This is a genomic window from Cellulosimicrobium marinum (assembly GCF_020551945.1).
GTDB classification, from domain to species: Bacteria; Actinomycetota; Actinomycetes; order Actinomycetales; family Cellulomonadaceae; genus Cellulosimicrobium; species Cellulosimicrobium marinum.
On the sequence record NZ_JAJBZH010000005.1, the window covers coordinates 57,672 to 114,051 of the forward strand.

Annotated in this window: 50 protein-coding genes and 2 tRNA genes (1 of these 52 running past the window's edge); 27 read left to right on the top strand and 25 right to left on the bottom strand. The window is 75.2% G+C overall.

Features of this window, described 5'->3' with window-relative positions; translation table 11 throughout:
• A protein-coding gene (locus LGQ04_RS12115; protein ID WP_229243973.1) for an Rv1486c family protein crosses the window boundary here: on the bottom strand, positions 1–380 show its 5' portion. The gene continues 451 nt to the left of window position 1, outside the view; 380 of the gene's 831 nt are visible here — the first part of the coding sequence; its start codon is at positions 378–380; its stop codon lies off the left edge, out of view.
• A gap of 27 nt (positions 381–407) precedes the next feature.
• Between LGQ04_RS12115 and LGQ04_RS12120 the strand changes: the two genes are divergently transcribed.
• From LGQ04_RS12120 to LGQ04_RS12140, 5 genes are all read left to right on the top strand, one after another.
• Complete coding sequence (locus LGQ04_RS12120; RefSeq protein ID WP_229243974.1) at positions 408–1,196, top strand: ABC transporter ATP-binding protein; 789 nt, start codon at positions 408–410, stop codon at positions 1,194–1,196.
• A 109-nt stretch (positions 1,197–1,305) separates the two neighbouring features.
• Positions 1,306–1,758: an NfeD family protein gene (locus tag LGQ04_RS12125; RefSeq protein ID WP_229243975.1), complete on the top strand. Its 453-nt coding sequence runs from the start codon at positions 1,306–1,308 to the stop codon at positions 1,756–1,758.
• A gap of 52 nt (positions 1,759–1,810) precedes the next feature.
• Positions 1,811–3,118 carry an SPFH domain-containing protein gene (locus LGQ04_RS12130; RefSeq protein ID WP_229243976.1) on the top strand — a complete coding sequence of 436 codons (1,308 nt, stop codon included), beginning with the start codon at positions 1,811–1,813 and terminating at the stop codon, positions 3,116–3,118.
• Between the two features lie 15 nt (positions 3,119–3,133).
• Entirely contained in the window at positions 3,134–4,867 is a 1,734-nt protein-coding gene (locus tag LGQ04_RS12135) for an ABC transporter ATP-binding protein (RefSeq protein WP_229243977.1), read from the top strand.
• On the top strand, positions 4,864–6,933 hold the full coding sequence (locus tag LGQ04_RS12140; RefSeq protein ID WP_229243978.1) for an ABC transporter ATP-binding protein: 2,070 nt from the start codon (positions 4,864–4,866) through the stop codon (positions 6,931–6,933). Before LGQ04_RS12135 ends, LGQ04_RS12140 begins: the two co-directional genes overlap by 4 nt.
• A 36-nt stretch (positions 6,934–6,969) precedes the next feature.
• On the opposite strand, the gene LGQ04_RS12145 is transcribed toward LGQ04_RS12140, so the two are convergent.
• The 5 genes from LGQ04_RS12145 to LGQ04_RS12160 form a co-directional block, all read right to left on the bottom strand.
• Positions 6,970–7,242, bottom strand: a complete 273-nt coding sequence (locus LGQ04_RS12145) for a metal-sensitive transcriptional regulator (RefSeq protein WP_229243986.1) — start codon at positions 7,240–7,242, stop codon at positions 6,970–6,972.
• 25 nt (positions 7,243–7,267) lie between these two features.
• The gene (locus LGQ04_RS17965) at positions 7,268–7,384 is read right to left on the bottom strand and encodes a DUF8730 family Cys-rich protein (protein WP_504748217.1); all 117 of its coding nucleotides are present in this window, start codon (positions 7,382–7,384) and stop codon (positions 7,268–7,270) included.
• A 96-nt stretch (positions 7,385–7,480) separates the two neighbouring features.
• Positions 7,481–7,837: a rhodanese-like domain-containing protein gene (locus LGQ04_RS12150; protein WP_229243988.1), complete on the bottom strand. Its 357-nt coding sequence runs from the start codon at positions 7,835–7,837 to the stop codon at positions 7,481–7,483.
• Positions 7,834–9,573: an FAD-dependent oxidoreductase gene (locus LGQ04_RS12155; RefSeq protein ID WP_229243991.1), complete on the bottom strand. Its 1,740-nt coding sequence runs from the start codon at positions 9,571–9,573 to the stop codon at positions 7,834–7,836. The genes LGQ04_RS12150 and LGQ04_RS12155 overlap by 4 nt, the downstream gene beginning before the upstream one ends.
• A gap of 101 nt (positions 9,574–9,674) precedes the next feature.
• A complete protein-coding gene (locus LGQ04_RS12160) occupies positions 9,675–12,494 on the bottom strand; it encodes a cation-translocating P-type ATPase (RefSeq protein WP_229243993.1) in 2,820 nt (939 codons plus the stop codon).
• Positions 12,495–12,623: 129 nt separating this feature from the next.
• On the opposite strand from LGQ04_RS12160, the gene LGQ04_RS12165 reads away from it, so the two are divergent.
• Positions 12,624–16,031 (top strand): hypothetical protein, encoded by a 3,408-nt coding sequence (locus LGQ04_RS12165; protein WP_229243994.1) that lies wholly within the window; start codon positions 12,624–12,626, stop codon positions 16,029–16,031.
• On the top strand, positions 16,028–16,909 hold the full coding sequence (locus tag LGQ04_RS12170; RefSeq protein WP_372470058.1) for a TrmH family RNA methyltransferase: 882 nt from the start codon (positions 16,028–16,030) through the stop codon (positions 16,907–16,909). Before LGQ04_RS12165 ends, LGQ04_RS12170 begins: the two co-directional genes overlap by 4 nt.
• Positions 16,910–16,958: 49 nt before the next feature.
• Here the strand turns inward: LGQ04_RS12170 and LGQ04_RS12175 are convergent, their stop codons facing one another.
• The 3 genes from LGQ04_RS12175 to LGQ04_RS12185 form a co-directional block, all read right to left on the bottom strand.
• Positions 16,959–17,432, bottom strand: coding sequence for a GNAT family N-acetyltransferase (locus tag LGQ04_RS12175; RefSeq protein ID WP_229243996.1), 474 nt, complete (start codon positions 17,430–17,432; stop codon positions 16,959–16,961).
• A 107-nt stretch (positions 17,433–17,539) separates the two neighbouring features.
• Positions 17,540–17,989 carry an SRPBCC family protein gene (locus tag LGQ04_RS12180; RefSeq protein WP_229243998.1) on the bottom strand — a complete coding sequence of 150 codons (450 nt, stop codon included), beginning with the start codon at positions 17,987–17,989 and terminating at the stop codon, positions 17,540–17,542.
• Between the two features lie 93 nt (positions 17,990–18,082).
• Positions 18,083–18,706, bottom strand: coding sequence for a nucleotidyltransferase family protein (locus LGQ04_RS12185; protein ID WP_229243999.1), 624 nt, complete (start codon positions 18,704–18,706; stop codon positions 18,083–18,085).
• A 99-nt stretch (positions 18,707–18,805) separates the two neighbouring features.
• Here LGQ04_RS12185 and LGQ04_RS12190 point away from each other — a divergent pair, with 99 nt between their 5' ends.
• From LGQ04_RS12190 to LGQ04_RS12210, 5 genes are all read left to right on the top strand, one after another.
• Entirely contained in the window at positions 18,806–19,669 is an 864-nt protein-coding gene (locus tag LGQ04_RS12190) for an endonuclease/exonuclease/phosphatase family protein (RefSeq protein WP_229244001.1), read from the top strand.
• Between the two features lie 58 nt (positions 19,670–19,727).
• On the top strand, positions 19,728–20,582 hold the full coding sequence (locus LGQ04_RS12195) for an ABC transporter ATP-binding protein (RefSeq protein WP_308016400.1): 855 nt from the start codon (positions 19,728–19,730) through the stop codon (positions 20,580–20,582).
• A 74-nt stretch (positions 20,583–20,656) separates the two neighbouring features.
• Positions 20,657–21,652: an ABC transporter substrate-binding protein gene (locus LGQ04_RS12200; protein ID WP_229244003.1), complete on the top strand. Its 996-nt coding sequence runs from the start codon at positions 20,657–20,659 to the stop codon at positions 21,650–21,652.
• Between the two features lie 52 nt (positions 21,653–21,704).
• A complete protein-coding gene (locus tag LGQ04_RS12205; RefSeq protein WP_229244005.1) occupies positions 21,705–23,954 on the top strand; it encodes an iron ABC transporter permease in 2,250 nt (749 codons plus the stop codon).
• Positions 23,955–24,034: 80 nt separating this feature from the next.
• On the top strand, positions 24,035–25,063 hold the full coding sequence (locus LGQ04_RS12210) for a siderophore-interacting protein (RefSeq protein ID WP_229244007.1): 1,029 nt from the start codon (positions 24,035–24,037) through the stop codon (positions 25,061–25,063).
• Positions 25,064–25,070: 7 nt separating this feature from the next.
• Here the strand turns inward: LGQ04_RS12210 and LGQ04_RS12215 are convergent, their stop codons facing one another.
• Positions 25,071–25,652 carry a YbaK/EbsC family protein gene (locus LGQ04_RS12215; RefSeq protein ID WP_229244009.1) on the bottom strand — a complete coding sequence of 194 codons (582 nt, stop codon included), beginning with the start codon at positions 25,650–25,652 and terminating at the stop codon, positions 25,071–25,073.
• A 53-nt stretch (positions 25,653–25,705) separates the two neighbouring features.
• Positions 25,706–26,266: a YbhB/YbcL family Raf kinase inhibitor-like protein gene (locus LGQ04_RS12220; protein WP_229244011.1), complete on the bottom strand. Its 561-nt coding sequence runs from the start codon at positions 26,264–26,266 to the stop codon at positions 25,706–25,708.
• A gap of 267 nt (positions 26,267–26,533) precedes the next feature.
• On the opposite strand from LGQ04_RS12220, the gene imuA' reads away from it, so the two are divergent.
• From imuA' to LGQ04_RS12245, 5 genes are all read left to right on the top strand, one after another.
• Positions 26,534–27,388 (top strand): DnaE2-dependent mutagenesis accessory factor ImuA', encoded by an 855-nt coding sequence (imuA', locus tag LGQ04_RS12225; RefSeq protein WP_229244013.1) that lies wholly within the window; start codon positions 26,534–26,536, stop codon positions 27,386–27,388.
• Positions 27,385–29,040 carry a DNA polymerase Y family protein gene (locus LGQ04_RS12230; protein ID WP_229244015.1) on the top strand — a complete coding sequence of 552 codons (1,656 nt, stop codon included), beginning with the start codon at positions 27,385–27,387 and terminating at the stop codon, positions 29,038–29,040. The genes imuA' and LGQ04_RS12230 overlap by 4 nt, the downstream gene beginning before the upstream one ends.
• The gene (locus LGQ04_RS12235) at positions 29,040–32,993 is read left to right on the top strand and encodes a PHP domain-containing protein (RefSeq protein WP_229244017.1); all 3,954 of its coding nucleotides are present in this window, start codon (positions 29,040–29,042) and stop codon (positions 32,991–32,993) included. The genes LGQ04_RS12230 and LGQ04_RS12235 overlap by 1 nt, the downstream gene beginning before the upstream one ends.
• A gap of 117 nt (positions 32,994–33,110) precedes the next feature.
• Positions 33,111–33,698, top strand: coding sequence for a hypothetical protein (locus LGQ04_RS12240; RefSeq protein WP_229244019.1), 588 nt, complete (start codon positions 33,111–33,113; stop codon positions 33,696–33,698).
• The gene (locus LGQ04_RS12245) at positions 33,691–34,620 is read left to right on the top strand and encodes a hypothetical protein (protein ID WP_229244021.1); all 930 of its coding nucleotides are present in this window, start codon (positions 33,691–33,693) and stop codon (positions 34,618–34,620) included. Before LGQ04_RS12240 ends, LGQ04_RS12245 begins: the two co-directional genes overlap by 8 nt.
• Positions 34,621–34,647: 27 nt before the next feature.
• On the opposite strand, the gene LGQ04_RS12250 is transcribed toward LGQ04_RS12245, so the two are convergent.
• From LGQ04_RS12250 to LGQ04_RS12260, 3 genes are all read right to left on the bottom strand, one after another.
• Positions 34,648–35,043 carry a DUF6841 family protein gene (locus tag LGQ04_RS12250; protein WP_229244023.1) on the bottom strand — a complete coding sequence of 132 codons (396 nt, stop codon included), beginning with the start codon at positions 35,041–35,043 and terminating at the stop codon, positions 34,648–34,650.
• Positions 35,044–35,067: 24 nt separating this feature from the next.
• Positions 35,068–36,003 (bottom strand): serine protein kinase RIO, encoded by a 936-nt coding sequence (locus LGQ04_RS12255; protein ID WP_229244025.1) that lies wholly within the window; start codon positions 36,001–36,003, stop codon positions 35,068–35,070.
• 238 nt (positions 36,004–36,241) lie between these two features.
• A complete protein-coding gene (locus LGQ04_RS12260; protein WP_229244027.1) occupies positions 36,242–37,066 on the bottom strand; it encodes a metal-dependent hydrolase in 825 nt (274 codons plus the stop codon).
• 203 nt (positions 37,067–37,269) lie between these two features.
• On the opposite strand from LGQ04_RS12260, the gene LGQ04_RS12265 reads away from it, so the two are divergent.
• Positions 37,270–37,707 (top strand): DoxX family protein, encoded by a 438-nt coding sequence (locus LGQ04_RS12265; protein WP_229244029.1) that lies wholly within the window; start codon positions 37,270–37,272, stop codon positions 37,705–37,707.
• Positions 37,708–37,710: 3 nt separating this feature from the next.
• Here LGQ04_RS12265 and LGQ04_RS12270 read toward each other — a convergent pair whose 3' ends face one another.
• On the bottom strand, positions 37,711–38,853 hold the full coding sequence (locus LGQ04_RS12270) for a glutathione-independent formaldehyde dehydrogenase (protein ID WP_229244031.1): 1,143 nt from the start codon (positions 38,851–38,853) through the stop codon (positions 37,711–37,713).
• A gap of 595 nt (positions 38,854–39,448) precedes the next feature.
• On the opposite strand from LGQ04_RS12270, the gene LGQ04_RS12275 reads away from it, so the two are divergent.
• Positions 39,449–39,519, top strand: a tRNA-OTHER gene (locus LGQ04_RS12275).
• Between the two features lie 121 nt (positions 39,520–39,640).
• A complete protein-coding gene (locus LGQ04_RS12280; RefSeq protein WP_229244505.1) occupies positions 39,641–40,813 on the top strand; it encodes an RtcB family protein in 1,173 nt (390 codons plus the stop codon).
• 64 nt (positions 40,814–40,877) lie between these two features.
• Here LGQ04_RS12280 and LGQ04_RS12285 read toward each other — a convergent pair whose 3' ends face one another.
• From LGQ04_RS12285 to LGQ04_RS12295, 3 genes are read right to left on the bottom strand one after another with little or no spacing between them, the layout of a single operon-like run.
• On the bottom strand, positions 40,878–41,768 hold the full coding sequence (locus tag LGQ04_RS12285; RefSeq protein WP_229244039.1) for a DUF2705 family protein: 891 nt from the start codon (positions 41,766–41,768) through the stop codon (positions 40,878–40,880).
• Positions 41,755–42,714 (bottom strand): ABC transporter ATP-binding protein, encoded by a 960-nt coding sequence (locus LGQ04_RS12290; protein ID WP_229244040.1) that lies wholly within the window; start codon positions 42,712–42,714, stop codon positions 41,755–41,757. The genes LGQ04_RS12285 and LGQ04_RS12290 overlap by 14 nt, the downstream gene beginning before the upstream one ends.
• Positions 42,711–43,973, bottom strand: coding sequence for a LolA family protein (locus LGQ04_RS12295; RefSeq protein WP_229244041.1), 1,263 nt, complete (start codon positions 43,971–43,973; stop codon positions 42,711–42,713). The genes LGQ04_RS12290 and LGQ04_RS12295 overlap by 4 nt, the downstream gene beginning before the upstream one ends.
• A gap of 104 nt (positions 43,974–44,077) precedes the next feature.
• On the opposite strand from LGQ04_RS12295, the gene LGQ04_RS12300 reads away from it, so the two are divergent.
• On the top strand, positions 44,078–44,767 hold the full coding sequence (locus tag LGQ04_RS12300) for a response regulator transcription factor (protein WP_229244042.1): 690 nt from the start codon (positions 44,078–44,080) through the stop codon (positions 44,765–44,767).
• On the top strand, positions 44,764–46,152 hold the full coding sequence (locus LGQ04_RS12305; RefSeq protein ID WP_229244043.1) for a sensor histidine kinase: 1,389 nt from the start codon (positions 44,764–44,766) through the stop codon (positions 46,150–46,152). Before LGQ04_RS12300 ends, LGQ04_RS12305 begins: the two co-directional genes overlap by 4 nt.
• A gap of 67 nt (positions 46,153–46,219) precedes the next feature.
• Here LGQ04_RS12305 and LGQ04_RS12310 read toward each other — a convergent pair whose 3' ends face one another.
• From LGQ04_RS12310 to LGQ04_RS12330, 5 genes are all read right to left on the bottom strand, one after another.
• Positions 46,220–47,773 (bottom strand): sensor histidine kinase, encoded by a 1,554-nt coding sequence (locus LGQ04_RS12310; RefSeq protein ID WP_229244044.1) that lies wholly within the window; start codon positions 47,771–47,773, stop codon positions 46,220–46,222.
• Complete coding sequence (locus LGQ04_RS12315) at positions 47,766–48,536, bottom strand: response regulator transcription factor (protein ID WP_308016401.1); 771 nt, start codon at positions 48,534–48,536, stop codon at positions 47,766–47,768. The genes LGQ04_RS12310 and LGQ04_RS12315 overlap by 8 nt, the downstream gene beginning before the upstream one ends.
• Before the next feature lie 76 nt (positions 48,537–48,612).
• Positions 48,613–49,182 carry a CueP family metal-binding protein gene (locus LGQ04_RS12320; protein WP_229244045.1) on the bottom strand — a complete coding sequence of 190 codons (570 nt, stop codon included), beginning with the start codon at positions 49,180–49,182 and terminating at the stop codon, positions 48,613–48,615.
• Positions 49,183–49,280: 98 nt separating this feature from the next.
• Positions 49,281–49,673, bottom strand: a complete 393-nt coding sequence (locus LGQ04_RS12325; RefSeq protein ID WP_229244046.1) for a (R)-mandelonitrile lyase — start codon at positions 49,671–49,673, stop codon at positions 49,281–49,283.
• Between the two features lie 31 nt (positions 49,674–49,704).
• A complete protein-coding gene (locus tag LGQ04_RS12330) occupies positions 49,705–50,727 on the bottom strand; it encodes a zinc-dependent alcohol dehydrogenase family protein (RefSeq protein WP_229244048.1) in 1,023 nt (340 codons plus the stop codon).
• Positions 50,728–50,865: 138 nt separating this feature from the next.
• On the opposite strand from LGQ04_RS12330, the gene LGQ04_RS12335 reads away from it, so the two are divergent.
• Positions 50,866–51,750, top strand: coding sequence for a helix-turn-helix domain-containing protein (locus tag LGQ04_RS12335; protein WP_229244050.1), 885 nt, complete (start codon positions 50,866–50,868; stop codon positions 51,748–51,750).
• Entirely contained in the window at positions 51,750–52,325 is a 576-nt protein-coding gene (locus tag LGQ04_RS12340; RefSeq protein ID WP_229244052.1) for a DapH/DapD/GlmU-related protein, read from the top strand. The genes LGQ04_RS12335 and LGQ04_RS12340 overlap by 1 nt, the downstream gene beginning before the upstream one ends.
• Positions 52,326–52,467: 142 nt before the next feature.
• Here LGQ04_RS12340 and LGQ04_RS12345 read toward each other — a convergent pair.
• Positions 52,468–52,552: transfer RNA gene (locus LGQ04_RS12345), tRNA-Leu, on the bottom strand.
• 350 nt (positions 52,553–52,902) lie between these two features.
• Here LGQ04_RS12345 and LGQ04_RS12350 point away from each other — a divergent pair.
• Positions 52,903–54,063 (top strand): AI-2E family transporter, encoded by a 1,161-nt coding sequence (locus tag LGQ04_RS12350; RefSeq protein WP_229244507.1) that lies wholly within the window; start codon positions 52,903–52,905, stop codon positions 54,061–54,063.
• Positions 54,064–54,081: 18 nt separating this feature from the next.
• On the opposite strand, the gene LGQ04_RS12355 is transcribed toward LGQ04_RS12350, so the two are convergent.
• Entirely contained in the window at positions 54,082–54,384 is a 303-nt protein-coding gene (locus LGQ04_RS12355) for a DUF1905 domain-containing protein (RefSeq protein ID WP_229244054.1), read from the bottom strand.
• Between the two features lie 82 nt (positions 54,385–54,466).
• Between LGQ04_RS12355 and ald the strand changes: the two genes are divergently transcribed.
• Both ald and LGQ04_RS12365 read left to right on the top strand, forming a co-directional pair.
• Positions 54,467–55,582 (top strand): alanine dehydrogenase, encoded by a 1,116-nt coding sequence (ald, locus tag LGQ04_RS12360; RefSeq protein WP_229244058.1) that lies wholly within the window; start codon positions 54,467–54,469, stop codon positions 55,580–55,582.
• Positions 55,583–55,662: 80 nt separating this feature from the next.
• Positions 55,663–56,292 (top strand): GNAT family N-acetyltransferase, encoded by a 630-nt coding sequence (locus LGQ04_RS12365; RefSeq protein WP_229244065.1) that lies wholly within the window; start codon positions 55,663–55,665, stop codon positions 56,290–56,292.
• Positions 56,293–56,380: the final 88 nt, after the last annotated feature.

The following is a 56,380-nucleotide window of genomic DNA, read 5'->3' on the forward strand; positions in this document are numbered from 1 at the left end:
TCCGACACCTCGGGGACGAGCCCCCACGACCCGGCCGCGGTGCTGACGAGCAGGCACTCGCCGACGTCGGTGGCCGGTGCGGCGACCTGCGCCGGCACGCCCGCGACGTCCCCGGGGACGGGCGCGAGGGCGACGACCGCGCGCGTGCCGCCCGCCCACGCCCCGACGAGGTCGGCGAGACGCACCTCCCCGAGCGCGCCGTCGACGACGTGCGGCTCGTCGTCCCGCTCGACGGCGCGCACCACGCGCGTCACGGCGTCGTCGTGGGGGGTCGCGGTCGCGACCGCCCGCAGCCACAGCGCGAGCAGGGCGCTGCGGGGCAGCGCCCCGGCGGCCGCGGCGGACCCGCTGCCGGGGCCCGCGGGCGAATGGGAATCCACGTCGGCCAACCTATAGGGTCGGGGACCATGAGCGCGGTTCTCGACCTGCAGGCGATCACGGTCCGCCGTGGCACCACGACCATCCTCGACGCGGTGGACTGGCAGGTGAACGAGGGCGAGCGCTGGGTGATCCTGGGGCGCAACGGCGCCGGCAAGACGACGATGCTCCAGGTCGCGTCCGCCCGCATGCACCCCACCTCGGGCACGGCGACGATCCTCGGCGAGCGCATGGGCAAGGTCGACGTGTTCGAGCTGCGGCCCCGCATCGGCCTCGCGTCCGCCGCGCTGGCCGACCGGATCCCGCCGGACGAGACGGTGCGCGACGTCGTGCTCACCGCGGCGTACGGCGTGACCGGCCGGTGGCGCGAGCAGTACGAGGACTTCGACACCGAGCGCGCCGACGACCTGCTGCGGGCCTTCGGCGTCGACCACCTGGCCGACCGCCTCTTCGGCACCCTGTCGGAGGGCGAGCGCAAGCGCGCGCAGATCGCGCGGTCCCTCATGACCGACCCCGAGATCCTCCTGCTCGACGAGCCGGCCGCCGGCCTCGACCTCGGGGGTCGGGAGGAGCTCGTGGGGGCGCTCGCGGAGCTCGCGGGCGACCCGCACTCTCCCGTCCTCGTCCTCGTGACGCACCACGTCGAGGAGATCCCGCCCGGGTTCACGCACCTCATGCTGTTGCGGGACGGCGCCGTGCACCGCGCCGGCCCGATCGCCGAGGTGCTCACCGCCGAGAACCTCAGCGAGGCGTTCGGGCTCCCGCTCCTCGTCGCGCACGGCGGCGGCCGGTGGATGGCGCGCGCGGCGCGGGTGTGACGCCGACCGCCCGGCCCCGGGGGGACCGGGCTGCCGGCCGAGGGCGTGCGCCGGGCGCGCGACGTCGGTAAAATCCTCGTAAAAGCGCCATGTGGGAACGGGGGTCGAGATGGACTGGCTGTGGTGGGTCGGAGCGGCGTTCCTCTTCGCGCTGGTGGAGATCGTCTCGCTCGACCTCGTGCTCATCATGTTCGCCGGCGGAGCCCTCGCCGCGGCCGGGGTCAACGCCGCCGGGGGTCCGCTCTGGCTCCAGATCCTCACGTTCGCGATCGTGAGCGTCGTGCTGCTCGTGACGCTGCGCCCCTGGCTCCTGCGCCACCTGCGCGACCGTGTCCCGCTCGCCGAGACCAACGTCGCCGCGCACGTCGGGCGTGCCGCCCTCGTCGTGGACCGGGTCACCGAGACCGGCGGGCGCGTCAAGCTCGTCGGAGAGGTCTGGACGGCCCGCACCGAGCCCGACGCACCGCCCATCCCCGCCGGGGCCGACGTGCGCGTGCTACGCATCGACGGGGCGACGGCGGTCGTCGCCCCGCTCCCGGCGGAGCATCCCAGCGGACCCTGAAGCACCCGTGCGCACCGGCGGCCGCCGGTGCCCGTCGACCAGGAGGCAGCCGATGAACGACCCCAGTCCCGGAACTATCCTCGCGTACGTGGTCCTCGCGCTCGTCCTGATCTTCGTGATCGTCGCGCTCGTCAAGGCGGTGCGGATCGTCCCGCAGGCGGTCGCGCTCATCGTCGAGCGCCTCGGACGCTACTCGCGCACCCTGGAACCGGGCCTGCACCTGCTCGTCCCGTTCATCGACCGGGTCCGCGCGTCGGTGGACCTGCGCGAGCAGGTGGTGTCGTTCCCGCCGCAGCCGGTCATCACCTCGGACAACCTCGTGGTGAGCATCGACACCGTCATCTACTTCCAGGTCACCGACCCGAAGTCCGCGGTGTACGAGATCGCGAACTACATCACGGCGATCGAGCAGCTCACCGTCACGACGCTGCGCAACGTCATCGGGTCGATGGACCTCGAGCAGACGCTGACGAGCCGCGACCAGATCAACGGCCAGCTGCGCGGCGTCCTCGACGAGGCGACCGGCCGCTGGGGCATCCGCGTCAACCGCGTCGAGCTCAAGTCGATCGACCCGCCGCCGAGCGTCCAGGGCTCGATGGAGCAGCAGATGCGCGCCGAGCGTGACCGCCGTGCCGCGATCCTCACGGCGGAGGGCGTCAAGCAGTCGCAGGTCCTCACGGCCGAGGGCGAGAAGCAGGCGGCGATCCTGCGGGCCGAGGGTGACGCGCAGTCGCAGATCCTGCGGGCCGAGGGCGAGGCGCGTGCGATCCTCCAGGTGTTCGACGCGATCCACGAGGGCGACGCCGACCCGAAGCTCCTCGCCTACCAGTACCTGCAGATGCTCCCGCAGATCGCGAACGGCAGCGCGAGCAAGCTGTGGGTCGTGCCGACCGAGTTCACGGCCGCCCTCGGGTCCATCGCGAAGGGGTTCGGCGGGGTCCCGGGGATCGACGGCGGGGGAGTGCCGGGCGCGACGCCCGCGCAGGACGCCGCCGCCGCCGAGGCGAGCGCCGAGGCGCGGCGCGAGCGGGAGCGGGACCGGGTGAGGTTCGGGACGCCGTCGCTCACCGACCCGTCGGAGGCGCTCGCGGAGGCGCGACGCCAGGCCGAGGCGGCCACGGCCGACGCGACGAGCTCCGGGACGCGGTCGGGCCTCCCGTTCGACCCGCAGACCGAGCTGGGCCAGCACCCGGGCGGCGAGCACCGGGCAGCGCCGCCGGAGCCCGGCGGCCCGACGCCGCGCCCGTTGGGGGCGCAGGACCGGTACGCGCCCCCGCCACCCCCGCCGCCGGGCACCGAGGACGAGCCCGGGGACGAGGGCGACGGCACTCCGCCGCCGTCCTTCCCGCCGAACCGCTGACGGAGCCCGGCCCTCGTGCTCCTCCGGCTGCTGCGGACGCACCTGCGCCCCTACACCGCCCCGATCGTCGCCGTGCTGGTCCTCCAGCTCGCCCAGACGATCGCCACGCTCTACCTGCCGAGCCTCAACGCCGACATCATCGACCGGGGCGTGACGCAGGGCGACACCGCCTACATCATGCGGACCGGGGGCGTGATGCTCGCGGTGAGCCTCGGCCAGGTGGTCTGCGCGGTCGTCGCCGTGTACTTCGGCGCCCGGGTGGCGATGTCGCTCGGGCGGGACGTGCGGTCCTCGCTCTTCACCACGGTGCAGCGGTTCTCGGCGCAGGAGATGGGACGCTTCGGCGCGCCGTCGCTCATCACGCGCACCACGAACGACGTCCAGCAGGTCCAGATGGTCGTGCTCCTGTCCTTCACCATCATGGTCATGGCGCCGATCATGCTGGTCGGCGGCGTGGTCATGGCGCTGCAGGAGAACGTGGAGCTCTCGGCGCTCCTGCTCGTGATCGTCCCCGTGCTCGGCGTGAGCGTCGGGCTCATCGTCGCGCGGATGGTGCCGTACTTCCGGGCGATGCAGAAGCGGATCGACGCGATCAACGCGGTCCTGCGCGAGCAGATCACCGGCATCCGCGTGATCCGCGCGTTCGTGCGCGAGCGGCACGAGGAGCGACGGTTCGGGGTGGCGAACGAGGCGCTGTTCGACACGTCGTTGCGGGCGGGGACGCTCATGGCCCTCATGTTCCCCACGGTCATGCTCGTCATGAACGCGTCCAGCGTGGCGGTGCTGTGGTTCGGCGGGCGGCAGATCGACGCGGGTGCCATGGAGGTCGGCGCGCTCACGGCGTTCCTGTCCTACCTCATGTACATCCTCATGGCCGTGATGATGTCGACGATGATGTTCGTCATGGTGCCGCGCGCGGCCGTGTCCGCGGACCGCATCACGGAGGTGCTCGACGCGCGGCCGTCGGTCGTCGAGCCGGAACGTCCCGTGGCGCTGCGCGAGCGGACGGGACGCGTGGAGCTCGACGGCGTGGAGTTCCGCTACCCCGGTGCGGAGGCGCCCGTGCTGCACGACGTCTCGTTCGTCGCGGAGCCGGGCCGGACGACGGCGATCATCGGGTCGACGGGGTCGGGCAAGACCACCCTGCTCAACCTCGTGCCGCGCCTGTTCGACGTGACGGGCGGGTCGGTGCGGATCGACGGGACCGACGTGCGGGACCTGGCGGGCGACGACCTGGGCTCGCTGCTGGGCCTCGTGCCGCAGAAGGCGTACCTGTTCTCCGGCACGGTCGCGGACAACCTGCGCTACGGCAGGCCGGACGCGACCGAGGACGAGATGTGGGAGGCGCTGGGCGTCGCGCAGGCGCGGGAGTTCGTCGAGGCGCTCGACGGCGGGCTCGACGCCCCGGTGGCGCAGGGCGGCACGAACTTCTCGGGGGGTCAGCGCCAGCGCCTGGCCATCGCCCGGGCGATCGTGCGCGACCCCGCGGTGTACCTCTTCGACGACTCGTTCTCCGCGCTGGACTACGCGACCGACGCCCGCCTGCGCGCGGCGCTCGCGCCCCGCACGCGCACCTCCACGGTGATCGTGGTCGCCCAGCGCGTCGCGACGATCCGCGGCGCCGACCAGATCCTCGTGCTCGACCACGGCCGCGTCGTGGGCCGCGGCACGCACGCCGAGCTCCTGGCGACGAACGAGACGTACCAGGAGATCGTGTACTCCCAGCTCTCCATCCAGGAGGCGGCATGAGCCGCGACGCGCAGGCGCCGGCGCGGGACGCGTCGTCGACGCGGCTGGCCGGCCGTCCCCGGGGTGGCGGGCCGGGCGGTCCCATGGGCGGCATGGGCATGCCCGGCGAGAAGGCGATGGACTTCCGCGGGACGCTGCGCCGGTTCGCGGGCGCGCTGCGCCCGGAGCGCCTGCCCGTCCTCGCCGTCGTGGTGCTGGGCGTGGCGTCGGTCGCGCTCGCGGTGGCGGGGCCCAAGCTCCTCGGCAACGCGACGAACGTCATCTTCGCGGGCGTCGTCGGCTCGCAGCTCCCGTCGGGGATCACGCAGGAGCAGGCCGTGCAGGGTCTGCGGGACCAGGGGCAGGGTCAGGTCGCCGACCTCGTCTCGGGCATGCCGGGGCTCGTGCCGGGCGAGGGGATCGACTTCACGGCGCTCGCCACGGTGCTCGCGTGGGTGCTGGCCGTCTACGTCGGGTCGTTCCTCTTCGGCTGGCTCCAGGCCCGGATCACGGCGGTGGTGGTGCAGCGCACCGTCTTCCGCCTGCGGGGGGACGTCGAGGCCAAGCTCGGGCGGCTCCCGCTGTCGTACTTCGACCGCAACGCCCGCGGCGAGATCCTCTCGCGCGTGACGAACGACATCGACAACATCTCCCAGACGCTCACCCAGACGCTGTCGCAGCTCGTCACCTCGGTCCTCACCGTGATCGGCGTCCTGGCGATGATGTTCTGGATCTCGCCCCTGCTCGCGGTCGTCGCCCTCGTGACGGTCCCGCTGTCCGTGGTCGTCACGGCGCAGATCGCGAAGCGCTCGCAGCCGCAGTTCATCCAGCAGTGGGCGGCGACCGGTCGGCTCAACGCGCACATCGAGGAGATGTACACGGGCCACACCCTCGTGAAGGTGTACGGGCACCAGCAGGCTGCGGCGGACGACTTCGACCGCGAGAACGAGGACCTGTACCGGTCGAGCTTCCGGGCCCAGTTCATCTCGGGGACGATCCAGCCGGCGATGGGCTTCATCGCGAACCTCAACTACGTCGTCGTGGCCGTCGTGGGCGGGCTGCGGGTCGCGTCGGGCACGATGACGCTCGGCGACGTGCAGGCGTTCATCCAGTACTCGCGGCAGTTCACGCAGCCGATCACCCAGATCGCGTCGATGATGAACCTGCTCCAGTCGGGCGTCGCGTCCGCCGAGCGCGTCTACGACCTCCTCGACGCGCAGGAGCAGTCGCCCGACCCGACGCCCGCCGCGACCGTGGACCCGGTGCGGGGCCGGGTGGCGTTCGAGGACGTCTCGTTCTCCTACGACCCCGAGCGGCCCCTCATCGAGCACCTGGACCTCGTCGTCGAGCCGGGCCGGACGGTCGCGATCGTCGGCCCCACGGGGGCGGGCAAGACGACGCTCGTCAACCTCCTCATGCGCTTCTACGACGTCGACTCGGGCCGCATCACGCTCGACGGCGTCGACACCCGCACGATGACGCGCGACGACCTGCGCTCCGACATCGGCATGGTGCTGCAGGACACGTGGCTGTTCCAGGGCACGATCGAGGAGAACCTGCGCTACGGCGTGCGCGACGGGCACCACGTGGGGGAGGAGGAGTTCCTCGCGGCGACGCGAGCGACGTCGGTCGACCCGTTCGTGCGCACGCTGCCCGACGGGTACGCGACGGTGATCGACGACGAGGGGTCCAGCGTCTCGGCGGGGGAGAAGCAGCTCCTGACGATCGCGCGCGCGTTCCTCGCCGACCCGGCGATCCTCGTGCTGGACGAGGCGACCAGCTCGGTCGACACGCGCACCGAGGTGCTCGTGCAGCAGGCGATGAACGCGCTGCGGGCCGGGCGGACGTCGTTCGTCATCGCGCACCGCCTCTCGACGATCCGCGACGCGGACACGATCCTCGTCATGGAGGACGGCTCGATCGTCGAGCAGGGGTCGCACGACGAGCTCCTCGCGGCGGGCGGCGCCTACGCGCGGCTCTACGAGAGCCAGTTCGCGGCGCCGGTGGCCGACGCGGGCGACCCGGACGGGCCCGAGGGCCCACCGGCGTCGGCGGCACCCGCGCCGGTCCCGCCGCCGGCCGGCTGAGGTCCGGCCGGCCGACGGTCCACGGGCGGCTGGTCCTCAGGCGAGGGACAGGAAGAGCTTCTCGAGCTTGGCGACGTCGAGAGTCGGCTCCTCGCCGTCCTCGGCCGGCTCGGTGAGGCACTGGCGCATGCCGGACGCGATGATCGCGAACCCCGCGCGGTCGAGCGCGCGCGAGACGGCCGAGAGCTGCGTGACGACGTCCTCGCAGTCCCTCCCCTCGTCGATCATGCGCACGACGGCGGCGAGCTGGCCCTGCGCGCGCTTGAGCCGGTTGACGACCTTGCCCATGTCGGTGCGGTCGAGCTCCACGGCGGTCCTCCGTTCGGTGGTCGGGTCAGGCGCAGGTGCAGCGCTGCTCGGGCGGCACGTCGGCCATGACCTCGTCGGCGTGCATGCCGCAGCCGGTCCAGGTGATCTTGCCGCACCGGCGGCACAGGGCGGGACTGCACACGGGCTTCTCCTCGGGTCGTTCGGGTGGTCCTGGTGGTTCGGGTCGTCCTGGTGGTTCGGGCGGATCGGGGTGACGGGACGACGGCGCGCGCCGGGCTCAGCGGCGCACCGCACCCCCGGCAGCCTGCCACGCGCCCATACCTCCGGACAGGCTCGTCGCGGCGTACCCGAGGGAGCGCAGCTGTCGCGCCGCGGTGCGCGAGCGCATGCCGGACGCGCACACGACGACGACGGTGGCGCCGTCCCGGAGCCGCCGGGGCGCGGTGGTCGCGACGTCGCCCAGCGGGACGTGCACGGCCTGCGGCGCGTGACCGGAGCGCCACTCGTCGCGTTCGCGGACGTCGAGCAGCGTCGCGCCGTCGCGCACGAGCCTCAGCGCGGTGTTGGCGTCGACGGTCGGGCGCGGGGCGCCGTCGTCGGTTCGGGTGAACAGGCGGCGCAGGCGGTCGATCATGCGCGGGCTCCTTCGAGGACGCGGGCGGCGGACGGGGTGGAGGCGAGCGTGAGCCACCCGCCCGAGAGGTTGCGGGCGTCGAGCCCGGCGGCGAGCAGGACGCGGGTCGCGAGGGCGGAGCGCACGCCGCTCGCGCAGTGCACGGCCACGGGGCGGCCGTCGGCGGCGTCGCGCACCTCGTCGAGCCGCCCTCGCAGCTCGGTGTGCGGGACGTTGAGGGCGCCGTCGACGTGGCCGGCCGCGTGCTCGGCGCGCGAGCGCACGTCGAGCACGAGCGACGTCGCGAGCACGTCGTCGAGGTCGGCGGCGTGCCACTGCGGCATCGTGCCGTCGAGCACGTTCTGGGCGACGAACCCCAGCATGTTCACCACGTCCTTCGCGGACCCGTAGGGCGGCGCGTACGCGAGCTCGAGCTCGGCGAGGTCGTCCGCGGTCATGCCGGCGCGCAGGGCGGTCGCGAGGACGTCGATCCGCTTGTCGACGCCCGTGCGGCCCACGGCCTGGGCGCCGAGGAACCGTCCGTCGGGCGCGAAGCTCGCCGTCACGTGGACGGGCTCGGCGCCGGGGAACCAGCCGGCGTGGTGCGGGGTGTGCACGCGCACCTGCTCGTGCGCGACCCCCGCCGCGTCGAGGGCCGCGTGGCTCGCGCCGGTGACGGCCGCGGTGAGGCCGAGCACCCGCACGACGGCGGTGCCGAGCACCGGCGCCTGCGGCGTCGTACGACGGCCGAGCATCGAGTCGGCGGCACGCCTGCCCTGCCGGTTCGCCGGCCCGGCGAGCGGCACCGGGCCACGGGCGCCGGTGACGGCGTGCACGACCTCGACGGCGTCGCCCACGGCCCACACGTGCGGGTCGGACGTGCGCTGGTCGGCGTCGACCCGGATCGCGCCGCGCTCGCCGAGCGCCAGCCCGGCCGCCGCGGCGAGCTCGCTCGCGGGACGCACGCCCGCGCTCACGAGGACGAGGTCCGCTGGCAGGACGGTGCCGTCGGCGAGCTCCACGTCGACGGCGTGCGGCGCACCGGGCCGGTCGACGACGGCCCGCACCGCCGTGCCGAGGTGCAGCCCGACCCCGTGCTCGCGCAGCTCGGCCGCGAGGAGCGGGGCGAGGTCGGGCTCCAGCGGCGGGAGCACCTGGTCGGCGACCTCGACGAGCGCGACGTCGGCCCCGCGCGCGACGAGCGCCTCCACCGCCTCGAGACCGATGAACCCGGCACCGACCACGACGGCACGCACCGGCCGGCCGTCGTGCTCGACCGTGGCGAGCCGCGCGAGCGCCGCGTCGAGGTCGGGGACCGACCGCAGCGTGCCGACCGCCGGGTGGTCGATCCCGTCGACCGGGGGCAGCACGCTCGTGGCGCCGGGGGCGAGCAGGAGCGCGTCGTACGCGATCTCGTCGACGGTGCCGTCGCGCACCACGGTGACCGTGCGGCGCTCGCGGTCGACGGCGACGGCCTCGGTGCGGGTGCGGACGTCGAGGTCGAGCGCGGCGCGCAGGGTCTCGGGCGTGTGCAGGAGGAGGTCGTCGCGGTGCTGGACCTCGCCGGACAGGTAGTAGGGCAGTCCGCACCCGGCCCACGAGACGTGGTCCGAGCGTTCGAGCACGACGATCGAGGCGTGCTCGTCGAGCCGGCGGGCGCGGGCGGCGGCGCTCATGCCGCCGGCCACGCCGCCCACGACGACGATCCGGTGGGGTGTGTCGGGTCCGGGGGAGGGGTGCGCGGAGGGAGGGAGCATGGCTCCACGATACCCCCGGGGGTATCGACTCCCGACCGTGCGGGCGGTGATCCTCGCCACGCGGGTGGACGGCGGGTCGGCGGCGGGTGGGGATGCGGGCGTCAGGCGCGCTCGACCGGGGCGGGGACGTGGCCGCGCGCGGTCCAGCGCCGGCCCACCCACTTCGCGACCTCGACGAGCAGGAACACCACGACCGCGAGGCCGAGCGTCTTGCCCCACTCCGCGACGCCGACGGGCGCCGACTCGAACCACGTGTGCATGAAGGGCGCGTAGACGAACACGGCCTGGAGCACGAGGAGCGCCGCCGCGCTGATCCAGATCACGCGGTTGCCGCGCAGGACGTCCACCGTGAGGCTCGACCGGTCGAGGAAGCGGCAGTTGAACAGGTAGGCGAGCTGGCCGAGGGCGAGCATCGTCACGGCGGTGGTCTGCGCCTCGGCGAGCGGCACGCCCTGCGCGCGCTCGACGTAGAAGAGCAGGATCGTCGCTCCGCCGATGAGCAGGGACACGAGCAGGACCCGCCGCACGTACGCGCCGTCGAGGATGGACGCGTCCGGGTCGCGCGGGGCGCGGCGCATGACGTCCGGCTCCGCCCTCTCGTACGCGAGCGCGAGCGACAGGGTGACGGCGGTGATCATGTTGATCCAGAGGACCTGCACGGGCTGGAGGGGCAGCGTGAGCCCGAACAGCACCGCGACGAGGATGACGAGCGACTGCGCGCCGTTCGTCGGCAGGAGGAACAGCACGGACTTGCGGATGTTGTCGTAGATGCGCCGCCCCTCCTTCACGGCGCGCTCGATCGTCGCGAAGTTGTCGTCCGCGAGCACGACCTCCGCGGCCTCCTTGGTCGCCTCCGTGCCCTTGATGCCCATGGCGACCCCGACGTCCGCCTGGGTGAGCGCGGGCGCGTCGTTGACGCCGTCGCCCGTCATGGCGACGACCTCGCCGTGCGACTGCAGCGCGGAGACGATGCGGATCTTGTGCTCGGGGCTGGTGCGCGCGTAGACGTCGACGTCGCGCACCACGGCGCGCAGCCTCTCCGTCGACATCTCCTCGAGCTCGGGGCCGGTGAGGACGGCCGGGGCGTCGGTGCCGTCGGCCGCGGTGTCGACGATGCCCATCTCGCGGCCGATCGCGACCGCCGTCCCGGCGTGGTCGCCCGTGATCATCTTCACGCGGATCCCCGCGTCCCGGCACTCGGCGATCGCCGCCACGGCCTCCGGGCGCGGCGGGTCCACGATGCCGACGAGACCGCACAGCTCGAGCCCCGACGCGACGTCGTCCACGTCGAGCGTCGCCGTGCCCTCCGGGGCGGTCGTGCGTGCTGCGGCGAGCACGCGCAGCCCGCGGGCGCCGAGCGCGTCGATCTGGGACTCCCACAGCCCGCGGTCGAGCGGCACGGCGGCGCCGTCCGGCCCGGTCTGCGTGGCGCAGCGGTCGAGCACGCGGTCGGGAGCGCCCTTGACGTGCACGTGCAGCGCCCCGTCCGGGGCGGCGTCGAGCGTCGCCATGAACTTGTTCTCGGACTCGAACGGCACGACGGCGACGCGGCGCCACCCCGCGGGGTCGACGCCCGCCTTCATCCCGAGGGTGCGCAGCGCGCCCTCGGTCGGCTCGCCTACGAGCCGCCAGCCGTCCGGATCGGACGCGTCGCGCACGATCCGCGCGTCGTTGCAGAGCATCATCGTCGTCGCCACCGCGGCGAGGTCGGTGTCCTGCGCGAGGTCGGCGGCGCGGGCCGAGCCGCCCGTGCCCGACGCCGCGTCGTCGGGCGCGAGGGTGACGTCGCCGACGGGCGCGTAGCCCGCGCCCGCGACGGCGAACGACCGGGTCGGCGTGCGCACGGTGCGGGCCGTCATCTCGTTCTTCGTGAGCGTGCCGGTCTTGTCGGAGCAGATCGTCGTCACCGAGCCGAGCGTCTCGACCGCGGGGAGCTTGCGCGTGATGGCGCGGCGGCGCGCCATCTGCTGGACGCCGAGGGCGAGCGTGATCGTCACGAGCGCGGGCAGGCCCTCGGGCACGGCGGCGACGGCGAACCCGATCGACGCGGAGATGAGCTCGGGCACGGAGAAGTCGTGCACCACGCGGCCGATGAGCACCATGACCACGGCCATCGCGAGGATGAGCACGGCGAGCACCTTGCCGAACCGGTCGAGCTGGCGCGTCAGCGGCGTCTCGAGGTCGCGCACCTCGGAGATCATCGTCTGGATGCGGCCGATCTCGGTCGCCTGCCCCGTCGCGGTGACGACGCCGACGCCCTGCCCCGCGGCGACGATCGTGCCGGAGAACAGCATGCTCGTCCGGTCGCCCACGCCGGCGTCCGCCTCGACCGCGTCGACCTTCTTCGACGACGCGACGGACTCGCCCGTGAGCGCCGACTCCTCGACGCGCAGGTTCGTGGCCTGCAGCAGGCGCACGTCCGCGGGCACCTTGTCGCCCGAGCGCACGCGCACCACGTCGCCCGGCACGACGTCGTCCGCGTCGACGCTCGCCCAGGCGCCGTCGCGACGCACCTGCGCGCTCACCGACAGCATGTTGCGGATGCCGTCGAGCGCGCTCTCCGCCCGGCCCTCCTGGATGAACCCGATCGCCGCGTTGATGACGGCGACCGCGAGGATCACGGTGAAGTCGACCCAGTCCCCGAGGATCGCCTTGAGCACCGCCGAGACGAGCAGGATGTAGATGAGGATGTCGTCGAAGTGGACGAGGACCCGCTTCCACAGCGGGTCGCGGCGCGGCGGGGCGAGCCGGTTCGGGCCGACCGCGGCGAGGCGGTCCGCGGCGTCCTGCCCGGCCAGCCCTCCGTCGTCGGACCGCAGCGTCCCGAGCACCTGCGCGGGCGGGAGCGACCACGGTGCGTCGACCGCGAGGTCGTGGGTCGGTGTCGTCGAGGTCGGCGCGGCGTCCGGCACAGGTCCCATGCGTCCTATTCGACCCCCGATCCGCACTTCGCGCGAGGGGCGAAGGTCCGGGGACGGGTCGCACGGCCTCCCTACGTGGTGGCAGCGTCGCGCGGCCGCCCGTGCGACGACGACGTCGGAGGTGGCACGATGCCTGACGCGAACGAGGAACGGTCCGTCCTCGAGCTGCGGATCCACGGCGTGGCGAACACGCCGCCCCACGGGATGCTCGACCTGCCGCCCGACGAGGTCGACCGGTGCGACGGCGACGGGCTCGGCAGCTTCTGGACGGCGACCGCGGAGGCGGACGCGCGCGACCGCGCCCCCGGGACCGCGGAGCACCCCGTCGCTCCCGGCGACCTGCACGCCGTCCGGCCCGACGTGCGCCGCGAGGCGTACTCGTGGGGCGGGATGGCCCGGCACGGCGGCCTGCCGCTCGCGGGCGCGCTCGGGGCGGTCGCCCGCGGCGCGAACCGTGCCCTGTGGGCGCTCAACGTGCCGTTCGGCCTCGCGAACGTCGCCTACTGGGCGCGTCGCGTGCCCGGCGCGGAGGACTCCGCCGACCGTGCCGCACCCGTCGCCGCGCCTCCGGGCCGCTGCGACGACGAGACGGTCGAGCGTGCGCGCCCCGAGGCGGCCGCCGCGGCCGTGCGCGTCTTCGGGCTCGCCCTGACCCTGCTGCTCGCCGCCGCCCTGACGACCGTCGCCGTGGCGACCCTGGGCACGCGCTGCATGGGCGTCGTCGACCCGGACGCCACCACCGTCCAGGTCTGCGCCCGCGTGCCCGACGTGCTCGACGGCCTCGCGCGCACCGACCACGGGAACCGGGTGGCGATCCTCTCGGCGCTCCCCGTCGTCGTGGTCCTCGCGCTCGTCCTGCTGGCGCGCTCCGGGCAGGTGCGCTTCGACGAGCGGGTGTCGATCGCGCGCGCGGGGCAGCGCCAGGTGGGCGCGGGCACGGGCCCGCTGCTGTACCGGGCCGGGTTCTGGAGCCGTCGCGTCGCCGGGCCCGCACCGCTCCTCGCGCACCTCGCGGCCGCCCTCGGCCTCGTGGGGGTCCTGCTCGCGTGGACCGACGACCGTCCCGCGGCCGGGACGGCCGTCCTCGTCGTCGGGGCCGCGGCCGTCGTGCTCGGTGCCGTCGTCGTCGCGCTGCGCTCGGACGACCGCGGCGTCCAGGCCGAGCCGCCGGGGTGGAAGAGCGCCCTCGCGGTGGCCGCGCTCGTGCTCGGGTGCGCGGCGTGGGTCGGCGCGATGGTCGTCAGCGCCCGGCGGGTGCCCGGGACGGCGCTGCCGGCCTACGTGGGGATCGACGTCGCGCCGACGGTGCTCGGCGGCGTCCTCGTCGGCATCGCCGCGGCCGGGCTCGTGTGGCGGCGGCAGGTGCCCGCCGTCCTGTGGTCGCTCGTCCCGCTCGTCGTCACGGGGTGCCTCGTCGTCGTGGCGGTCGTGACGACGCCCGAGACCGTCGACGTCGTCCTCGTCGCGGTCGCGGCGGCCGTGTTGCTCGTCCCGCTCGTCCCTACCCTCCCGGGGGTCGTGCGCCCCGGCGCCGGCGGGAGCGACCGGTGGGTGGGATGGTCCGGGGCCGGGCCCGGGGTGTTCCTGCTCCTGGCGACCGCGACCGCCGCGGTGCTCACGAGCCTCCTCGTCCTCGGGACCCAGCTGCTCCTCACCGGGGGGCGCGACGCGCGGCCCGCCGCCGAGGGCGCGCTCGTCGTCGACATCGTGCGCACCGTCCCCGGCCCCGAGGACCTGCCGGTCCCGTCGGCGTACACCGAGTTCGGGGCGAGCGCGATCGTCCTCGTCGTCGTCGCGCTGGGCGGGCTCGTCATGCTCGCCGGTCCCGGCCTGCACGACCTCGTGCGCACCTGGACACGGTGGATCCCTCGCGCGGCCGGTACGACCGCCGACCTCGCCGGGCCGACCGGCTGGGCGGCCCGCACGCTCCAGGAGGCCGAGGCCCGACGCACGCCGGGCACGCGCCAGCGCATCGCCGACATCCCCCTCGCCGCGCGGCGGACCGTCCGTGCGCGCCAGGTCGCGGCGGTCACCCACCGGGCGGAGCCGGCCGTCGGCGTCCTCGCTCTCGCGGCCTGGGCGGCGCTCGTCCTCGCGCTGCTCGCGCGCGACGACGCCGCGTCGGTCGCCGGGGTCCCCGGGCTGTCCCTGCGCGGGCTCGACCCCGTCGCCGTCCCGTTCGTCGGGGGCCTCGCGCTCGCCCTCGTCGCGAGCTTCGTCGCCGCCGGGGCGAACGGGGCAGCCCGCCCCTGGGGCCTGCTGTGGGACCTCATGTGCTTCCTGCCCCGCAGCGCCCACCCGTTCGGGCCGCCGTGCTACGCCGAGCGGGTCGTGCCCGAGGTCGCGGCACGCGTGGACGCGTGGCTCGACGCCGAGGACGTGCCCGTCGGCCCGGCGCGGGAGGCCGCCGCGCCGCGCCGCCGCGTCGTGCTCTCCGCCCACTCGCTCGGCGCCGTCGTGGCGGTCGCCGTCGTGCTCGGCCGCGCCGGGAACCCCTCGCCCGTCCCGGACGACGCCGCGCCACCACCGCGCACCGACGGGGACGGCCGCGTCGGGCTGCTCACCTACGGCGTCCAGCTCCGCCCCTACTTCGGCCGGTTCTTCCCGTCCCTCCTCGGGCCGCAGGTGCTCGGCACGCCCGCCTGCGCCGGCCCCGCGGGACGCGGCGACCCCTGGCGCGACCAGACCGACGACCCCCGCCGTGCCGTGCGCGCCGCCGCCCGCGCGGTGCCGCCCGACGACGCGACCGGCGCGCCCGCCCGGGAACGCGCCGCGTCCTACGAGGAACGACGCCGCGACGCGCTGCGACGCGACGCGGACGTCCGGGCCGCCCGCGCCCGCGTCCGGCACGCCATCGCGCGCGACGCCGCCGACGACCACGTCGACGCCCTGCGCGACCAGGTCCGGCGCGCCGAGGCCGAGCTCGCCGCGGCGCTCGCACCGCTCGCCGAGGCCGAGGCGCAGGTCGCCGACGAGGCGGCCACGCGCCGTCGGGCCCTCGACGAGGACGCCGACCGGGCCGAGCAGGACTACCGGGCCGCGCGCAGCGCCCTCGTCCACGCGCGACGGGCCGACCCGCGCCACCGCGCCGAGCTCACCCTGGACGCGACGGCGCACCGCCGTGCCGCCGACACCGCCTGGGCCCGCGCGCGCTGCGGCCCCGGCGCGAGCGTCCTCCCGCCCTCGACGCCCACGCTCGTCCGCCTCCTGCGGCACGCCGAGCACGGCCCCGCCTGGGTCAACCTGTGGCGGCGCACCGACTACCTCGGGTTCCCCGTCGTGTCCTACGGCACCAACCCCGTCGACCGCGGCGCCGACGAGGTCGACCGCGGCGCCTACCTCTTCACCGTCGCGACGCACAGCGGCTACTACCGCGCCTGGGCCTACCACGAGGGTCTCGACACCGTGCTGCGGCGGCTCGGCGTGCCGACCCCGCGCCCCACCCCGCCACCACCGCCCGAGGACGGGCCCCGGACCGACGCCCGGGCGACCGCGGGTACGGGCGGGCCGGCCGGTCGGGGACAATCGACCCCGTGATCCCCCAGAGCCTGCACGTCGTCCGCGTCACCGACCCCGCCGACGAGCGGCTCGCCGACTACACACGCCTGACCGACGTCGCGCTGCGCGCCAAGCACGAGCCCGAGAAGGGGCTCTACATCGCCGAGAGCTCGACCGTCATCCGCCGCGCCCTCGCCGCGGGCCACCGGCCCCGGTCCTTCCTCATGGCCGAGCGCTGGCTCGCCGACCTCGCCGAGGACATCGCCGCGCTCGCCGCCCGCCACCCCGTCGACGACGCCCCGGGCGGCACCGGCGAGCCCGTCCCCGTGTTCGTCGGCGAGCCCGACGTCCTCGAGGCCATCACCGGGTTCCACCTCCACCGCGGGGCGCTCGCGGCCATGCACCGCCCGCCCCTGCCGAGCGTGCACGACCTCGTCACCGGAGCCCGCCGCGGCGCGGGCGCCCGCCGCGTAGCCGTCCTGGAGGACGTGGTCGACCACACGAACGTCGGGGCGATCTTCCGGTCCGCCGCGGCGCTGGGCGTCGACGCCGTGCTCGTCTCGCCGCGCTGCGCGGACCCGCTGTACCGCCGGTCGGTGCGCGTGAGCATGGGCACGGTGTTCCAGGTCCCGTGGACGCGGTTCGCGACGTGGCCCGGCGGCCTCGCGGCGCTGCAGGAGGACGGGTTCGTCGTCGCCGCCCTGGCCCTGTCCGACGACGCGGTGAGCCTCGACGACCTCGTCGCCGACGCGCCCGAACGGCTCGCGCTCGTGCTCGGCACCGAGGGCGACGGCCTCTCCCGCGGCGCGGTGGACGCGGCGGACCGCGTGGTGACCATCCCCATGGCCGGGGGAGTGGACTCGCTCAACGTCGCCGCGGCGTCGGCGGTCGCGTTCTGGGCGACGCGCGCGCACTGACGCGCGCGCGGGGGAACCTGCGGGCTCGGGCTCGGGCTCGGGCTCGGGCTCAGGCCGGCGGGTCGAGCGGGCGGCGCATCGCGTAGTTGACCATCTCGACCCCGCGCAGCACCGGGCGCCGCTCGGCGACGACGACGAAGCCGCGCGCCTCGAAGAACGGTCGTGCCGTGACGCTCGCGTGCGTCGTGAGCTCCGTCGCCCCGTCGGAGCGTGCGGTTGCCGCCACCCATCCCAGCAGGGCCGACGCGACGCCCTGGCGCACGACGCCCGGGTCGACGAACAGCATGTCGACGTACCCCTCCGCGTCGACGTCGGTGAATCCGACGACGCGCCCCTCGTGCTCGGCGACCTGCGTCCGGGCCGCGGCACGCCGCGCGGCCCAGCGCGCGACGTCCACGTCGTCGGGCGCCCAGGCGCGGACCTGCTCGGGGGAGTAGTCACGGCTCGCGGTGCCGCGGACGGCGCGCCGGAAGACGTCGAGGGTCGCCGCGGCGTCGGCCGACTCGTAGTCGCGCAGGTGCACGCGCCGACCATACCGAGGGCCGCCGACGACTCCGGGACGGGGGGAAACGCGTCGGGCCCGGTGGCACGGCGCAAGCGCCGACCACCGGGCCCGTGGGGCGGTGCGGGTCAGCTCACGTCGCCGCGCCACGCGCCGGTCTCGACGCCGCGCGACTCGACGAACTCCTTGAAGCGGGCGAGGTCGCCCTTGACGCGACGCTCGTCGAGCTGGAGGAGGTCGCCGGTCTTCTCGACGACACCGTCCGGGCTCCACTCGAGCTGGACGGTGACGCGTGTCTCCGCCTCGCTGAGCCGGTGGAACGTGACGACGCCCGCGTGGTCGGGGCCGGACGTCGAGTTCCACGCCACCCGCTCGTCAGGGTGCTGCTCGGTGATCTCGGCGTCGAACTCGCGCTCGACCCCGCCGATCTTCGTCCTCCAGTGCGTGTGCGTCGCGTCGAGCTGCCGGATCTCCTCCACGCCCTCCATGAAGCGGGGGAACTCCTCGAACTGCGTCCACTGGTCGTACGCGGTGCGGACCGGGACGGCGACGTCCACCGTCTGCATGACCGTGCTCATCGTCCTACCTCCTCGTCGGGGGTGATCTGGCGAGCACCCACCTTCACCGGCCTGGCGTGCGCTCGCCCGTCGAGACGGCCTGTGTGACGACGGTCACTCCACGTGGCTGGACGGGTCCCCGGACGCGGGCTGCACGCGGTCCTGGGCGTCGCCCGGGTCGGTCGCGGACCGGGGGACCACGCCGAGCTCGTCGAGCAGGAAGAGGAAGGAGCGTGCGTAGGGGTTGTCGTCGACACGTGCGCGGACGTCGGGCCAGTCGACCTGCTCGCGCAGGGCCCGCGCGACGGGCAGCAGGCGGGAGAAGTCGCAGAAGTGCTCGCCGAGGACGCGCAGCTTGGACGTGAGGATCTCCGTCGCCGACAGCACGGGCATACGGACCGCGAGCACCTCGATCTCGTCGGTGCGCGCGAGGAGGTCGTCGTCGATGGGTTCGCCGACCATCCGGTACAGGACGTCCACGAGCTCGCCGCGGTGGTACGCCTTGAACAGCCAGTTCTCGGTCGGCTCCGTGATCTCGAGCCCGGCTTGCGCGAGCACGTCGCGAGCGCGGTCCACGTCGACCTCGCGGATCGCGAAGTCCGCGTCGTGGCTCGGCTCCGGCGCACCCCGCGCCCAGGCCGCGTAGCCGCCGACCAGCGCGTGCGGGACGCCGGCCTCGGCGAGCGCGGCCGCCGTCATGCGCAGGCCGTCGTGCAGGGCCTCCCTGTCGTCCACCATGCCCCGGGTCTACACCAGGGCCGGGCACCCGGCACGCCGCGACGGGTTCCCACGACCCACCGCGTGCAACGGTGCGCCGCTGTACCGAGAATCGAGACGATGCGCCTCGCGACGTTCAACATCCTGCACGGACGGTCGACGGTCGACGACCGGGTCGACGTCGACCGCTTCGCCGCGGCGGTCCGCGCTCTGGACGCGGACGTGCTCGCGCTCCAGGAGGTGGACCGCGACCAGCCGCGCTCGCACCGGACCGACCTCACGACGGTCGCCGCCGAGGCGAGCGGGGCGGTCGACCACCGTTTCGTGGCGACGCTCGTCGGCGAGCCCGGCGTGTGGTCGGCGCCCACGGGCGAGCACCAGCCCGGGCAGGCGGCCTACGGCATCGCCGTGGTGAGCAGGTTCCCCGTGCGCGCGTGGCGCACCGTCGTCATGCCCCCGCCGCGCACCCGCGTACCCGTGCGCTTCCCGGGACGACGGCTGCCGACGCTCGTGCGCGACGAGCCGCGCGCCGCCCTCGTGGCCCACGTCGCGGCCCCCGCCGGTCCGGTCACGGTCGTCTGCACGCACCTGACGTTCGTGCCGGGCAGGAACCTCACCCAGCTCGTCCGCCTCACGCGGTCCCTCGCGGAGGACGCGCGGGCGGGGGAGCCCGTCGTCCTCCTGGGGGATCTCAACCTCGACGCCCCGCAGGCCGCGCGGGCGAGCGGGTGGCACCCCCTGGTGAGCGCGCCGACCTTCCCCGTCGCCGCGCCGACGCGCCAGCTCGACCACGTCCTCGCGCACGGGCCGGTACGGTCCACGGCCCCGGCGACCGCGGTCGACACCGGGCTGTCGGACCACCGTGCGCTCGTGGTCACGGTGGCGCTCGGCGGCGAGCACGCGCCGTCGCCGACGCGCTCCCACGCCGCCGACGAGGACCGGTCGCCGACGGCCGGGCCACCGGGGGCGGGCCCGGCGGGGTGACGTGCGTCGCACCGGCCGCGGCTAGGCCCGCGCGAAACCGTAGATTAGCCTTACCTACGTGAGTTCTTCCCCGGTCGTGCCCGCCACCGCGGAGCCCACGGGCGCCGCGGCGCTCGCCGGCCACGACCTGCACCTGTCGTACGACGCGCGGACCGTCGTCCACGGCGCGGGCCTCGACCTCGCGCCCGGCCGCGTCACCGCGCTCATCGGACCGAACGGCTCGGGCAAGTCCACGCTCCTGCGCTCGCTCGCGCGCCTGCACCGCCCCGACGCGGGCAGCGTCACGCTCGACGACGGCGAGGACGCCCTCGCCTTGCACCCCAAGGACTTCGCGCGGCGCGTCACGCTCCTGTCGCAGAGCCGGCCCACGCCGAGCGGGGTGAGCGTGCGCGACGTCGTCGGCTACGGCCGCCACCCCTACCGCGGACGCTTCCGCGCCAACGACCCGGACGGGCCCCGCGCCGTCGCGCACGCGATGGCCGTGACGGGTGTCGCGTCGATGGCCGACCGCGGCGTCGACGAGCTCTCGGGCGGCGAGCTGCAGCGTGTGTGGCTCGCCACGTGCCTCGCCCAGGACACGGGCGTCCTCCTGCTCGACGAGCCGACCACGTACCTCGACCTGCGCTACCAGGTCGAGCTCCTCGACCTCGTGCGCGACCTCGCCTCCGAGCACGGCGTGGCCGTGGGCGTCGTGCTGCACGACCTCAACCAGGCCGCCACCGTCGCCGACGAGGTCGTCCTGCTCCACCGGGGCGTCGTCCGGGCGACGGGCCCCGCCGACGAGGTGCTCACCTCCGGGCTGCTCTCCGACGTGTACGGCATCCACGTGGACGTGTACACGCACCCGCTCACCGGCCGCACGTGCTGCGAGCCGCTGGGCCGCCACGCCGCGCGCGTGGGCGCCACCCCCTGACCTCCCGACCTCCCGCCTGCACCGCCCGCCCGGGTCCTGCCGTGGCCGGGCACCGACCGAACCGAAGGACTGCCATGCGCCCGACCCGAACCCGCGCCCTCGCCGGGGCCGCCCTCACCCTCGTCACCGCGCTCGCCCTCACGGCGTGCGGCACGACGGAGGACCCCGAGGCGGAGTCCACCACCGACGACGCCGCCGCGTCCGCCGGGCCCGTCACCTACACCGACGAGCGCGGCGAGCACACGCTCGACGCCCCCGCCACGGAGATCGTCTCGCTCGAGTGGGGCCTCACGGAGAACCTCGTCGCGATCGGCGTCGAGCCCGCCGGCCAGGCCGACGTCGAGGGCTACAACACGTGGGACACCGTCGCCCCGATCGACGCGGGCACGCCCGACGTCGGCATGCGCGGCGAGCCGAGCCTCGACGCGATCTCCGCGCTCGAGCCGGACCTCGTCGTCACGACGACGGACGTCCCGGAGAACGTCATCGCGCAGATCGAGGAGATCGCGCCCGTCCTCGCGCTGCGCGGCTCGGACGGCGAGGACCCGATCGGCTACATGCGCTCCACGGTCGAGACCCTCGGCACGGTCACGGGCCGCGAGGACGAGGCCGCCGCGGCGCTCGAGGAGTACGACGCCACGATCGCCGACGCGACCGCCGCGCTCGACGAGGCCGGGCTCGCCGGGGCCGACTTCACCATGGCCGACGGCTGGATCGCCAACGGCGCCGTCTCGATCCGCATGTACACGCCCGGCTCGTTCTTCGGCGCGATCGGCGAGGAGCTCGGCCTCGTCAACGCCTGGACCGAGGGCGGCGACCCCGACTACGGGCTCGCGCAGACCGACGTCGAGGGCCTGACCCAGCTCGGCGACGTGCAGTTCCTCTACGTCGCGAGCGAGTCCGAGGCCAACCCGTTCACCGACGGCCTCGAGGGCAACGCCGTGTGGGAGCAGCTCCCGTTCGTCACGGCCGGCGACGTGCACCGCCTGCCCGACGGCATCTGGATGTTCGGCGGCCCGCTGTCCGCGTCGGCCTACGCGGACGCCGTCGTCGAGGCCCTGACGGCCTGACGCCTGCCGGCACGCTGAGCAGCAGGGTTCGCGAGAGGACGACGGGACCACGGTGACGAGGCACGAGCGCACGACGGTGGAGCCGGACACCCTCCTGCTGGAGGACCCGGCACGGTCGGGCGTGCCCGCGGACCCGGACGTCGCGCCGGACGAGGCGACGCTGCACGACGCGGATGCGGTCGCAGGGGGCGGCGGCGCCGTCGACGCGGACCGCGGCGAGGCGTCCGGCCCGACGACGGCCGCGGCACCGGGGCGCACGTCGCGCCTCGGGGTCGTGGGGGCCTTCGTCGTGGCGGTCGCGCTCGCGGCCGTCCTCGCGGCCGTGCACGTCACGCAGGGCACCGCCGACGTCGGCGCCCTCGACCTGCTGCGCCTGCTCACGGGCGGCGAGGGCGTCGACCAGACGGTCGCCGTCCTCGTCGCGTCGCGCGTGCCGCGCCTCCTCGCGGGCCTGCTGCTCGGTGTCGCCCTGGGCGTCGCCGGCGCGGTCCTGCAGTCGGTCGCGCGGAACCCCCTCGCGTCGCCCGACACGCTCGCGGTCAACGCCGGCGCCTACCTCTCGGTCGTCGTCGTCGCCGCGTTCGGCCTCTCGGTGCCGTTCTACCTCCAGGGCGGGCTGGCCTTCCTCGGCGGCCTCGCCGCGGCAGGGCTCGTCCTCGTCCTGGCACGCGGCGGCGCGGACGGGCCCACCCGGCTCGTCCTCGCCGGGTCCGCGATCATGCTGGCGCTGCACTCGCTCACCACCGTCCTGCTCGTGCTGTTCGAGCAGGAGACGACCGGCCTGTTCGCGTGGGGGAGCGGGTCCATCGTCCAGTCGGGCACGCGGACCGTCGCGATGGCGACGCCGGTCGTCGCCGTCGGTGTCCTCGCGGCGCTCGCGATGTCGCGCCGCCTCGACCTGCTCGGCCTCGGGGACGACGCCGCGACCGTCCTCGGCATCGACGTGCGCCGCACGCGCGTGGCCGCCGTGCTCGTCGCGGTGCTGCTCGCGGCGATCGCCGTCACCGTCGCCGGCCCGGTCGGGTTCGTGGGGCTCGCCGCACCCGTCGTCGCCCGGCTCGTCGCCCGGCGCGTGCCCGGCCTCGGACGGCACGTGCTGCTCCTGCCGTTCGCGGCCGTCGTCGGTGTCGTCGTGGTCCTCGGCGCCGACGTGCTGCTGCGCCTCGTCCTGCCGAGCAGGCTCTCGATCGCCGTTCCGACGGGCGTCGTCACGACCGTGCTCGGCGCGGGCCTGCTCATCTGGCTCGCGCGCCGCCTGCGCGACTCCGGCCCCGGCGCACGGGCCGCCCACGGGTCGCTCAGCCGCCCCCGCACACCGCGGACCGTGCTCCTCGTGGTCGTCGCGCTCGTGCTCGCCGTCGCCGCGGCGACCGTCGCGGGCCTGCTCCTGGGCGACCGGGTCGTGCTCCTCGGGGACGTGGCGAACTGGTGGAACGGCGTCGCCGGGCGCCAGGTGACGTTCGTCCTCGACCAGCGCCTGCCCCGTGTCCTCGCGGCGCTCCTCGCGGGCGCCGCGCTCGCGCTCGCCGGCACGATCGTCCAGGCGGTGTGCCGCAACCCGCTCGCCGAGCCCGGCCTGCTCGGCGTGACCTCCGGCGCCGGGCTCGGCGCCGTGACGATGATCCTCCTCGTGCCCGGCGTCGGGATCTGGCCCATGTCGGCTGCCGCCGCGCTCGGCGCGTTCGTCGTGTTCGGCCTCGTCTACGGCTTGGCCTACCGCGGCGGGCTGAGCTCCGACCGCCTCGTGCTCATCGGCATCGGCGCGCAGGCGGGCGTCATGGCGCTCATCACGCTGATCGTCGTGGTCGTCGCGCCGTGGGACGTCAACCTCGCCCTCACGTGGCTGTCCGGGTCGACGTACGGGCGCACGCTCGAGCAGCTGATCCCCGTCGTCCTCGCGCTCGTCGTCCTCACGCCGCTCGTCGCCGTGTTCCGGCGCGACCTCGACGTCGTCGCGCTCGACGACGACACGCCGCGCGTCCTCGGAGTGCCGCTCGACCGCACGCGCCTCGTCCTCCTCGGCGCCGCGGCCGTGCTCACCGCGGCCGCCGTGTGCGCCATCGGCGCGCTCGCGTTCGTCGGCCTCGTCGCCCCCCACGCCGCCCGCGCGCTCGTCGGGGCGCGGCACGCGCGCGTCGTGCCCGTCGCGATGCTGCTCGGTGCGCTGCTCGTGTCCGTCGCGGACACGCTCGGCCGGTTCGTCATCGCCCCCGGGCAGATCCCCGCCGGGCTCGGCACCGCGCTGCTCGGCGCCCCCTACTTCGTCTACCTCCTGTGGCGCAGCCGCGGCCGCGGAGCGTGACCGGTCTCACCGTCATCGCGGGCGTCCACGCCGCCGGACGGGTTGACCCGGGCGGGTCCGCACAGGTTAGCCTCACCTGTGTGAGCCAGACCGTCGTGTCCCGCACCCGTGCCCGCCGAACCGCCGCCCGCGCGACGGCGCCGTGGCGCTTCTTCGACGTCGAGGTGGCGCGCGTCGAACAGCTCACCCCGAGCTTCCGCCGGTTCACGTTCACCGGCCCCGAGCTGGACCGGTTCGCCGACCCCGGCCTCGACATCCGGATCAAGTTCGTCCTCCCCGCCCCCGACGGCGGCTACGCGCACCTCGTGCGCGACGCCGACGAGTGGTACGCCGCGTGGCGCGCCCAGCCCGAGGAGCGCCGCAACCCGCTGCGCACCTACACGACCGTCGCCGTGCGCCCCGAGGCCCGCGAGGTCGACGTCGACGTCGTGCTCCACGGCGACGCCGGGCCCGCGTCGCGGTGGGCGCTCACGGCGGACATCGGGACGCCGCTCGTCCTCCTCGGTCCGGACGCCGCGTTCGACGGACCCACCGGCGGTGTCGAGTTCCACCCGCCGGCACGCGCCCACGCGCTGCTCCTCGCCGGCGACGAGACGGCGCTGCCCGCCCTCGTCGCGATCTGCGAGGACCTGCCCGCGGACGCCACGGGCGAGGTCGTCGTCGAGGTCCCGCACGCCGCCGACGCCCGTCCGTTCACCGCGCCCGCCGGGCTGCGCGTGACGTGGCTGGGCCGGGACGACGCGCGACAGGACGAGTCGGCAGAGGGCGGGTCGGCGCAGGGAGAGGGCGACGCTCCCGTCGCGCACGGCGCGCTCCTCGTCCCCGCCGTCAAGGCCGCCGCCGCGCGCCTCCTCGGCGCGGGCGTGCTCGGGGCGGACCCGCCCGCGCAGTGCCGCACCGCGGAGGACCTCGAGGACGTCGACGTCGACTCCTCGATCCTGTGGGAGGTCCCCGGGCTGCTGGAGGAGGACACCGTCCTGTACGCGTGGCTCGCGGGCGAGGCCGGTGCGATCAGGACGCTGCGCCGCCACCTCGTGTCCGACCTCGGCGTGGACCGCCGCGCCGTGGCGTTCATGGGCTACTGGCGCGAGGGCCGCGCCGAGGGCTGAGCGGTTCTCAGCCGACCGGGACCGCGAGGTCCTCGACGACCTCCACGCCGGGCAGCCGTCCGAGCAGGTGCCCGGGGAGCAGCAGCTTCGAACGGCGCACCCCGCTGCCGACGAGGGCGAGCGCGCCGTCGGTGACGACGCGCGCGTCCACGAGCACGCGCCACCCGGCGGGGAGACCGATCGGCGTGATGCCGCCGTACTCCATGCCCGACTCGGCGGTCGCGCGCTCGGTCGGCAGGAACGACGCCTTGCGCACGTCGAGCAGCTTGCGCACGCGCGTGTTGACGTCGGCGCGGGTGTGCGCCCGCACCACGGCGGCGGCGACCCGCTCGTCCCCGGCGCGCACGCCGCCCACGAGGACGCAGTTCGCCGACGCCTCCACGGGCAGCGAGAACGCGTCGTTGAGCGTCGCGGTGTCCGCGAGGTCCGGGTCGATCTCGGTGACGGCGACGAGCGCCGCCACGTCGGGGTCGGCCTCGGCCCAGGTGCGCAGCGCGTCGGCGGTCACCGGGGCGAGCAGATCGGGATGGTCGAGCGCGGGCTCCCAGTGCAGGGAGCCAAGCGTGGGCAGCGTCGTGGAGGCGTCCATGGGTCCTTCCCGGCGGTCCGTCCCGCGGCACGGGTGGGTGTGGCGGGTCGCCGTCAGTCTGCCACCTGGTACGTCACCGTGAGCGTGGCCCGGGCGAGCGTGCGGAACAGGGCGTTGAACGCGACGGCCGTCGGTGTGGCGTCGGGGCCGAGCCCGGCGGTGTCGGCGAGGGAGTCGACGTCGAGCGCGTGCACGGCGAACACGTACCGGTGCGGGCGGTCCCCGGGCGGCGGCGCCGCGCCCGTGTAGCCGGGGTCGCCGCCGTCGTGCCGCACCTGGAACGCGCCGTCCGGCAGGGAGCCGCCGTCGGGCGAGCCCGCACCGGTCGGGAGCGCCGTGACGGTCGCGGGCAGGTCGGCGACGGTCCAGTGCCAGAAGCCCGCGGGGGTCGGGGCGTCGGGGTCGAAGCACGACACGACGAACGATCGGGTGCCCTCCGGGGCGCCGGACCACGCGAGCGCGGGGGAGCGGTCGCCTCCGGAGGCGACGTGCGCGTCGGGCATGGTGGCGCCCTCGGCCAGGTCGCTGCTCGTGAGCGCGAAGGTCGGCACCGCGGGGAGCTGGGCGTACGGGTCGGGGGCAGGCGGACGGGAGTCGAGGTCCACGGTCGTCATGCCCCTCATGGTGCCGAACGGCCCGCGACCAGGCATCTCGGCCGATGCGCGCCCTCTCAGGCTCAGGTCGAGGTCGAGGGTTTCGCCCAAGTCTCCAGCGGCGGTCGAGGGTTATGGGGGAGCATTCGGACGAAGCCGACGACCCGCCCGCCCGGAGTTGACACGCCCGGCACGGCGGCCGAACACTGGAAGAGTTCGAACACCTGTTCGAACACGGTGGGGTCGTCGCGCGGCCCGACCCTGGCACGAGCAGGACCGGGAGGCGAGATGACCGTCGTCGCCGACCCGGCCGGGCCGCAGGCCACGGACCGTGCCGCGCTCGCCCGCGCCGCCCTCCGGCGCGCCGAAGAACGCGCGGGGGTCCGCCGCCACGACCTGCGCGCCCCCCTCGCCACCGTCCCCGGGCAGGCCCCAGGACGGTCCGTGCCGCAGCCGCCTCCCACCACCCCCCGGCACCGCACCCTGCCGCCGGCCTCCGGGGCCGACGAGCGGTCGTGGCCCGTGCCCGGCCCGCTCACCGCCCTGCTCCCCACCGGGACGATCCGGCGCGGCACCGTCCTCACCGTGCGCGGGTCCACGAGCCTCCTGCTCGCGCTCGTCGCGGGCGCGTCGACCGCCGGGGCGTGGACGACGGCCGTCGGCCTGCCCGACGTCGGGCTGCTCGCCGCCGCGGACGCCGGCGTCGACCTCGGCCGTCTCGCGCTCGTGCCGCGCCCCGGCCCGGACGCCGCGCTCGCCGTCGCCGCGCTCGTCGACGGCATGGACGTCGTGGTCGTCGGCCCCGCCGCCGACCTCACGGACACCGACCGACGCCGCGTCCTCGCCCGCGCGCGCGAGCGCGGCACCGTCCTCGTCGCCGCGACCGCGTGGCCCGGGGCCCACGTCGCGCTCACCGTGACGGGCGGCGCGTGGACCGGCGCGGACCACGGAGCGGGCTGGCTGCGCCGCCGGACCCTGCAGGTCGAGCGCGCGGGCCGCGCGGGCGCGCCGCGCCCCGCCCGGGTCGAGGTCGAGCTGCCGTTCGCCCACCGGGACTGGCCCGCCCACCTCGTCGAGCAGGACGCCGCCGCGCCCGCCGCCCCGGAGCACCCCGGCACGGACCGGCTGAGGCTCGTCGGATGAGCGGGCACCCCACCCGCACCGCCGCGCTCTGGGTCCCCGACTGGCCCGTCCTCGCGGCGATGGCCGTCCGCGAGATCCCCGCGCACGTGCCCGCCGCGACGCACGACGGACGCCGCGTCGTCGCCGTCTCCGCCACCGCGCGCGCCGCCGGCGTGCGGCGAGGCATGCGGCGCCGTCGGGCCCGCGAGTGCTGCCCCGAGCTCGAGCTCCTCGACGTCGACGACACGCGCGACGCCCGCGAGTTCGAGCCCGTGGCCCTCGCCGCCGAGTCCGTCGTCGCCGGCCTCGAGATCACCCGCCCCGGCCTGCTGCTCCTGCCCGCCGACGGCGCGAGCCGCTACCACGGCTCCGACGAGTCCCTCGCCCACGCGCTCGTCGCACGCGTCGTGGCACGCACCGGCCACGAGGCCCAGGTGGGGGTCGCCGACGGCATCCTCGCCGCGGTGCTCGCCGCCCGCACCACCGTCGTCGTCCCCCCGGGGCAGACCCCGGCGTTCCTCGCCCCGCGCCCCACGTCCGACCTCGTGCACGTCGCGACCCGGCCCGACGTCGCCGTCGCCGTGACCGACCTCGTCCAGCTCCTCGACCGCCTCGGCGTCCGCACCCTCGGCGCGCTCCGCGCCCTCCCGCCCGCGACCGTGGAAGGCCGGTTCGGCGACCTCGGGGCCTGGGCCCACCGCCTCGCGCGCGGCGAGGACCTGCGCCCGCCCGCCCGACGACGCGTCGAGCCCGACGTCGCGGTCACCACCGAGCTCGACCCGCCCGCCGAACGGGTCGACGTCGCCACCTTCGCCGCCCGCCGCCTCGCCGAGGACCTGCACGACCAGCTCGTCACCCGCTCGCTCGTCGCCGGCCGCCTGCGCATCACCGCCCGCACCACCGCCGGGGACGACCTCGACCGGACGTGGCGGCTCGACGCACCCGGCGCGACCAGCCCCGCCCGCCTCACCGACCGCGTGCGCTGGCAGCTCGAGGGCTGGCTCACCGCGTCGTCGGTCCGGGCGGCCCGCACCGCACGCACCCCGCACGGCACCTCGCCCGGCGGGCCGCAGACCGTGCCCGACGTCGCACCGCTCACCCGCCTGACCCTCACCGCCGAGGAGGTCGTCCCCGCCGGGGCCGAGCAACCACGCCTCTGGGGCGCCTCCAGCGGCGAGGACCAGCGCGCCCACCGCGCCCTCGGCCGCGTCCAGGGCATCCTCGGCGGCGACGCCGTGCTGCGCGTCCAGGTCCAGGGCGGACGCGACCCCGCCGACCGCGTGCACCTCGTGCCGTTCGGGGAGGACGTCACCCGCCCCCGCGACCCGGACCCGCCATGGCCCGGCGGGCTCCCCAGCCCCGCACCCGCCCTCGTGCCCGTCGACCCGTACGACGTCACCCTGCTCGACGCCGCCGGGAACCCCGTGGTCGTCGACGCACGCCTCGCGACGAGCGGCGCACCCGCCACCGTGCGATGCCCCCGCGACGGCGAACCCCCGCCCGGGACCGCGCACGCCGTCGTCGACTGGGCCGGACCCTGGCCCCTCGCCGAACGCTGGTGGACCCCCGCACCCCGCCGCCGCGTCCACCTCCAGGTGCTGCTCGACGACGGCCGCGGACTCCTCCTCGCCGGCACCCGAGGCCGCTGGACCGTCGAAGGGGTCTACGACTGATGCCCACCCCCCGGTACGCCGAGCTGCACGCCCACTCCGCGTTCAGCTTCCTCGACGGCGCGTCCCACCCCGAAGAGCTCGCCGCCGAGGGCGCCCGCCTCGGCCTGACCGCGCTCGCCGTCACCGACCACGACGGCCTCTACGGCGTCGTGCGCTTCGCCGAGGCCGCACGCAAGGTCGGGCTCGACTCGATCTTCGGCGCCGAGCTCCACCTGCCCGCCCCTGCCCCCTCCGGCGCCCCCGTGCTCGACCCGCCCACCGGCGTCCCCGACCCCCGCTCCACCCACCTGCTCGTCCTCGCCCGCGGCCCCCAGGGATACCGGAACCTGTCGAGCGCCATCGGCACCGCCCACCTCGCCACCGGCACCAAAGGCGCCGCCGACCACCGCCTCGACACGCTCGGCGAGCAGGCGGACGGCCAGTGGCTCGTCCTCACCGGCTGCCGCAAGGGCGCCGTGCGCCGCGCGCTCGTCACCACCGGGCGCGACGCCGCACGCCGCGAGCTCGACCGGCTCGTCGCCACCTTCGGCGCCGACAACGTCGCCGTCGAGATCACCGCCGACGACGACCCCCGCACCGCCGACCTCCACGACGCCCTCGCCGCCCTCGCCACCGACGCCCACCTCCCGCTCGTCGCCACCACCGCCGCGCACTACGCCCGCCCCCGCGACGCCGACCTCGCCGGGGCGCTCGCGGCCGTGCGCGCCCGCTCCTCGCTCGACGACATGGACGGCTGGCTGCCCGGCGCACCCACCGCGCACCTGCGCTCCGCCGCCGAGATGCTCGCGCGCCACCGGCGGCACCCCGAGGCTGTCGCCACCGCCGCAGCGCTCGGCGACGAGTGCGCGTTCGACCTGCGCCTCGTCGCCCCCGCCCTCCCGCCCTACCCCGTGCCCGACGGGCACACCGAGGCCACGTGGCTGCGCGAGCTCGTGCGCCGTGGCGCCGAGGACCGCTACGGGCCCCGCGGGAGCGAGCGCGTCCCCGGCGCGTGGGCGCAGATCGACCACGAGCTGCGCGTCATCGAGGACCTCGGCTTCCCCGGGTACTTCCTCGTCGTGTACGACCTCGTCGAGTTCTGCCGCGTGCACGGCATCCTCGCCCAGGGCCGCGGCTCGGCCGCCAACTCCGCCGTCTGCTACGCGCTCGGCATCACCGCCGTCGACGCCGTCCGCCACGGCCTGCTGTTCGAACGCTTCCTCGCGCCCGAGCGCGACGGCCCGCCCGACATCGACGTCGACATCGAGTCCGCGCGCCGCGAGGAGGTCATCCAGCACGTCTACGGGACGTTCGGCCGCACGCACGCCGCGCAGGTCGCGAACGTCATCTCCTACCGGCCGAAGTCCGCCGTGCGCGACGCCGCCCGCGCGCTCGGGTACGACGTCGGGCAGGCCGACGCGTGGAGCAAGTCCATCGAGCGCTGGGGGTCGCTCCGCGGCCCCGACCCGACCTCGCCCGCGGCCGACCGCGCCGCCAAGGAGCGCGACATCGCGGCGAAGGTCGTCACGCGGACCGCCGCGAAGGACGCGCGCGTCGCGGCGCTGTGGGGACCGGCGGAGGGGGGCGGTCCGGAGCAGGTGGCGGCTGGGAGGGAGGTGGGGGTGGCGCGCGCGGCCTCCCCTCCGCGGGCCTCGCCCCTCGGCCCGCTCCCGCCAGACCCGGCCACGGCCGCGCGCGCCACCCCCACCTCCCCACGCACCGGCACCTTCCGGGGCGGCGCCTCGCGCGACGTCCGCGTCGTCGACCCCCTCGCCGAGGAGGACGGGAGCCGACGCACGGAGAGAGGCCGGGGGGTGCGGAGCGCCGAGGGCCGTGGTCGGGTCTGGCGGGAGGACCCGAGGCACGAGGGTCCGGATAGTAGGCCCGAGCGCGGTCCGCACCCCCCGGCCGGACCTGACCGCAGCCGTGGTGCTCAGCCAGGGATCGACGGGGCGCTGCGCGCCGACGACACGCACGACGTCGTGCCCGCGCACCGGCCGCCGTCGGCCGAGCAGGACGGCGAGATCCCCGGCGAGGTGCTGGACCTCGCGGACCGGATGCTGCGGCTTCCGCGGCACCTCGGGATCCACTCGGGCGGCATGGTCATGTGCGACCGGCCGGTCATCGAGGTGTGCCCGGTGGAGTGGGCGCGCATGGAGGGGCGCACCGTCCTGCAGTGGGACAAGGAGGACTGCGCCGACGCGGGCCTCGTGAAGTTCGACCTGCTGGGACTCGGGATGCTCACGGCGCTGCGCATCGGGTTCGGGCTGGTCGAGCGGCACGAGGGGTCGCGCCTGGAGCTGCACACGCTGCCCGCCGAGGACCCGGCGGTGTACGACCTGCTGTGCGCCGCGGACACCGTCGGGGTGTTCCAGGTGGAGTCGCGCGCGCAGATGGCGACGCTGCCGCGCCTGCGACCACGGACGTTCTACGACATCGTCGTCGAGGTCGCGCTCATCCGGCCCGGGCCGATCCAGGGCGGGTCCGTGCACCCGTACATCAACCGGGTCCGGGGGCGGGAGCCGGTGACGTTCCTGCACCCGCTGCTGGAGAAGTCGCTGGGCCGGACGATGGGCGTGCCGCTGTTCCAGGAGCAGCTCATGCAGATGGCGATCGACGTCGCGGACTTCACGCCCGCGGAGTCGGACCAGCTGCGCCGCGCGATGGGGTCGAAGCGGTCGGTGGAGCGCATGGAGGCGCTGCGCGAGCGGCTCATGGACGGGATGCGGAAGAAGGGCGTCGACGATGCGCGGGTGCGCGAGCAGATCTACGACAAGCTCAAGGCGTTCGCCGACTTCGGGTTCCCCGAGTCGCACGCGTACTCGTTCGCGTTCCTCGTGTACGCGAGCTCGTGGCTCAAGGTGCACCACCCGGCGGCGTTCTACGCCGGGCTGCTCGCGGCGCAGCCCATGGGGTTCTACTCGCCGCAGTCGCTCGTCGCGGACGCGCGCCGCCACGGCGTCACGGTGCTGCGCCCCGACGTCAACGCGTCCGACGTCGAGGCGACGGTCGAGCGGCTGCCCTCGCCCTCGCCTGCGGGAGGGAGCGAGGACCGCGCTCGGGCCTACCCTCCGGACCCTCGTCCCTCGGGTCCTCCCGCCAGACCCGACCACGGCCCTCGGCGGTCCCCGCCCCCTCCCGGAGCGAGGCCTCCACGGATCGACACCGCGTTCGGGCCCGAGCCGGACCTCGGGCTCGCGGTGCGGCTGGGGCTCGCGAGCGTGCGCGGGCTGGGCAAGGACGCGGCGGAGCGGATCGTCGCAGCCCGGGACGCGCCGTCGGACGGTGGGACCGCCCGGCCGTTCCGCGACCTGCGCGACCTCGTGCGACGCGTCGACCTCACGACCACCCAGCTCGAAGGGCTCGCCACGGCGGGGGCGACCGACTGCCTGGGGGTGACGCGGCGCGAGGCGCTGTGGGCCGCGGGCGCGCTGTCCCAGGAAGGGCCGGGCACGCTGCCGGGTGTGAGCGTCGGTGTCGAGGCGCCGCCGCTGCCGGGCATGTCGGACGTCGAGACGTCCGTCGCCGACGTGTGGGCCACGGGGGTGTCCACCGACTCCTACCCGACGCAGTACGTGCGCGACGGGCTGACGGCGGCGGGGGTGCTCACGGTCGCCGGGGCGGTCGAGGTCGCGGACGCGATCGCGGTAGCGGACGACGCCGAGCACGCCGCGGGGGAGGCCCCGGGCACGCGGCCGGGGTCGCGGGTCGCCGTCGGGGGCGTCGTCACGCACCGGCAGCGGCCCGGCACCGCCGGGGGCGTGACGTTCCTGTCGCTGGAGGACGAGACGGGCATCCTCAACGTCGTGTGCTCGCCCGGTCTGTGGCGGCGGTTCCGCACCGTCGCGCGGTCGTCCGCGGCCATGGTGGTGCGTGGCCGGCTCGAACGTGCCGACGGCGCGACGAACCTCGTCGCGGAGCACCTCGCCCCGCTCTCGTTGCAGGTGTCGACGACGTCGCGCGACTTCCGCTGAGCCCCTCGCCCCGCCGACCGGTCGCGCGACGTGAGGCGGGGCACCGCGCATCATCGGGGCGCTGCGCTCGCTCCCTCCAGGAAGAGCACCGGGCCGCACGCACGGTGGGAGGTGGACATGGGACCGGGGAGGAGGGCGTCGCACGTCCTCGTCACGGCGGCGCTCCTCGTCACCTGGGGACTGGCGGGCTGCATCACGCCGAGCCCGGCGGGCGACGACGCCGGCGAACCGACCTCGCTCGTCGGCGCCGGGGAGGAGACGGCGGGCGGAGCGGAACGCCAGGACGCGAGCCCCGGCGGAGGTACCGGCGAGGGTACCGGTGGTGTGGGCGTCGTCCCCTCTCCCGTCCGTGTCCCGGCCTTCAGCCAGATCGGCCAGGGGATCGACGAGGCGTTCCCCGCGATCGAGGACGCGGTGGCCGCGGCGTGCGGAGGCGAGCTGTGCCTCGTCCTCGTGCGCGAGGTGATCGAGGGTGACGAGAGCTCCGAGCTCTGTGCGTTCTCCGGTCTGCGTCCCGCGTCGGGAGCGGTCGTCGAGCGCGACGAGGTGCTCGTGGTCGAGGTCCGGTGCCCGCCCGAGGGGGTGACGGAACCGCGACCGGAACCCGGCGTGGGACCTCAGGACCCGGACGGCGACGAGTCGGACGGCGGGAACGGCACCGTGCCCGACGATGGGGCGTCGCCGGGAGACGACTCCGATGGCTGAGCACGCACCCGGCCGTGCCGCGGACGGCACGCCGGACGTGCGGGAGCCGACGGACGGGCGCGACGCGGCCGGAGACATCCCGCGCGTCGCGCGCATCCTCACCCAGGTCGTCGCACCGGCGACGCTGATCACCGGGCTGCTGTACTTCTTCGGCCGGTCGCACGCGACGTACTTCCTGCAGCACCTCGGGGTCGACGTCACGGTCCTCCAGCTCACCACGCAGGACTACCTGCTGCGGTCCCAGGACGGCCTGCTCGTCCCGCTGCTCGTGGTGAGCGTGAGCGTCCTGGCGGGGCTGTGGGTGTGGAGCGTCGTGCCCGACGAGGTCCGGCGGGCGGTCGACGGCCACCGGCAGCGGACGGCGGTGGCCGTCGTCGGCTCGGTGCTCGTCCTGTGCGGCGTGCTGCGCGCGCTCGGGGTCGTGCTGCTCCCCGAGGCGTGGAGCTGGGTCGCACCGGCGTGTCTCGCGCTCGGCGTGGTGCTCCTCTCCACGGCGGTCGTCGCCCACCGGCGGGCCGCCGGGATCCGTGTCCGGGCGGGGACCCGTCTCACCGAGTGGGGCGCGGTCTTCGTGCTGGTGGCGCTCGCCCTGTTCTGGGCCGTGGCCGACTACTCGGCGGCGGTCGGGACGCAGCGTGCGCGGCAGTTCGTCGCCGAGCTGCCCACCGCTCCCGGCGTCGTGGTGCGCAGCGCGGAGGACCTCGGTCTCGTCACCGTGGGGACGCCGGACGACTGCCCGGAGGGGGCCGCGCTGCCGTACCGGTCGACGGGCTACGTGCTCCTCACGCGGTCCGGCGGGTACGACGTGCTCGTGCCGCGCACCTGGACCTCCGGCGACCCCGTGCCGCTGGTCCCGGTCGACCCCGGGGTGCGGCTCGACTTCGTGGCGGGCGGCGCACCGGTCGACGACCCGGGGTGCTGACCGTCGGGGGCGCCGTCGCCACGGCCGTCAGGGGGCGTCCGCGAGCCGGACCTCGACGCAGACCTCGAACGTGTCGCGCGCGCGGCGCAGCAGGTACAGCACGGTGTCGGACTCCTGCTCGTTCGCCCACTCGTCGCGGTAGCTCCAGCGGACCTTCGCCCAGACGAGCGCGTCGCCGACCTCCTCGACGGCCTCCAGGTGCGCCGCCGCGGCGACGAGACCGCGTACGCGGTACCCGTGGGCCCGGTCGTGCGCGGCGTCGCGGACGGCGTCGGGGTCGGGCACGACCTGGGAGCCGGTCGCGTCGACGACGAGCGCGGGGAAGCCGTAGGACTCCGCGATGGTCTCCAGGTCGCCGGTGCTCACCGCGACCCCGAACGTCGTGAGGAACGCCTGGACGTCGTCGCTGTCGTAGGAGTCCATGTCCCCGTTCTACCGTCCGTCTCCTCACCACGCCTGGGCGAGCAGGTCGGCGAAGAGCGTGTCGGCGTCCGCGTCGAGACCCCGCGAGGCGAACCACGCGCTCATGGTCCGGCAGTCGCGCAGGAGCAGCTCGGTGCCGAACGGGTTGGCGACGAGGTCGACGACCTGCGGCAGGTCGATGATGACGATCCGGTCGTCGTCGACCAGGACGTTGTAGGGGGACAGGTCGCCGTGCGCCCACCCGTGCCGGGCCATGACCGCCATCGCGTCGCGCAGCTGGTCCCACCACGACGCGAGGAGCTCGGCGTCCGGGCGGGCGCGGGCGAGGCGGGGTGCCGCCTCGTGCGCGTCGCCGTCGCTCGACCCGACGAACTCCATGAGGATCTCGTTCCCGTCGATCTGCAGGGGGTAGGGGACGGGCGCGCCGGCGGACCAGAGGTCGCCCAGCGCGGCGAACTCGGCGGCCGCCCACTGGCCGGCGGCGACCTGGCGCCCGTAGGAGGACTTGCGGTCGAGGGCACGACGGTCGCGCGTGCGCCGCACCCGGCGGTCCTCGGTGTAGAGGGTGTCGCGGCGGAACGCGCGGTGGTCGAGGTCGCGGTAGCGCTTGGCCGCGAGCACCGATCGCCGCGCGGGGTCGCCGGGGACCGCACGCTCCACGAGGAAGACGTCGGCCTCCTTGCCGGTCTTGAGCACGCCGAGGTCGGTGTCGACGGCTGCGTCGGCGGTGACCACCCAGTCGGGGCGTGGCTCCGGACCGCGCTGGCCCTTCTCGACGGCGTGCCAGGTGGACCAGCGCTGGCCGGGTCCGAGGGCGGCGTCGAGCACGCCCAGCGCCTCGCGGGCGAGCTCGTCGGCGTCGTCGTGCCGGCGCAGGCGCCGTGGCGGGGGAGTGCGCGGGTCGCGCGCGAAGGTCGGGGGGAGGTCGGGGTAGGGGTCGGTCAGGTCGTGCTCGGGCACGGTGGCTCCTTCGGGCGGGGAGCGCCCGGTGCCTCCGGCGCCGTGGCGGCGCGCGTGGAGGGCTGCGCCTCAGCGGCGCGCGGTGCTCCCGGGGGTGGTGGGTGCGCAGGCGTGGGTCGTCCAGCTCATCGCGTCCTCCTTCCTCCGGTGCCCGACGGCGCGGGCTGCTCCGACCGACGGTGCCACCGCCCGCGGCGGGCGGGCAACGCCTTTTCCGCGGTGCTGCCGCGGACGGTCGTCAGGCGACGGCGACCGCGGTGTCGATGGCGGCGACGAGCCGGTCCCACGTGCCGAGGGTGTCGAAGCCCATCTGGTCGAGAGCCGACCAGGTGAAGCCGACGACGGCGTACAGCCCGACCGCGGTCGCGAGCAGCCACTCCCGCACGGAGCCGGTGTCCCCGAGCAGGGGGACGGCGAAGCTCCCACCAGGTCGCCACACGTCGTCGACGACGAGCGAGCGCCGCACCCAGCGCGGGGAGCGGAACTTTACGGGCCACAGCAGCGGGGCGCCGTTGGTCGTGAGGACGTCGCCGAGGATGTGCACGGTGACGCCGATCCCGACGGCGACCGGCATCCAGTTCCACTCCTCGGGGGCGAAGAGCGCGACGAGCGCGGCGACCGTGAGCGACGTGAGCCAGGGAGCGAGCTTGCCGCGGCGCGTGAGCTTGAGCGCCTTGAGCGCGAGCGCGACGAGCAGGACGGTGAGGATCCCGGCGCCGACGTACACGGTCCCGAACGACGCGGTCTCGACGGTGACGAGGCCCGCCGCCCACGCGAGCGCCGTGAACACGGCGATCCCGAGGAACGAGTGCGTGCCCTGCCGGTGCCCGCCGGCGACGGTCTCGACGGCGTCGGAGACCCACTCGCTCACCGGCGGCAGGGAGTGCGCGAACGTGCCGTTGTGGTGGTCGGCGTCCGGCAGGAGGGCCGCGCCGGCGCAGACGACGGCGCCCGTCATCACGCCGACGGAGGAGACGGGGTGCCAGCCGAGGGCGAACGGCGCGGTCGAGGTCACGGCGACCCACGCGGCGGCTCCCGACGCGGCGTGGTGGGCACCCATCATGGTGAGGCGGTCTCCTTCGGTCGGCTGCCGGGTTCGTCGGCGTCGGGCGGTGTGTCCGGAACGTCGGAACCCTACCGGGGGCACCCCACACCGTGGACAAGGTGGTCGCCGCACCTGAGGGTGACCGAGGAAAAGTGTGCCAAGCGAGGTCTTCACGCACCGGCCCCCGCGCGCGTCCTCGTCGCCCCCCGTAGCCTCGACCGATGCACCTGCGTACCGCGTCCGCCGTCGGGCTCGCCGCCCTGCTCGGGTCGTCCGGCGTGCTGCACCTCGTCCGCCCGCAGGTGTTCGAGCCGTTGATCCCGCACGGCCTCGGTCCGGCGAGGGCCTGGGTCGTGGGGAGCGGGCTGGCCGAGCTCGCGTGCGCGACCGCGCTCGTGCTGCCGCAGACACGCCGGGTCGGCGGGGCGGCCAGCGCCGCCCTGCTCGTCGGCGTCTTCCCGGGCAACGTGAAGATGGCCCTCGACTCCCGTCCCGGCGCGCGGTCCTGGGCCGGCAGGCCTGCTGTCGCGTGGGGCCGGCTGCCGCTCCAGGTGCCGCTCGTCGCGTGGGCGGTGTCCGTGGCGCGGGAGGCTCCCGGCCCTGGCCGGGCGCGCGTCGGCGCCCCCCACCGTGGACGAGGGGCGCCGACGGGTCGGTGACCGTCAGGCGGCCGGCTTGAGCAGCACCTTCGTCCAGCCGTCCTCACGCGCGTCGAAGTGCGCGTACGCGTCCGCGGCCTCGCCGAGACCGAGCTCGTGCGAGACGATGAACGAGGGCCGCGCCCGGCCGGCGACGATGAGGTCGCGCAGCTGGCGGTTGTAGCGCATGACCGGCGCCTGGCCGGTGCCCATGTGCTGGCCCTTGGTGAAGAAGGTGCCGTAGTCCCAGCCGATCCGGCCCTGCTGGGCGCCCTCGTCGGCCGCGCCCGGGTCCTGCGGCACGTAGACGCCGACGACGCCGATGCCTCCCGTCGCGCGCACGACCTGGACGAGGTTGTCGAGCACGAGCTCGGGGTGCTCCTCGCCGGACGGGTCGTGCGCCTGGTAGCCGACCGCCTCGACGCCGCTGTCGACGCCGCGGCCGAGCGTGGCGTCCATGATCTGCTCGACCGGGTCGCCGGCCGAGAAGTCGATCCCCTGCGCGCCGATCTCCTCGGCGAGGCGCAGCCGGTCGGGCTCCTTGTCGACGACGAAGACGCGAGCGGCACCGCGGATCAGCGCGCTGTGGGCCGCCATGAGCCCGACGGGCCCGCCGCCGAAGACCGCGACGTCGTCACCGGGGGAGACGCCGGCGAGCTCGGTGCCGTGCCAGCCCGTGGGGAAGATGTCGGACAGCATCGTGAAGTCGTTCTCGTGGTCCGTGCCCTCGGGCAGCTCCAGGAGGTTGAAGTCCGCGTAGGGCACGCGCAGTACCTCGGCCTGACCGCCGTCGTACGGGCCCATGTTGGCGTAGCCGTAGGCGGCGCCCGCCATGCCCTCGGTCGGGTTGGTCCGCAGGCAGAACGACGTCCAGCCCGCGATGCAGTTGCGGCACGTGCCGCACGCGATGTTGAACGGGACGCTCACGCGGTCGCCGACCTTGACACGGCCGACGGCGCCGCCCACCTCCTCGACGATCCCCATGTTCTCGTGGCCGAGGACCTTGCCCTCCTCGACGGCGGTCCGCCCCTCGTACATGTGCAGGTCGGAGCCGCAGATGTTCGTGGTCGTGATCCGGACCAGGGCGTCGGTGGGCTCCTCGACCCGGGCGTCCGGGACGTCGGTGACCTCGACCTGCTTCGGTCCGCGGTAGACGACGGCGCGCATCGTGGTCCTCCTCGTGTCGGTGGGCCGCCCGGTCGTCCGGGCGGCCCAGCCATCGTGCGCACGGGACGCGGCGGTTCGCACGTCCTCCGACGGCAGGCCGCCGGAGGGCGTGCGCCCGAATTCTTGGCGTGCATTTCCGAGGAGCTCTCGAAAGAGGGTTGTGCCGCGCCGGGGCGTGCCGTACGGTAATCCTCGGTTCGCCGACGGCGGGCCGTCACGTCCCGAGAGCCTGAACCGGAGAGGAGCGGCGCCGTGCGTGAGTCCTTCTGGTCCGGCGAGCGTCGTCCCGCCGACCGCAGCGCGCGACCGTCCTCGGTGCCGAGCGTCGACCATCTGCGCGACGCCCGCTCTCTCGCGCCCTCCGGACAACCCGTCGACTGACGCTCGCGTCGACCGACGGGCCGTTCCGGGAAGTTCCGGGACGGCCTTTCTCATGCACTCCGACATCAGTCGGGTGCGCAATTCTTGCGATTCTTCTCGCCATTCTTGCCGGTGTCGTGCGTGCATTGTCCGCGCGGCGTGGTGAATGCACGGCGAGCGACTCGTCAAGCGCCGGACGCCTCGCGTCCCGTCTGCCCGACGTGAAAGGGCACCAGCGCACGTAGCTCAGCGGCAGAGCACCGGCCCGTCGGCCGGCGGACGAGGGTTCGACCCCCTCCGCGCGCACACCGTCCCGCCGGTCCGGCGGGCGCCACAACCCGACACCCGACCCGAGGAGGTCATCACCGTGAGCACCGAGGCCCACGCGTTCCCCGTCCCGCTGTCCGGAGCCAAGGCCCCCACGCTCATGTGGGCGCACGAGCACGAGGTCGAGCCGGCGGCGCTCCAGCAGCTGCGCAACATCGCCGGGCTGCCGTGGGTCGAGGGTGTGCGCGTCATGCCCGACGTCCACCTCGGCAAGGGTGCGACGGTGGGCTCGGTGATCGCGATGCGCGACGCGGTCTCGCCGAACGCCGTCGGCGTGGACATCGGGTGCGGCATGATCGGCGTGCGCACGTCGCTCACGGTCGAGGACCTGCCGGACGACCTGCACACGATCCGCTCCCGCATCGAGGCGGCGATCCCGGTCGGCTTCCACGCGCACGACGACCCCGTCGACGTGCGGCGGCTGCGCGCGATCGCGGGGAACGGCCCGGCCGAGGTCGGGCGGGGGGCGGACGCGTTCTGGGCGCGCTTCGACGCGCTGCACGGCCGGGTGTCCGACATCGAGATCCGTGCGCGCCGCCAGCTCGGAACGCTTGGCGGAGGCAACCACTTTGTGGAGTTGTGTTCGGATCGGTCTGGTTCTGTGTGGCTCCAGTTGCACTCAGGTTCGCGCAACATCGGCAAGACGCTCGCCGAGCAGCACGTCGCCGTCGCGAAGCGGCTCGAGCACAACCAGGGCCTGGTCGACCGCGAGCTCGCGGTCTTCCTCGGCGGCACGCCGGAGATGGACGCCTACCTGTCCGACCTGTGGTGGGCGCAGGAGTACGCGGCCCGTTCGCGCGCGGTGATGATGACGCTCGTCGTCGACGCGGTCCGGGCGTCGTTCGCGGACCGCGAGGTCACGTTCGAGGAGGCGGTCAACGTGCACCACAACTACGTCGCGGTGGAGCAGGTCGACGGCCAGGACCTCGTCGTCACCCGCAAGGGCGCGATCCGCGCCGGTGCGGGCGACCTCGGCCTCATCCCGGGCTCGATGGGCACGGGGTCGTACATCGTGCGGGGCCTCGGCAACCCCCGGTCGTACTGGTCGGCCTCGCACGGCGCCGGCCGCCGGATGTCGCGCACGAAGGCGAAGAAGACCTTCACGCTCGACGACCTCGCGGCGCAGACGGCGGGCGTCGAGTGCCGCAAGGACGCCGGGGTGCTCGACGAGATCCCCGGCGCGTACAAGGACCTCGACGCGGTGATCGCCGCGCAGTCCGACCTCGTCGAGGTCGTCGCACGCCTCACGACGCTCCTCTGCGTCAAGGGCTGACGCCGCGGCAACCCCGCGGGCACCGTCGGCGTCGGGACGCCCCGACGTCGACGGTGCCCGGCGCTCACGACGACACGTCCGCCGTCGTGAACCGGCTCCACGCGAGCGCACCGAAGACCGCCGCCCACGCCGCCTGCACGGCGAGGCCCTGGCCGAGCACGCCGAGGTCGACCTGGGCGCGCAGGAGCTCGCCGACGTCGAGCCAGTGGTGGGTGAGCAGCGCGCCGTGCACGACCGACAGCTGGGGGAGCGCGTCGAGCACGCCCGAGACGATGGCGACGACGACGGTCGCCGCCATCGCGGCGACCGGCACCTCGGTCAGGGTGGAGAAGAACAGCCCGACCGCGACGAGCCCGGTGAGGGACAGCCCGACGTACGCGACGATCGCCGCGGTGCGGGCCACGCCCTCGGCCGTGGACACCGTGTCGCCGGAGAGCAGGGTGACCTCGCCGACACCGAAGAAGGCCGCACCGGTGACCAGCCCGGACAGGGCGATCACGGCGACGGTGCAGCCGGCGAACACGAGCGCGGCGAGCGCCTTCGCGGCGAGGAGGCGCGTCCGCGGCACGGGGACGAGCAGGAGGTAGCGCAGCGTTCCTGCCTGGGCCTCGCCGGCCACGGCGTCACCCGCGACGATGCCCACCACCAGCGGGAGCAGCAGGGGCAGGCACGCGACGAGCGCGGTGAGCACGAGGAAGAGGCCGTTGCCGGTGACGCGGTCGAGGAACGGCGGCCCTCCGGCGGCGACGGCGGTGTCCTGGGTGACGAGGACGACGGTGCCGATGAGGACGGGGACGAGCGCGAGCCCGGCCAGCAGGACGAGGTTGCGCCGCCGTCCCAGGACCAGGCGGAGCTCGCTGGCCAGCAGCCGCGCGAAGGCGCCGCGCGACCGGGCGGGCGCCGACCCCTGCCCGACCGGGTGCTGGGTGTCGGGCGACGCGTCACCGGGCGACATCGAAGCCCTCCCCGGTGAGCTCGACGAACAGGTTCTCCAGGCTGGGTCGGCGGACCTCGAGCCCGACGAGGTCGAGCCCCGCGCCCACCATGGCGGCCGAGATCTTCTCCGGGGCGACGAGGCCCTGGCGCGCGGACAGCGCCGTGCCGTCGACCCGGACGTCGCGGAGGCCGAGGTCGCCGAGGAGCCGGGCGGCGCCGTCGACGTCGCTGGGCGTGGTGCTCACGACCACCGTCGCCTCCTCGCCCGCGGCGAGCTGTTCCGGCGGTCCCTGGACGAGGAGCCTGCCGCGGCTCATGATCCCGACGTGGGTGCACACCTGCTCGACCTCGCCGAGGAGGTGCGACGAGACGAGGACGGTCGTGCCGCCGTCGGCCAGCTCGCGCAGGAGGTGGCGCACCTCCCGGGTGCCCTGGGGGTCGAGCCCGTTGGTCGGTTCGTCGAGCACGAGCAGGTCGCGCGGTCGCAGGAGGGCCGCGGCGAGCCCGAGGCGCTGCTTCATGCCGAGGGAGTACTGCCGGAACGGCTTGCGGGCCGCCGCGGCGAGCCCGACCCGGTCGAGGGCCGCGGCCGCCCGGCGGTCCCGGGTCCGGGGGTCGGCGGTCGCGTCCACGGCGTCGAGCCGGTCGAGGTTCGCGCGCCCCGACAGGTAGGGGTGGAAGCCCGGCCCCTCGACGAGCGCGCCGACCCGGGGCAGGACGCGCGGGCCCGCAGCGGGCATCGGCTCCCCGAGGAGCGCGGCGGTGCCCGACGTCGGCGCGACCAGCCCCAGCACCATGCGCAGGGTGGTCGTCTTCCCGGACCCGTTCGGCCCGAGGAAGCCGTAGACGGCGCCGCGGGGCACCTCGAGGTCGACGCCGTCCACGGCCACCTGGCCCGACCGGAAGCGCTTGGTGAGCCCGTGGGTGCGCACGGCGGGCGCCGACGCCGCGACGTCGCCCGTCATGCGAGGTCGCGCAGGACCTCGGCGGGCACGGCCCCGGCGAGGACGCGGCCGTCGTCCGTCACGAGCACCGACAGGAGCGCCGAGGACAGCAGGCGGCCCTCGGGGACCTCCTCGGTGAGCTGCTCGTACAGCGCCGCGGCGTCGATCTCGGGCAGGGCCGGACCGGTGCCGTCCTCGCCGACCAGCTCGCCGTAGAGGTCCTGCGCACCGGCGGAGCCGAAGCTGCGCTCGAGCCCGGGCAGCGCGGACGCGGAGGCGGGGTCGCCCGCGAGCAGACCGGCGACGTCCACGCCCTCGACCGCGACGACCGTCTCCCAGCCCGACCCGTGCACCGAGACGCCTTCGGGCGCCCCCGTCAGCGCCTCGGGACCGGCCGCCGAGCGGTCCGCCGGCTCCGGCAGCGGGACCTCGACCTCGCGCGTGGCCGCACCCGCGGGTGCGGAGAAGTCGAAGACGGCGTCGTCGGGCGTCGCGAACGACACGTCCGTGAACCCGATCTCCAGGGCGGGCGTCTGCGCGTCCTGCGTGCTCCAGACCTGGACCCGCAGGGGCGTGGACGTCTCCGCGTCGACCGCGACGAGCACGCGCTCCACGAGCGTGCCGTGGGTGCGCGGGACGAGGCCCAGCTGGTAGGAGTCGCGCCCCGCGACCTCGGTCGCCGAGCCGACCGACACGTCGGTCGACAGCGCCGCGTACGCGAGGAGCGCGTCCGCGGCCTGGGCCGGCGTCGGGAGGTCGCCCGCGACGTCGGGCGCGGTGCCGGAGCGCGCGGCCTCGTCGAGCTCGGAGTAGGCCGCCAGGTCGTCCGGCGAGACCGTGTAGTGCACGACCTCGTCGTCGCGGCTGGAGTACGTCCAGGCCTCGGGTCCGTCCCGCACGACGGAGTACTCCGACAGGTCGCCCAGCAGCGCCGCGCGGGAGCGGTCCTCGCCGTCTGTCCACAGGCGGACGGTCGAGCTGCCTCCGAGCAGGTCGAGCGGGCTCGCGCCCTGCAGCTCCTCGAGCGGCAGGTCCGGCAGGCCCAGCCGGGCGGTGTGCACCACCGTCCCCGACAGCGGGACGCGGTCGGCCTCCGCGACCCTGGCCAGCAGCTCGGCGGGGGTGAGCTCGGGGAGGTCGGAGCCGGCGGAGGCCACGAGCGACGGTGCGGCGAACGCGCCGGCGACGACGGCGCCGACCGCGACCGGGACGGCCCAGCGGGCACGGCGGGACGGTCCGCGAGCGGGCGCGGGGGACGGGCTGACGGGTTCGGCGGTCATGGCGACACCGTGGCACAGCTCACCTGTGGTCACGCTGAGAGGCGACGACGCACCCGGCGCTCTCCACCGCGCGGTCGCGGCGGCCGGGGTGCCATGCTGGCGGCGTGCGGGTGCTGGTGGTCGAGGACGAGCGGGGCGTCGCCAAGGCGCTGCGTCGCGGCCTGCTGGCCGAGGGGTTCGCCGTCGACGTCGCGCTCGACGGGCTGCGCGGTCTCGAGCTCGCCGCGTCGGGGGAGTTCGACGCCGTCCTCGTCGACATCATGCTGCCCGGCCTGAACGGGTACGACGTGGTCGCCCGGCTCCGCGAGCTCGGCGTCTGGACACCCGTGCTGATCCTCAGCGCCAAGGACGGCGAGTACGACATCGCGGACGGCCTCGACCTCGGCGCGGACGACTACGTGACGAAGCCGTTCTCCTTCGTCGAGCTGGTGGCGCGCGTGCGGGCCCTGGTGCGGCGGGGGCCGCAGCCGCGCCCGGCGGTCCTCACGGTGGGCGAGCTCTCCCTCGACCCGGCGACGCGCGTCGTCACCCACCGCGGGTACGAGGTGGTGACCACGGCCCGCGAGTTCGCCCTGCTCGAGTACTTCATGCGCCGGCCGGGCCAGGTCCTCGGCAAGGTGGAGCTGCGGGACCACGTGTGGGACACGGCGGGCGACGGCCTCAACGTCGTCGAGGTCTACGTGGGCTACCTGCGGCGCAAGTTCGGCCAGGCGGTCATCGAGACCGTGCGAGGCGCCGGCTACCGCCTGGTGGTCCCCCGAGGGGCCGCGGTACCCGGCCCTCCGCCGTCGTGACGCGGCGTCGGCGCACGTGGTCGTTGCGCGCCCGGCTCACCGCTCTCGCCTCGCTCGTGCTCGCGACCGCGTTGGTGGTCGGCGCGCTCGTCCTGTCCTCGGTGGTGTCGAGCGGTCGGGTCGCGGCGCTGGACGAGATCACGCGCGAGCGCGCGCTCCAGGTCGCCCGCCTCGCCGCGAGCGGGCAGGTCCCGGACGTCCTGCCCGTCTCCGAGCCGGGTGAGGTCGTCCAGCTCCTCGGCCCGGCCGGGGAGGTCCTGGCGTCCTCGGCGACGGCGAGCAGGACGCTGCCGGTCCTGCCCGCCGACGAGCTCGCGACGCTGCGTGCCGAGGCGGACGCGCACCCCGACGGCACGGGCGACGTGCGCGTGGTCGGCACGGACCGCAGCGCCTACGACGCCGCGGCCCGGGTCGCGGTCGTGCCCGTCGCCGGGGACGGCGGCGCCACCGCCGTGGCGAGCATGCCGCTGCAGGAGGTCGAGGGGGTGGTGCGGGCGCTGCGGGTCGCGCTCGCCGTCGTCGTCCCGCTGCTCACCCTCGTGGCCGCAGCGGTGATCTGGGCGGTGCTCGGCCGGGCGCTGTCTCCCGTGGAGGAGCTGCGGCGCGGCGCCGCGGCGATCGCGCGGTCCGGCGGTCCCGGGACGCTGCCCGTGCCCCGCGCCGACGACGAGCTCGGCGCCCTCGCCCGCACGCTCAACGCGATGCTCGACAGCCTGCGCGCGGCGGAGGCGCGGCAGCGCTCGTTCGTCGCGGACGCGGCGCACGAGCTGCGGTCCCCCGTCGCGGCGCTGCGGGCGAGCGTCGAGGTCGCCCGGCTCCATCCGGCGTCGTTCCCCGCGGACGAGCTCGCCGCCGAGCTCGAGGACGAGGTGCTGCGGCTGCAGGCGCTCGTCGACGACCTGCTCGTGCTCGCGCGGCTCGGTGCGCGAGCGCCCCACGACGAGGACGTCGACCTCGGCGCGGTGGCGCACGAGGTCGCCGCGACCACCGCGGAGCGACGGCCGGGGGAGCGGGCACGCCCGCGCGTCGAGATCAGGGTGGTCGTCGACGGGCGGGCCACGGCGCGCGGCGACCGGGCCGCGGTCGCCCGGATCCTGCGCAACCTCGTCGACAACGCCGTGCGTCACGCCGCGTCGCGCGTCCGGGTGACGGCCGGTCCGGGGCTGCTCGTGGTCGACGACGACGGGCCGGGCATCGACGTCGCCGACCGTGAACGGGTCTTCGAGCGGTTCACGCGGCTCGACGAGGCGCGCGAGCGCGACGCCGGAGGGACCGGCCTGGGCCTGGCGATCGCCCGGGAGACCGCCCGCGAGCACGGGGACGACGTGGTGCTCGGGGAGTCGCCGCTGGGCGGCCTGCGCGCCGAGGTGCGGCTGTCGGCTTGACCGCCGCGCCGGGTCCGCCGCACCGGGTCCGCCGCGCCGCGTCCGCCCCGCCGCGTCCGCCTGACGGTCAGGCGCGGTCGCGGGGGAGGCGGACGGTGAAGGTCGTGCCGGTGGGGCCGGGCTCGTCGGCGGTGCGCGACTCGACGCCGATGGTGCCGCCGTGCGCGGTGACGATCGCGTCGACGATCGCCAGGCCGAGGCCGGTCGAGCCGCCGGTGCGGTTGCGGGCGTCGTCGCCGCGCGCGAAGCGGCGGAAGAGCACGGGCCGCAGGTCGGGCGCGATGCCGGGGCCGGCGTCGGTGACGTCCACGACCACGTCGTCGCCGTCGTCGCGCACCCGGACGTCCACGCGCGTCCCGCGCGGCGTGTGGGTGCGGGCGTTGGCGAGCAGGTTCGCCAGCACCTGGCGCAGGCTCGCCTCGTCCCCGGTGACGACGAGGTCGGAGCCGTCCGCCTCGCGGTCGGCGTCACCGTCGTCGGCGTCACCGTCGTCGCCCGGCAGGACGAGGCCCCAGTCGTGGTCGGGACCGGCGGCGTGGGCGTCCGTGACCGCGTCGACGGCGAGCGCCGCGAGGTCGACGGGCTCGCGGTCGAGGGGGCGGCCGGCGTCGAGGCGTGCGAGGAGGAGGAGGTCCTCGACGAGGCCGGTCATGCGCACGGCCTCGGACTCGATGCGGTCGAGGGCGCGGGACGTGTCGGGCGGGACGACGTCGGGGGAGCGGCGCACGAGCTCGGCGTACCCGCGGATGGACGCGAGGGGGGTGCGCAGCTCGTGGCTCGCGTCGGCGACGAAGCGGCGCACCTGGGTCTCGGACTCGTGCCGGGCGACGAGCGAGGTCTCGACGTTCTCCAGCATGCGGTTGAGTGCGGCGCCGACCTGGCCGACCTCGGTGCGGGCGTCGGTGAGGTCGGCCGGGACGCGGGGGATGGCGTCGATCTCGCCGCGGGCGAGCTCGAGCTCGGACACGCGGCCGGCGGCGGCGGCGACGTCGTCGAGGGGTCGCAGGGAGCGGCGCACGAGCCAGGTGCCGAGCGCGGCGGCGCCGAGCAGCCCGACGAGGCCGAGCAGCGCCTCGACGGCGACGAACTGCTGCACGGCGGCGTCGACGTCGGCGGTGCTCTGCGCGACGACGCTGCCGACCCCGTCGTCGCGGGTGGTCGCGACGGCGCGGTACCCGCCGAGGTCGGGCACGTCGACGTCGTGGGGCTCGCCGTCCGCGGGGACGTCGGTCAGGGCGGCGACCTGGGCGTCGTCGAGCTGTTCGAACGCGCCGGTGGAGGTGACGTAGCCCGCGAGCGCGACGGTGTCCCCCTCGGTGCGCACGACGACGGTGCCGGGGCCGACGCCGAACGGGAACCGGGCGGGGTCGTCGTCGATCCCGGGGCCGTCGGGGAACCCGCCGGGGAGGTCGCCGGCCGGTCGGTCGGTCCCCGGGGGGCGTTCCTCGCGCCCGCTCGCCTCGACGAGGGACTGGTCGAGCTCGGCGACGAGCTGGCCGCGCAGCGCGAGGGCGGAGGCGGTGGCGAGGCCGGCGGTGACGAGGAGCAGCACGCCCACGAGGACGACGACGAGGCGTCGCCGCAGCGCCGTGGGGCGTGCGGGGGGTGCGGGGTCAGGCACGGGCGTCGTCCGTGCCGGTGGCGGGCTTGAGCACGTACCCGACGCCGCGCAGCGTGTGGATCATGGGGTCGTGGCCCTTGTCGATCTTACGGCGCAGGTAGGAGATGTAGAGCTCGACGATGTTCGCCTGCCCGCCGAAGTCGTAGTTCCAGACGCGGTCGAGGATCTGCGCCTTGGACAGGACGCGGCGGGGGTTGCGCATGAGGTACCGCAGGAGCTCGAACTCGGTCGCGGTGAGCCGGACCTCCTGGCCCGCGCGGCGCACCTCGTGGGAGTCCTCGTCGAGCTCGAGGTCGCCGACCACGAGGACGGCGTCCTCGCGCTGCGCGGCTGCGCCGCCGCGGCGCAGCAGCCCGCGCAGGCGGGCGACGACCTCCTCGAGGCTGAACGGCTTCGTGACGTAGTCGTCGCCGCCCGCGGTGAGCCCGGCGACCCGGTCCTCGACGGCGTCGCGGGCGGTGAGGAAGAGCACCGGGACGTCGGGGTCACGCTCACGCAGCCGCCGCAGGACGGTGAGGCCGTCCATGTCGGGGAGCATGACGTCGAGCACGACGACGTCCGGTCCCGTCTCCCGGGCGGTGCGGACCGCGGTGTGGCCGTCGAGCGCGGTGGAGACGTCCCACCCTTCGTAGCGCAGCGCGGAGGTGAGGAGCTCGGCGAGGTTGGGCTCGTCGTCGACCACGAGCACGCGCACGGGGGAGCCGTCCGGCCTCGTCAGGCGGGGACGGTCGGCGGGCTGGCTCGTGAGCGGTGCGGCGGTCATGGGACCAGCCTCTCGCCCGGGGACGTCCGGCGCCTGTGGTGAACCTGTGCGGTGCCTGTGCGCTCGCGCCCGGTGGTCAGGTGAGCTGCACGGTGGTGAGGCAGGTCGGGTCGTCCACGGCGGTCGTGACGACGGTCTGGCCGGTGCGGCCCTGCGCCTCGACGCGGACCTGCGCCTCGACGTCGCGCGGCAGCCAGTACCCGACGAAGCCGTTGTCCTCGAGCCGGGTGTCCTCGTCGACGAGCGTCTCGCCGGTGGCGGTGTCGACCACCGTGACCCGGACGTCCTGGCCGCCGAGCTCGCCCTGGCACGTGGTGAGGGAGTGGAACGTGCAGGGGTGGGTCTGCTCGACGTACGGCGCGACGGACAGGTAGAACGCGTCGTCGGGCAGGTCGAGGGTGGTCTCGTCGTCGCCGTCCGCGTCGGTGAGCAGGAGCGTGTCGCCGCGGACGGACGCCATGAGGTCGGTGGGCCTTTCGGCGACCGGGATCGACTCGAGGTGCTCGACGATTTCCGGCCCGTCCATCCCGTCGAGCCCGTGGCTCTCCAGCAGCCCGGCCGTCGGCTCCGGGTCGGCGGGCGCGGTGCACCCGGCGAGCGCGAGCAGGGCGGCCGCGGCGAGCGGGACGAGGAGGTGGCGTCTCATGCGGCCATCCTGGCGGTCCGACCTGGGAGGACCCAGGGGACGAGGTCCCGGACCTCGCCCCGCGGCCGGGAGGAGGTGAATGACGTCCGACCTGCCGGCTATGCCAGCTCGTCGTCGCCGACGTGCTCGAGCCAGGTGACCACCTGGCCGTTCTCGTCCGCCTCCTGGATCGCGACGTGGGCCATGAACCGGTCCGGCGTGGCCCCGTGCCAGTGCTCCTCGCCCGGCTCGATGTAGACCACGTCGCCGGGACGGATCTCCTGCACGTCGCCGCCGCGTCTCGCCACGTAGCCGATGCCGTCGGTGACGTACAGGGTCTGGCCCTTGGGGTGGTGGTGCCATGCGGTGCGAGCGCCCGGGGTGAACCGCACGTGGGAGGCCCCGACGGCGGACTGGTCGTCCGGGTCGCGGATCGCGTCGATGAGGACGGTGCCGGTGAACCAGTCCTGCGGTCCGGTGGCGCTCTGACCACCACTTCTCGTGAGCTTCATGGTGCGGCCCTTCTCTTCTCGTCGGTAGGACTTACAGGGTGAGCAGCACCTTGGTGGCGCGTCGTTCGTCCATGGCCCGGTAGCCGTCGGCGGCCTGCTCGAGCGGGAGGGTGAGGTCGAAGACCTTGCCCGGGTCGATCGTGCGGTCCCAGATGAGCTGGATCAGGTCGGGCAGGAACCGGCGCACGGGGGCGGGGCCGCCGAGGATCTGCACCTGGGAGAAGAAGAGGAGCTCGCCGGGCAGCTGGACGTCGTGGGTGACGCCGACGAAGCCGACGTTGCCGCCGGGGCGTGCCGAGCTGATGGCCTGCACCATGGACTCCTGCGTCCCGACGGCCTCGATCACGGAGTGTGCGCCGAGGCCGTCGGTGAGCTCCTTGATGCGGGCGACGCCTGCTTCGCCGCGCTCGGCGACGATGTCGGTGGCACCGAAGTGGCGGGCGAGGTCCTGACGGTCCGCGTGGCGGGACATGGCGATGATGCGCTCGGCGCCGAGCTGCTTGGCGGCGAGGACGCCCATGAGGCCGACGGCGCCGTCGCCGACCACGGCCACGGTCTTGCCGGGACCGGCCTGGGCGGCCACGGCGGCGAACCAGCCCGTGCCCAGCACGTCCGAGGCGGCCAGCAGGTGCGGGATCAGGTCCGGGTCGGGCTGGCCCGGGGTCGCGACGAGGGTGCCGTCGGCGTAGGGGATGCGCGCCTTCTCCGCCTGGGTGCCGATGGCGCCGTCGACGAAGATGCGGTGCACGCAGCTCGACGGGAAGCCGGCCCGGCAGATCTCGCACGTGCCGTCCGAGATGACGAACGAGCCGACGACGAAGTCCCCGGGCTTGACCGTGGTGACCTCGGAGCCGACCTCCTCGACGACGCCGACGTACTCGTGGCCCATGGTGGCGTGGTCCACCTGGTCGGCGCCGCGGTACGGCCACAGGTCCGACCCGCAGATGCAGGTCGCCGACAGGCGGATCACCGCGTCCGTCGGGTCGACGATACGCGGGTCCTCGCGCTCTTCCACCCGGACGTCGCCGGGGCCGTGCATGATCACTCCGCGCATCACTGCTCTCCTTCGCTGGTGGTCGTCCCAGGATCGCCCTCGTTCCGCACGCACGGGAGTCCCTGCGGAGGGGTGTACCGGTGGTAGACCCCTCGCCACGGACTGCCTCCCCGCCCGGTCGAGCCTTAGCGTGTCGGCATGGACAACCGAGCAGAGGTGCGCGAGTTCCTCGTGTCGCGGCGCGGCAAGGTCACCCCGGAGGCTGCCGGTATCGTCGGCGGTGCCAACCGCAGGGTGCCGGGCCTGAGGCGGAGCGAGGTCGCCGCGCTGGCGGGCGTGAGCGTGGAGTACTACGCCAAGCTCGAGCGCGGCTCCATCGGCGGAGCGTCGGCCTCCGTGCTCGACGCCGTCGCGGGCGCCCTGCAGCTCGACGACACCGAGCGTGCGCACCTGTTCGACCTGGCCCGGGCGGCCGACGGGGTGCCGACGTCGGGCCGGAGCCGACGCCGATCGCCCCGCGCAGGGGCGGCTCGCCCCAGCCTGCAATGGGCGCTGGCGGCGATCACCGACGGCGTCGCGTTCGTCCGCGACCAGCACCAGGACCTCCTGGCGACCAACCCGCTGGGCCGCGCCTTCTACTCCCCGGTCATCGGGGACGGCGGGCGCACGCCCAACCTCGCCCGCTTCCAGTTCCTCGACCCCGCCGCACGCGACTTCTACCCCGACTGGGACCTGTTCGCCGAGATGTGCGTCGCCATCATGCGCGCCGAGGCCGGCCGGGACCCGCACGACAAGGGTCTGCAGGACCTCGTCGGTGAGCTGTCCACCCGCAGCGAGGTATTCCGCCGGCTGTGGGCCGCCCATGACGTCCGCACCCACGGCGCCGGCACCAAACGCTTCCGCCACCCCGTCGTCGGCGAGCTCACCCTGGCGTACGAGGAGCTCGCGATCACCGCCGAACCGGGCCAGGTCCTCATGGTCTACACCGCCGAGCCCGGCTCGCCGTCGGCCGAGCGGTTGCGTCTGCTCGCGTCCTGGGCCGCCGACACCTCGGCGACGGTTCCTGCGAGGACGGAGCGCTGATGGACCTGCAGGAGTTCCGCGCCCTCGTCGCCCGTCGCGAGCGCATCGCAGCGGGCTCGGGCGCCCACGCCCTCATGAACGACACGGCGCAGGACGCGTTGCGTGTCATGGCGGAGCTCAACGGCGGATACCGGAGCCCTGACGAGGTGCGGGCACTGCTGGCCCGGCTCACCGGGCGCCCCGTGGACGAGTCGGTCACGCTGTTCCCGCCCTTCCACTGCGAGTTCGGCAAGAACCTCACGCTCGGCCGCGACGTGTTCATCAATATGGCGTGCCGCTTCCAGGACGCCGGTGGCATCACCATCGGCGACGGCTCGCTGCTCGGTCACGGCTGCACGATCGTCACTCTCGACCACGACCTCGACCCCGCACGCCGCGGCGACATGATCCCCGCGCCCGTCACCATCGGGCGCCAGGTCTGGCTCGGCGCCGCCGTCACGGTCGTGCCCGGAGTGACGATCGGCGACGGCGCCGTCGTCGGTGCAGGAGCAGTCGTCACCCGGGACGTCCCCGCCGACACCATCGTCGCCGGCGTGCCCGCACGACGTATCCGGGACACCGGCTTCACCGCCTGACGCATGGCGTTCACGCCGCGACGTGTCCTCGAGCGCTGCCAAGGCGGTCATCGAGCAACCCAAGGCTCGTCGCCCCGTCCCGGGAACGACGAAGCGGGCCCAGGTTGCCCTGGACCCGCTTCGTCGTCGCTGTCTCAACGAGTGTCCGGAGGGGGACTTGAACCCCCACGCCCGATAAAGGGCACTAGCACCTCAAGCTAGCGCGTCTGCCATTCCGCCACCCGGACGAGTGGACCTTCGCGGCGTTTCCGCCGTTCCGGTGCGGGGAAAAACATAGCACGGTTCGCGGGTGGTTCCCGCATCGCCGTCCGCTCCCCGGGACCCAAGGCACGGACGGTCGGCGCGCCCGACGGCGCGTCCACGACGCCACCGGACGCGCCCGGATGCGCTGCACGGCGTGGGGGGACGCACTGGGGCACACTGGGCGGATGAGGGCGACGTGCGGGCAGGGATCCGCGTGAGCGACGAGCAGCGGCCGACGAGCGGACCGGTCCCGACGCCACGCCCCGGGTCGGGGTCGGATCGGTCCGCGGCGTCGATCAAGCACCTGGCGGGCGCGTCGCGCGAGGCGCGCAAGGTGGCCGGCGCACGGCGCAACCCGTCCGTCGTCGGGTACGACGAGACGGTGCCCGCGTGGCTGCGCACGACGGCCGGGTGGTCGTGGCGGCTGCTCCTCGTGGTCGCGGCGGTCGCGCTGATCTTCTACGCGACGGCGCAGGTGCAGCTCGTGTTCGTCGCGGTCTTCCTCGCGCTCGTCATCACGTCCGTGCTGCGCCCCGTGACGGACTTCTACGCGCGGGTCATGCCGCGGGGGCTCGCGACGGGGCTCGCGATCCTGTCGGCGTTCCTGTTCATCGCCGGCCTGCTCACGTACGTCATCTCGTCGGTCGCGGGGCAGTGGCAGAGCCTCGCGGACCAGTTCGACCAGGGCATCGCCCAGATCCTCGACTTCCTGGAGAACGGCCCGCTGCCGGTCTCGATCACCTCCGACGACGTGGACGGCTGGATCGAGAACGGGCGGCAGTGGCTCACGGAGCACGGCGGGGACATCGCCAGCCAGGCGGCGGCCAGCGCCGGGTCGGTGTTCGAGGCGTTCGCGGCCATCGCGCTGGCGGTCTTCTGCACGGTGTTCTTCCTCGCCCGGGGCAAGGACATGTGGACCTGGTTCCTCAACCAGCTCCCGTCGCGCTCGCGCGAGACGTGGAAGGTCGCGGGCGGTGCGGGCTGGTACACGTTCTCCGGGTACGCGCGCGGGACCGTGATCATCGCGCTCGTCGACGGGATCCTCGCGTTCATCCTCCTCGCGATCCTCGGCGTGCCGCTCGCCGCACCGCTCGCCGTGCTCGTCTTCATCGGCGCGTTCATCCCCATCATCGGCGCGCCGCTCGCGATGATCATCGCCGCGGTCGTGGCGCTCGCCGCGGAGGGGTTCGTCACCGCGCTCATCGTCACCATCGGGATCGCGCTGATCGGCCAGTTCGAGGGCCACATCCTGCAGCCGCTGATCATGGGCGCCCAGGTGTCGCTCCACCCCGTGGTCGTCGCGATCGCCGTCACGGGGGGAACCCTCCTCGCGGGGATCCTCGGCGCGGTCGTGTCGGTGCCGCTCGTCGCGGTGGCGTGGTCGGTGTTCTCCCGCCTGCGCCACAAGGACCCCCCGATGGAGGACGAGGTGCCGACGGCCAAGGAGATCGCGCTGTCCGACGGCGCGGGGGGCGCGACGCGCGACGCCGAGTGACGCCCGCGGCCGGTCCCGTCAGCGCGGGACCGCGGACACCTCGGGCGCGAGCCGCAGCGTGACCCGCACGGGCTCGCCCGCCGACTTCCCCAGCCGCGCGCGCACCGCGCGCAGCACGGCGAGCAGGTGCGGCCCGCCGTAGGCGACGAGCGACGCCCGGTAGGCCACGTCGTCGACGCGGACCGTCACGGGGACGCGGCCGCGCGTGCCGAACAGCTCCGCCGTGTCGACCGGGATCTCGACGAACAGGCCGGTCGCGGTCCCCGACGCGGTGAGGACGGCGTCGAACGTCACCTCGCCGGGGTCCGTCCACGTGGGCATGGCCACGACCGTAGCCGACGTCGGCGCGCGGGGGAACGGCCGTCGTCGTGCACGAGCGGCGACCCCACGACCACACTGGACCATGAGGATCGGCATACCCACCGAGGTGAAGAACCACGAGGACCGCGTCGCGCTCACCCCCGCCGGCGCCCACCACCTCGTGCGGGCCGGGCACGAGGTGCTCGTCCAGTCGGGGGCCGGCGACGGCTCCCACCTGCCGGACGCCGAGTTCGAGCGCGCGGGCGCGCTCGTCGTCGCGACCGCCGACGACGTCTGGGGCGGTGCGGAGCTCGTCTGCAAGGTCAAGGAGCCGGTCGCGTCGGAGTACCGACACCTGCGCGACGACCTGCTCCTGTTCGCCTTCCTCCACCTGGCCGCCGACGCCGCGGGCACGCGCGCGCTCCTCGCCGCCGGCACGACGTCGGTGGCGTACGAGACCGCGCAGGCGCCCGGTGGCGGCCTGCCGCTGCTGGCCCCGATGAGCGAGGTCGCCGGACGCATGGCGACGCAGGTCGGCGCCTGGCTGCTGCAGCGCCCCGCCGGGGGCAGGGGAGTGCTGCTCGGCGGTGTGCCGGGCACGCCGCCGGGACGCGTCGTCGTGCTCGGTGGGGGGACGGCCGGGCGCAACGCCGCGCAGGTCGCCGTCGGGATGCGTGCCGAGGTCACCGTCGTCGACCTGTCGCTGCCCGTGCTGCGCGACGTCGACCGCGAGTTCGCCGGGCACGTGCGCACCGTCGCGTCGACCGCGCACGCGGTCGAGCGTGCAGTGCTCGACGCGGACCTCGTCGTCGGTGCCGTCCTCGTGGCGGGCGCCCGGGCGCCGCGGCTCGTCGGCGACGACCTCGTGGCGCGCATGCGTCCCGGTGCCGTCCTCGTGGACGTCGCGGTGGACCAGGGCGGGTGCTTCGAGAGCTCGCGGCCCACGACCCACGACGACCCGACGTTCGCCGTGCACGGCACGACCTTCTACTGCGTCGCGAACATGCCGGGCGCCGTCCCGGTGACGAGCACGCAGGCGCTCACCAGCGCGACGCTGCCCTACCTCGCACGCCTCGCGGACGGCGGCCTGGACGCCGTGCGCGACGACCCGCTGCTGCGGTCCGGGGCGTCGACGCACCGCGGCACGCTGCTCAACGAGGCCGTCGCCGCCGCGCACGACCTCCCGTGGTCGCCCGCGGCCGACACGCTGGGCGGGTGAGCGCCGCCGTCGGGCCACGACGGCGCCCGCGCCGTCGGAATCCTGGTGACCCGCGACGGGACGGGTGGCAGTCTGGGCCCGTGCAGCCCTTCACCCTCGCCGACGCCCGCGTCCACCTCGCCACCCCCACTCTCGACGACGTCGACGCGATCACCACGGCCTGCCAGGACCCGGACGTCGCGGCCTGGACCGTCGTCCCGTCGCCGTACGCGCGCGAGGACGCCGTGGGGTTCGTCGAGGGCTACGTCGGGCCCGGCTGGGAGCGGGGGAACGTCCTCACGTGGGCGGTCCGCGCGTCCTCCCCGGACGGGAGCGGCACGGGCGGTTCCGGTCCGCTGCTCGGCATGGTGGGGCTCGGCCTCGACGACGCCCCGGACGCCGAGCGGTCCGCCGAGCTGGGCTACTGGATGGCGCCCGCGGGTCGCGGCCGGGGTCTCGCGACCGCCGCGTGCCGCCTCGTCGTCGACCGGGCGTTCGACCCTGAGGGTCTCGGGCTCGCGCGCCTGTCGTGGGAGGCGTACGTCGGCAACTGGCCCTCGCGGCGGCTCGCGTGGCGGCTCGGGTTCCGTGTCGAGGGCACGGTGCGCGGCCACGCGCTCCAGCGGGGCGTGCGGCGCGACGCCTGGGTCGCGACCCTGCTCGCCGACGACCCGCGCGAGCCCGCCGAGCCGTGGCCCTCCGACGCGCCCCGCGTCGCCACGCCCGCCTGACCGGGACCGCTCCCGGCGCGCACCCTGACCGGTGCCGCCGGGAGCGCGCCGAATCCGTTTCGCCCCGGCGACGGCCGGGGGCAGGATG

Bases quoted from the DNA above. Each gene is read 5' to 3' on its own strand.
- LGQ04_RS12120 (WP_229243974.1), top strand. From the start codon at position 408: ATGAGCGCGGTTCTCGACCTGCAGGCGATCACGGTCCGCCGTGGCACC.
- LGQ04_RS12125 (WP_229243975.1), top strand. From the start codon at position 1,306: ATGGACTGGCTGTGGTGGGTCGGAGCGGCGTTCCTCTTCGCGCTGGTG.
- LGQ04_RS12130 (WP_229243976.1), top strand. From the start codon at position 1,811: ATGAACGACCCCAGTCCCGGAACTATCCTCGCGTACGTGGTCCTCGCG.
- LGQ04_RS12140 (WP_229243978.1), top strand. From the start codon at position 4,864: ATGAGCCGCGACGCGCAGGCGCCGGCGCGGGACGCGTCGTCGACGCGG.
- LGQ04_RS12150 (WP_229243988.1), bottom strand. From the start codon at position 7,837: ATGATCGACCGCCTGCGCCGCCTGTTCACCCGAACCGACGACGGCGCC.
- LGQ04_RS12155 (WP_229243991.1), bottom strand. From the start codon at position 9,573: ATGCTCCCTCCCTCCGCGCACCCCTCCCCCGGACCCGACACACCCCAC.
- LGQ04_RS12160 (WP_229243993.1), bottom strand. From the start codon at position 12,494: ATGGGACCTGTGCCGGACGCCGCGCCGACCTCGACGACACCGACCCAC.
- LGQ04_RS12165 (WP_229243994.1), top strand. From the start codon at position 12,624: ATGCCTGACGCGAACGAGGAACGGTCCGTCCTCGAGCTGCGGATCCAC.
- LGQ04_RS12180 (WP_229243998.1), bottom strand. From the start codon at position 17,989: ATGAGCACGGTCATGCAGACGGTGGACGTCGCCGTCCCGGTCCGCACC.
- LGQ04_RS12185 (WP_229243999.1), bottom strand. From the start codon at position 18,706: ATGGTGGACGACAGGGAGGCCCTGCACGACGGCCTGCGCATGACGGCG.
- LGQ04_RS12190 (WP_229244001.1), top strand. From the start codon at position 18,806: ATGCGCCTCGCGACGTTCAACATCCTGCACGGACGGTCGACGGTCGAC.
- LGQ04_RS12200 (WP_229244003.1), top strand. From the start codon at position 20,657: ATGCGCCCGACCCGAACCCGCGCCCTCGCCGGGGCCGCCCTCACCCTC.
- LGQ04_RS12215 (WP_229244009.1), bottom strand. From the start codon at position 25,652: ATGGACGCCTCCACGACGCTGCCCACGCTTGGCTCCCTGCACTGGGAG.
- LGQ04_RS12220 (WP_229244011.1), bottom strand. From the start codon at position 26,266: ATGACGACCGTGGACCTCGACTCCCGTCCGCCTGCCCCCGACCCGTAC.
- imuA' (WP_229244013.1), top strand. From the start codon at position 26,534: ATGACCGTCGTCGCCGACCCGGCCGGGCCGCAGGCCACGGACCGTGCC.
- LGQ04_RS12230 (WP_229244015.1), top strand. From the start codon at position 27,385: ATGAGCGGGCACCCCACCCGCACCGCCGCGCTCTGGGTCCCCGACTGG.
- LGQ04_RS12235 (WP_229244017.1), top strand. From the start codon at position 29,040: ATGCCCACCCCCCGGTACGCCGAGCTGCACGCCCACTCCGCGTTCAGC.
- LGQ04_RS12240 (WP_229244019.1), top strand. From the start codon at position 33,111: ATGGGACCGGGGAGGAGGGCGTCGCACGTCCTCGTCACGGCGGCGCTC.
- LGQ04_RS12245 (WP_229244021.1), top strand. From the start codon at position 33,691: ATGGCTGAGCACGCACCCGGCCGTGCCGCGGACGGCACGCCGGACGTG.
- LGQ04_RS12250 (WP_229244023.1), bottom strand. From the start codon at position 35,043: ATGGACTCCTACGACAGCGACGACGTCCAGGCGTTCCTCACGACGTTC.
- LGQ04_RS12260 (WP_229244027.1), bottom strand. From the start codon at position 37,066: ATGATGGGTGCCCACCACGCCGCGTCGGGAGCCGCCGCGTGGGTCGCC.
- LGQ04_RS12265 (WP_229244029.1), top strand. From the start codon at position 37,270: ATGCACCTGCGTACCGCGTCCGCCGTCGGGCTCGCCGCCCTGCTCGGG.
- LGQ04_RS12270 (WP_229244031.1), bottom strand. From the start codon at position 38,853: ATGCGCGCCGTCGTCTACCGCGGACCGAAGCAGGTCGAGGTCACCGAC.
- LGQ04_RS12280 (WP_229244505.1), top strand. From the start codon at position 39,641: ATGTGGGCGCACGAGCACGAGGTCGAGCCGGCGGCGCTCCAGCAGCTG.
- LGQ04_RS12285 (WP_229244039.1), bottom strand. From the start codon at position 41,768: ATGTCGCCCGGTGACGCGTCGCCCGACACCCAGCACCCGGTCGGGCAG.
- LGQ04_RS12290 (WP_229244040.1), bottom strand. From the start codon at position 42,714: ATGACGGGCGACGTCGCGGCGTCGGCGCCCGCCGTGCGCACCCACGGG.
- LGQ04_RS12295 (WP_229244041.1), bottom strand. From the start codon at position 43,973: ATGACCGCCGAACCCGTCAGCCCGTCCCCCGCGCCCGCTCGCGGACCG.
- LGQ04_RS12315 (WP_308016401.1), bottom strand. From the start codon at position 48,536: ATGACCGCCGCACCGCTCACGAGCCAGCCCGCCGACCGTCCCCGCCTG.
- LGQ04_RS12320 (WP_229244045.1), bottom strand. From the start codon at position 49,182: ATGAGACGCCACCTCCTCGTCCCGCTCGCCGCGGCCGCCCTGCTCGCG.
- LGQ04_RS12325 (WP_229244046.1), bottom strand. From the start codon at position 49,673: ATGAAGCTCACGAGAAGTGGTGGTCAGAGCGCCACCGGACCGCAGGAC.
- LGQ04_RS12330 (WP_229244048.1), bottom strand. From the start codon at position 50,727: ATGCGCGGAGTGATCATGCACGGCCCCGGCGACGTCCGGGTGGAAGAG.
- LGQ04_RS12335 (WP_229244050.1), top strand. From the start codon at position 50,866: ATGGACAACCGAGCAGAGGTGCGCGAGTTCCTCGTGTCGCGGCGCGGC.
- LGQ04_RS12340 (WP_229244052.1), top strand. From the start codon at position 51,750: ATGGACCTGCAGGAGTTCCGCGCCCTCGTCGCCCGTCGCGAGCGCATC.
- LGQ04_RS12355 (WP_229244054.1), bottom strand. From the start codon at position 54,384: ATGCCCACGTGGACGGACCCCGGCGAGGTGACGTTCGACGCCGTCCTC.
- ald (WP_229244058.1), top strand. From the start codon at position 54,467: ATGAGGATCGGCATACCCACCGAGGTGAAGAACCACGAGGACCGCGTC.